Source organism: Psychroserpens ponticola (genome assembly GCF_023556315.2).
Lineage (GTDB): Bacteria > Bacteroidota > Bacteroidia > Flavobacteriales > Flavobacteriaceae > Psychroserpens > Psychroserpens ponticola.
The window spans coordinates 2,852,813-2,910,483 of sequence record NZ_CP116221.1 but is presented as its reverse complement, the minus strand read 5'-3'; the positions used below and the strand labels follow the sequence as shown (position 1 = coordinate 2,910,483).

Annotated in this window: 51 protein-coding genes (2 of these 51 running past the window's edge); 35 read left to right on the top strand and 16 right to left on the bottom strand. The window is 32.2% G+C overall.

All coding sequences use genetic code 11. From position 1 onward, the window contains the following. From MUN68_RS12955 to MUN68_RS12930, 6 genes are all read left to right on the top strand, one after another. Positions 1-595, top strand: the 3' portion of a protein-coding gene (locus MUN68_RS12955; protein WP_249995978.1) for a GSCFA domain-containing protein. 356 nt of this gene lie to the left of the window's left edge; the window shows 595 of its 951 coding nt (coding positions 357-951); its start codon lies beyond the left edge, outside the window; its stop codon occupies positions 593-595. A gap of 161 nt (positions 596-756) precedes the next feature. Beyond that, a complete protein-coding gene (locus MUN68_RS12950; RefSeq protein WP_249995977.1) occupies positions 757-1,305 on the top strand; it encodes a DUF6252 family protein in 549 nt (182 codons plus the stop codon). Positions 1,306-1,316: 11 nt separating this feature from the next. Next, the gene (locus MUN68_RS12945) at positions 1,317-3,170 is read left to right on the top strand and encodes an outer membrane protein assembly factor BamB family protein (RefSeq protein WP_249995976.1); all 1,854 of its coding nucleotides are present in this window, start codon (positions 1,317-1,319) and stop codon (positions 3,168-3,170) included. Positions 3,171-3,496: 326 nt separating this feature from the next. Further along, positions 3,497-5,317 (top strand): ATP-binding protein, encoded by a 1,821-nt coding sequence (locus tag MUN68_RS12940; RefSeq protein ID WP_249995975.1) that lies wholly within the window; start codon positions 3,497-3,499, stop codon positions 5,315-5,317. Between the two features lie 49 nt (positions 5,318-5,366). Further along, positions 5,367-7,238 (top strand): tetratricopeptide repeat-containing sensor histidine kinase, encoded by a 1,872-nt coding sequence (locus MUN68_RS12935; protein WP_249995974.1) that lies wholly within the window; start codon positions 5,367-5,369, stop codon positions 7,236-7,238. A gap of 81 nt (positions 7,239-7,319) precedes the next feature. Further along, a complete protein-coding gene (locus MUN68_RS12930) occupies positions 7,320-7,970 on the top strand; it encodes a response regulator (protein WP_249995973.1) in 651 nt (216 codons plus the stop codon). Here MUN68_RS12930 and coaD read toward each other — a convergent pair. Together coaD and MUN68_RS12920 are read right to left on the bottom strand one after the other, a co-directional pair. Beyond that, entirely contained in the window at positions 7,963-8,418 is a 456-nt protein-coding gene (gene coaD, locus MUN68_RS12925; protein WP_249995972.1) for a pantetheine-phosphate adenylyltransferase, read from the bottom strand. The two genes, MUN68_RS12930 and coaD, sit on opposite strands and share 8 nt — an antisense overlap. A gap of 237 nt (positions 8,419-8,655) precedes the next feature. Continuing rightward, the gene (locus tag MUN68_RS12920) at positions 8,656-9,630 is read right to left on the bottom strand and encodes a D-alanine--D-alanine ligase (protein WP_249995971.1); all 975 of its coding nucleotides are present in this window, start codon (positions 9,628-9,630) and stop codon (positions 8,656-8,658) included. A 121-nt stretch (positions 9,631-9,751) separates the two neighbouring features. On the opposite strand from MUN68_RS12920, the gene MUN68_RS12915 reads away from it, so the two are divergent. The 4 genes from MUN68_RS12915 to MUN68_RS12900 all read left to right on the top strand — a co-directional run bounded on the left by MUN68_RS12915 (position 9,752) and on the right by MUN68_RS12900 (position 13,054). Beyond that, positions 9,752-10,303 carry a PASTA domain-containing protein gene (locus MUN68_RS12915; protein WP_249995970.1) on the top strand — a complete coding sequence of 184 codons (552 nt, stop codon included), beginning with the start codon at positions 9,752-9,754 and terminating at the stop codon, positions 10,301-10,303. Positions 10,304-10,316: 13 nt separating this feature from the next. Next, complete coding sequence (locus tag MUN68_RS12910) at positions 10,317-11,351, top strand: RluA family pseudouridine synthase (RefSeq protein ID WP_249995969.1); 1,035 nt, start codon at positions 10,317-10,319, stop codon at positions 11,349-11,351. 217 nt (positions 11,352-11,568) lie between these two features. After that, positions 11,569-12,327, top strand: a complete 759-nt coding sequence (yaaA, locus tag MUN68_RS12905; RefSeq protein WP_249995968.1) for a peroxide stress protein YaaA — start codon at positions 11,569-11,571, stop codon at positions 12,325-12,327. Between the two features lie 4 nt (positions 12,328-12,331). Further along, positions 12,332-13,054: a uracil-DNA glycosylase family protein gene (locus tag MUN68_RS12900; protein WP_249995967.1), complete on the top strand. Its 723-nt coding sequence runs from the start codon at positions 12,332-12,334 to the stop codon at positions 13,052-13,054. Here the strand turns inward: MUN68_RS12900 and MUN68_RS12895 are convergent. From MUN68_RS12895 to htpG, 6 genes are all read right to left on the bottom strand, one after another. Next, complete coding sequence (locus MUN68_RS12895; protein WP_249995966.1) at positions 13,051-13,521, bottom strand: DinB family protein; 471 nt, start codon at positions 13,519-13,521, stop codon at positions 13,051-13,053. The genes MUN68_RS12900 and MUN68_RS12895 overlap by 4 nt on opposite strands. Before the next feature lie 9 nt (positions 13,522-13,530). After that, the gene (locus MUN68_RS12890) at positions 13,531-15,189 is read right to left on the bottom strand and encodes a serine hydrolase (RefSeq protein WP_249995965.1); all 1,659 of its coding nucleotides are present in this window, start codon (positions 15,187-15,189) and stop codon (positions 13,531-13,533) included. 245 nt (positions 15,190-15,434) lie between these two features. Further along, the gene (locus MUN68_RS12885) at positions 15,435-16,019 is read right to left on the bottom strand and encodes a Crp/Fnr family transcriptional regulator (protein ID WP_249995964.1); all 585 of its coding nucleotides are present in this window, start codon (positions 16,017-16,019) and stop codon (positions 15,435-15,437) included. A gap of 136 nt (positions 16,020-16,155) precedes the next feature. Continuing rightward, positions 16,156-17,160 (bottom strand): transglutaminase domain-containing protein, encoded by a 1,005-nt coding sequence (locus MUN68_RS12880; RefSeq protein ID WP_249995963.1) that lies wholly within the window; start codon positions 17,158-17,160, stop codon positions 16,156-16,158. Between the two features lie 10 nt (positions 17,161-17,170). After that, entirely contained in the window at positions 17,171-17,842 is a 672-nt protein-coding gene (locus MUN68_RS12875) for a carboxypeptidase-like regulatory domain-containing protein (RefSeq protein WP_249995962.1), read from the bottom strand. 192 nt (positions 17,843-18,034) lie between these two features. Further along, on the bottom strand, positions 18,035-19,945 hold the full coding sequence (htpG, locus tag MUN68_RS12870; protein ID WP_249995961.1) for a molecular chaperone HtpG: 1,911 nt from the start codon (positions 19,943-19,945) through the stop codon (positions 18,035-18,037). A gap of 186 nt (positions 19,946-20,131) precedes the next feature. Here htpG and MUN68_RS12865 point away from each other — a divergent pair, with 186 nt between their 5' ends. Then, positions 20,132-21,142, top strand: a complete 1,011-nt coding sequence (locus MUN68_RS12865) for a 3-oxoacyl-ACP synthase III family protein (protein ID WP_249995959.1) — start codon at positions 20,132-20,134, stop codon at positions 21,140-21,142. Between the two features lie 451 nt (positions 21,143-21,593). Here the strand turns inward: MUN68_RS12865 and MUN68_RS12860 are convergent, their stop codons facing one another. After that, positions 21,594-24,080: an outer membrane beta-barrel family protein gene (locus tag MUN68_RS12860; RefSeq protein WP_249995958.1), complete on the bottom strand. Its 2,487-nt coding sequence runs from the start codon at positions 24,078-24,080 to the stop codon at positions 21,594-21,596. Between the two features lie 161 nt (positions 24,081-24,241). On the opposite strand from MUN68_RS12860, the gene MUN68_RS12855 reads away from it, so the two are divergent. Then, positions 24,242-24,601, top strand: a complete 360-nt coding sequence (locus tag MUN68_RS12855; RefSeq protein WP_249995956.1) for a CoA-binding protein — start codon at positions 24,242-24,244, stop codon at positions 24,599-24,601. On the opposite strand, the gene MUN68_RS12850 is transcribed toward MUN68_RS12855, so the two are convergent. Continuing rightward, entirely contained in the window at positions 24,588-26,060 is a 1,473-nt protein-coding gene (locus MUN68_RS12850; protein ID WP_249995955.1) for a sodium:solute symporter, read from the bottom strand. The two genes, MUN68_RS12855 and MUN68_RS12850, sit on opposite strands and share 14 nt — an antisense overlap. Positions 26,061-26,219: 159 nt before the next feature. Here MUN68_RS12850 and MUN68_RS12845 point away from each other — a divergent pair, with 159 nt between their 5' ends. From MUN68_RS12845 to MUN68_RS12830, 4 genes are all read left to right on the top strand, one after another. Next, complete coding sequence (locus MUN68_RS12845; RefSeq protein ID WP_249995953.1) at positions 26,220-29,201, top strand: T9SS type A sorting domain-containing protein; 2,982 nt, start codon at positions 26,220-26,222, stop codon at positions 29,199-29,201. Positions 29,202-29,283: 82 nt separating this feature from the next. Continuing rightward, the gene (recR, locus tag MUN68_RS12840; protein ID WP_249995952.1) at positions 29,284-29,901 is read left to right on the top strand and encodes a recombination mediator RecR; all 618 of its coding nucleotides are present in this window, start codon (positions 29,284-29,286) and stop codon (positions 29,899-29,901) included. 4 nt (positions 29,902-29,905) lie between these two features. Beyond that, a complete protein-coding gene (locus MUN68_RS12835; RefSeq protein WP_249995951.1) occupies positions 29,906-31,012 on the top strand; it encodes a glycosyltransferase family 2 protein in 1,107 nt (368 codons plus the stop codon). Positions 31,013-31,092: 80 nt separating this feature from the next. Continuing rightward, entirely contained in the window at positions 31,093-32,436 is a 1,344-nt protein-coding gene (locus MUN68_RS12830) for a dihydrolipoamide acetyltransferase family protein (RefSeq protein WP_249995950.1), read from the top strand. A gap of 113 nt (positions 32,437-32,549) precedes the next feature. On the opposite strand, the gene MUN68_RS12825 is transcribed toward MUN68_RS12830, so the two are convergent. From MUN68_RS12825 to MUN68_RS12815, 3 genes are read right to left on the bottom strand one after another with little or no spacing between them, the layout of a single operon-like run. Continuing rightward, positions 32,550-32,816: a hypothetical protein gene (locus MUN68_RS12825; RefSeq protein ID WP_249995949.1), complete on the bottom strand. Its 267-nt coding sequence runs from the start codon at positions 32,814-32,816 to the stop codon at positions 32,550-32,552. After that, positions 32,794-33,192 carry a hypothetical protein gene (locus MUN68_RS12820; RefSeq protein WP_272792375.1) on the bottom strand — a complete coding sequence of 133 codons (399 nt, stop codon included), beginning with the start codon at positions 33,190-33,192 and terminating at the stop codon, positions 32,794-32,796. Before MUN68_RS12820 ends, MUN68_RS12825 begins: the two co-directional genes overlap by 23 nt. An 11-nt stretch (positions 33,193-33,203) precedes the next feature. Next, positions 33,204-33,743 carry an RNA polymerase sigma factor gene (locus MUN68_RS12815; RefSeq protein ID WP_249995947.1) on the bottom strand — a complete coding sequence of 180 codons (540 nt, stop codon included), beginning with the start codon at positions 33,741-33,743 and terminating at the stop codon, positions 33,204-33,206. Positions 33,744-33,917: 174 nt separating this feature from the next. On the opposite strand from MUN68_RS12815, the gene MUN68_RS12810 reads away from it, so the two are divergent. The 9 genes from MUN68_RS12810 to MUN68_RS12770 all read left to right on the top strand — a co-directional run bounded on the left by MUN68_RS12810 (position 33,918) and on the right by MUN68_RS12770 (position 40,515). Then, positions 33,918-34,694: a 3'-5' exonuclease gene (locus MUN68_RS12810; RefSeq protein WP_249995946.1), complete on the top strand. Its 777-nt coding sequence runs from the start codon at positions 33,918-33,920 to the stop codon at positions 34,692-34,694. A gap of 34 nt (positions 34,695-34,728) precedes the next feature. After that, positions 34,729-35,340 carry a fumarylacetoacetate hydrolase family protein gene (locus MUN68_RS12805; protein WP_249995945.1) on the top strand — a complete coding sequence of 204 codons (612 nt, stop codon included), beginning with the start codon at positions 34,729-34,731 and terminating at the stop codon, positions 35,338-35,340. Beyond that, a complete protein-coding gene (locus tag MUN68_RS12800) occupies positions 35,341-35,682 on the top strand; it encodes an Hpt domain-containing protein (RefSeq protein WP_249995944.1) in 342 nt (113 codons plus the stop codon). Beyond that, positions 35,682-36,929, top strand: a complete 1,248-nt coding sequence (locus MUN68_RS12795; RefSeq protein ID WP_249995943.1) for a competence/damage-inducible protein A — start codon at positions 35,682-35,684, stop codon at positions 36,927-36,929. The genes MUN68_RS12800 and MUN68_RS12795 overlap by 1 nt, the downstream gene beginning before the upstream one ends. A gap of 114 nt (positions 36,930-37,043) precedes the next feature. Then, positions 37,044-37,280, top strand: a complete 237-nt coding sequence (rpmB, locus tag MUN68_RS12790) for a 50S ribosomal protein L28 (RefSeq protein WP_120201710.1) — start codon at positions 37,044-37,046, stop codon at positions 37,278-37,280. Between the two features lie 29 nt (positions 37,281-37,309). Then, positions 37,310-37,492 carry a 50S ribosomal protein L33 gene (gene rpmG, locus MUN68_RS12785; protein WP_033959164.1) on the top strand — a complete coding sequence of 61 codons (183 nt, stop codon included), beginning with the start codon at positions 37,310-37,312 and terminating at the stop codon, positions 37,490-37,492. Between the two features lie 47 nt (positions 37,493-37,539). After that, positions 37,540-37,692 (top strand): DUF4295 domain-containing protein, encoded by a 153-nt coding sequence (locus MUN68_RS12780; protein WP_008271041.1) that lies wholly within the window; start codon positions 37,540-37,542, stop codon positions 37,690-37,692. 145 nt (positions 37,693-37,837) lie between these two features. Then, positions 37,838-38,812 (top strand): signal recognition particle-docking protein FtsY, encoded by a 975-nt coding sequence (gene ftsY, locus MUN68_RS12775; RefSeq protein WP_249995942.1) that lies wholly within the window; start codon positions 37,838-37,840, stop codon positions 38,810-38,812. Positions 38,813-38,880: 68 nt separating this feature from the next. Beyond that, a complete protein-coding gene (locus MUN68_RS12770; RefSeq protein ID WP_249995940.1) occupies positions 38,881-40,515 on the top strand; it encodes an amidase family protein in 1,635 nt (544 codons plus the stop codon). On the opposite strand, the gene MUN68_RS12765 is transcribed toward MUN68_RS12770, so the two are convergent. Further along, positions 40,512-41,594, bottom strand: a complete 1,083-nt coding sequence (locus MUN68_RS12765) for a serine hydrolase domain-containing protein (RefSeq protein ID WP_249995939.1) — start codon at positions 41,592-41,594, stop codon at positions 40,512-40,514. The two genes, MUN68_RS12770 and MUN68_RS12765, sit on opposite strands and share 4 nt — an antisense overlap. Positions 41,595-41,699: 105 nt before the next feature. Here MUN68_RS12765 and rimO point away from each other — a divergent pair, with 105 nt between their 5' ends. Beyond that, positions 41,700-43,007, top strand: a complete 1,308-nt coding sequence (gene rimO, locus MUN68_RS12760; RefSeq protein ID WP_249995937.1) for a 30S ribosomal protein S12 methylthiotransferase RimO — start codon at positions 41,700-41,702, stop codon at positions 43,005-43,007. A gap of 14 nt (positions 43,008-43,021) precedes the next feature. Here rimO and MUN68_RS12755 read toward each other — a convergent pair whose 3' ends face one another. Further along, the gene (locus tag MUN68_RS12755) at positions 43,022-43,819 is read right to left on the bottom strand and encodes a hypothetical protein (protein WP_249995935.1); all 798 of its coding nucleotides are present in this window, start codon (positions 43,817-43,819) and stop codon (positions 43,022-43,024) included. Positions 43,820-43,956: 137 nt separating this feature from the next. Next, positions 43,957-46,737, bottom strand: coding sequence for a putative LPS assembly protein LptD (locus MUN68_RS12750; protein ID WP_249995934.1), 2,781 nt, complete (start codon positions 46,735-46,737; stop codon positions 43,957-43,959). 126 nt (positions 46,738-46,863) lie between these two features. Between MUN68_RS12750 and MUN68_RS12745 the strand changes: the two genes are divergently transcribed. The 9 genes from MUN68_RS12745 to MUN68_RS12705 all read left to right on the top strand — a co-directional run. Further along, positions 46,864-47,982, top strand: a complete 1,119-nt coding sequence (locus MUN68_RS12745; protein ID WP_249995932.1) for an N-acetylmuramoyl-L-alanine amidase family protein — start codon at positions 46,864-46,866, stop codon at positions 47,980-47,982. 54 nt (positions 47,983-48,036) lie between these two features. Further along, positions 48,037-48,990 (top strand): MlaD family protein, encoded by a 954-nt coding sequence (locus MUN68_RS12740; RefSeq protein ID WP_249995931.1) that lies wholly within the window; start codon positions 48,037-48,039, stop codon positions 48,988-48,990. Between the two features lie 7 nt (positions 48,991-48,997). Next, a complete protein-coding gene (locus tag MUN68_RS12735) occupies positions 48,998-50,305 on the top strand; it encodes a 4Fe-4S dicluster domain-containing protein (RefSeq protein ID WP_249995930.1) in 1,308 nt (435 codons plus the stop codon). A 2-nt stretch (positions 50,306-50,307) separates the two neighbouring features. Further along, entirely contained in the window at positions 50,308-51,099 is a 792-nt protein-coding gene (locus MUN68_RS12730; RefSeq protein WP_249995929.1) for a (Fe-S)-binding protein, read from the top strand. Between the two features lie 208 nt (positions 51,100-51,307). Next, the gene (locus MUN68_RS12725) at positions 51,308-51,793 is read left to right on the top strand and encodes an ABC transporter ATPase (RefSeq protein WP_249995927.1); all 486 of its coding nucleotides are present in this window, start codon (positions 51,308-51,310) and stop codon (positions 51,791-51,793) included. An 18-nt stretch (positions 51,794-51,811) separates the two neighbouring features. Further along, the gene (gene serB, locus MUN68_RS12720) at positions 51,812-53,035 is read left to right on the top strand and encodes a phosphoserine phosphatase SerB (RefSeq protein WP_272792374.1); all 1,224 of its coding nucleotides are present in this window, start codon (positions 51,812-51,814) and stop codon (positions 53,033-53,035) included. A gap of 131 nt (positions 53,036-53,166) precedes the next feature. After that, positions 53,167-56,124 (top strand): glycoside hydrolase family 3 N-terminal domain-containing protein, encoded by a 2,958-nt coding sequence (locus MUN68_RS12715; protein WP_249995925.1) that lies wholly within the window; start codon positions 53,167-53,169, stop codon positions 56,122-56,124. 139 nt (positions 56,125-56,263) lie between these two features. Further along, a complete protein-coding gene (gene bshA / locus MUN68_RS12710) occupies positions 56,264-57,400 on the top strand; it encodes an N-acetyl-alpha-D-glucosaminyl L-malate synthase BshA (RefSeq protein ID WP_249995923.1) in 1,137 nt (378 codons plus the stop codon). A 108-nt stretch (positions 57,401-57,508) separates the two neighbouring features. Continuing rightward, a protein-coding gene (locus tag MUN68_RS12705; RefSeq protein ID WP_249995922.1) for a DEAD/DEAH box helicase crosses the window boundary here: on the top strand, positions 57,509-57,671 show its 5' portion. The gene runs 1,115 nt beyond the window's last position; 163 of the gene's 1,278 nt are visible here — the first part of the coding sequence; it begins with the start codon at positions 57,509-57,511; the stop codon falls past the right edge of the window.

Sequence of the window (57,671 nt, the reverse complement as noted above, 5' to 3'; positions counted from 1 at the left end):
GTCACATATAATTATTACACTTGGTACCGCTTGGACTTACAGATTAATAGAAACCGATAACCATGTAGCGAACTGCCATAAAGTGCCACAAAAGAAATTTTTAAAAGAGTTGTTACCAGTAGCGTCTATTGCAGAATCTCTTGAAGCTATTATAAGTTTAATTAAAAGTATAAATTCTAAAGTTTCTATTTTATTTACAGTATCTCCTGTGCGACATATAAAAGATGGTTTTGTCGAAAACACGCAAAGTAAATCGCATTTGATTTCTGCTATACATCAAATTGTAGAGCCTCGAAAGCAATTGTTTTATTTTCCTTCATATGAAATCATGTTAGATGAACTTCGAGACTATCGTTTTTATAAAGAGGATATGTTGCACCCAAATGCAGTAGCTATAAATTACATTTGGGAGCATTTTTTTAAGGTTTGGATTTCTAAAGACGCAAATCAAACGATGCAAGATATTGAATACATCCAAAAAGGATTGTCTCATCGACCATCTAATCCAAATTCGGAAGCTCATCAATTATTTCTTCAAAAGTTACACGATAAACAAGTACTTCTACAATCGACTTTTAGCCATATTCAATTTTAAAAAGACTAAATAACTAGGCTTTAGAAGCTTTAAAACGCATGTTTTTTGTTTTAAACAATTGATTTGCAGGTATTTGTGAAAATATACGGCATATGTCGTATTGTATGCCTTTGTATTTTACAGCAAATTTGTGTCATTATTAACCTCAAAAACAATCAACAATGAGACATTTTAAAAACTTCATGATTTTAGTCATGACATTAACCGCATTAACATTAACATCTTGTTCAAGTAGTGACGATAGTGGAGATGGAGGAGGAAGTGGTGGAGGAGCCGGTTCAGGAGTATTAGTGGCAAAAGTAAATGGTAATAGTTACCAATCTATGGCGATTTCATCAACAGCAACAGTTGCTAATAATGGTCAAAGCCTTATTATTATCGCTTCAAATAGTAGCGGAAAAGCATTTTCATTTACAGTTCTCGATTTTAACGGAGAAGGCACTTATCCAATTGGAGGAGGAGCAAATATTGCTAACTCTGCATCTTACACAGTAACTGATGTTGATCTTAACAATCCACAAAATTCTACTACAGAAATTTGGCAAGCACCTTATGATGATACTGAAGTTGGAGAAATTGTAGTTACTAGTGTAACAGATTCTAAAGTAAAAGGGACTTTCAATTTTACGTGTAAAAATGTTGGTGGAGATCAATCTCTAAAAACCATTACTAATGGGTCTTTCAACTTAGACAAGCAAGTTGTTAATTAAATAGTATTTCTATGAAAACGCTATTAATTCAATTTAAGAGCTTAGTGTTAGTTGCATTCTTTTTGAATGCAACTTCACTATTTGCTCAAAAAGCAGAAACTCCAGATCATAATTATCAACTTGGAGCTAAGATTAATGAAATGACCATTACTGAGGGAGGAACAGTGGTAGTGGCAACCAACGATGGATTAGTTGGTATTAAGCCAGGGACTAATGATCTTCTTTTTAATTTTACAGATTATGGACGTGTAAAACCTGAAGAGTTAAATTTTATTCCAAAAGCCCCTTATGTCGTTGTTGGTCAAACAGGATTTGGAGGTTTACAGACTAAAAGTGCAGTCATAGATTATATGTCAGGAAAAGTACTATTTAGTACTGAAAAAAATGGTTGGAAAGCTATTGGTATGTCGCAAGTGCTTATGCCAGCAAATAAATTAATTGTCAGCGGTCAACGTAGAGCTAATGAAAAATATGCACAAGCCTTAGCAATCTACGATTTAAACACAGGTGAGCAGATTAGTTTTTATAAATTTAAAGGGTCTAGACAAGCCATGGGAACACCACTTGTTTTATCTGATGGAGTCATTATTCCAACAACTAAAGGTCTAATGAAAATCGATATGACTTCTGGTAATGTGCTTTGGGAGAATGATTTAAAAAATATTGGTTGGATGGTTGCAGATGAAACTGAAAAGAACATTTATGCATTTGCTTCGACTTCTAATAAAAAGAATACTAAGATTTATAAGATTAACGCAAATGGATCTGAAGCTTGGTCAGATGAACGTAAAGTGAAAGGAAGTGTTTCAAATTTTCAAATTTTGCCTCAAGGACTAGCAGTTGTTAGTGATGTTACTGGTGGAAGCGGAACTTTTGCAGCAGCATCAGAATCAAAAATAACAATGTTAAGTGCAGCAACTGGTGACGATCTATGGGACAAAGCACCTAAAACGAAAGGCTATGTTCAGCATTTTTATATTATGGATGATGGTATTCTCTTTGGAATACAAGAAGGTGGAATTAATAAGATTTCGTATGAAGGAAAAACACTTTTCAAAAAACCTCTAAAAACAGGAGAAAATATCCTGACGATGGCAACAACACCACAAGGATTAATTTACATTACATCTGAAGATGCTAACATTGTTAATCTTGAAACAGGTGATCAAGTATGGAAAAAGCCATTGAAATTTAAAAGAGCTGATGTTGTTAGTTCTGATTTTGACAAAAAAAATGACAGGTATTTAATTACTGCAGATGAAAAACTGTATAGTATTGATGCTAGTTCTGGAACTTCAGAATTACTTACTGAAGTTGATTTTGAAGGTAAAGAGGATCCAACATCTGTTGAAGTAAGAGAAGAAGGTGTTTTATTAGCGTCAGATCAAAATATGATGCTTTTAGATTGGCAAGGCAAAACCATTTGGCATGAATATCATAGAGCACCTGGTAAAAGTGCATTTGGAGCGATTTTAGCAGGAGTTACAGCAGTGGCAGCTGCAACTGCATCAGCATCAGCGTCATATGGAGCTAATATGCATGAACGAAATAGAATTGGCCAATACACTGCTAGAGGAGAACGTTTAAATAATTTATCTGCTGGTATGTCTTCAGCAGCTGGAGCTTCTGTAGCAGAAATGTTAAAACGTTTTAAAGCAACTTCTGCAACTCAAAATGCTCAGTTTATTCTAACTAAATTTGAGGATGGAATTGGATTAGTGAAAGTGAATAAAGATAAAGGCTCTGTAGAAAAAGAGATTATATTAAAGGATAAAAAACCAGAATATCAAGTAGATGAATTTGGAGGTTATCTTTACTATAAGGCTAATGACAAGACTATTTATACATACAATCTTAATAATTAAATCTTGTTGTTGAGATTATGATTGGGCGTAATTTTGTAGGATTACGCTTAATCTTTTTTAATTGCCACTTGTCGAAAAAAAGATACACCATTGTAATTATGTTATATATTCGTCTTGCTATTAATCAATTTTTTAAAAAAGCGTCAGCTAATTTATTTGTCCAAAAGGGCTTATTAATTCTGATGCTTTTTTTGTGTCGTAATATGAAATCTAAACATATATTAATTCTACTAGTTTTTTTATTCTCAACGTTTTCTTTTTCACAGAATTTAGACAGCTTATTAACTGTTGCGAGAGCAAAAAAAAATGATTCCACAAAGATTAGAATGTTGAATAAAATTGCATTCAGTTATATCTTTAATGATACAGATAAAGCCATTCAAGTTATTAAAGAAGGAAAAGATCTTGCTAATCAAGCAGATTTTAATTTTGGATTAACAGAACTTACAAATACGCATGGTATTTATATGGATGTTACTGGGCAGTCTGATTCAGCAAATTTTTATTTTTCTAAAGCATTAAAATTAAGTAGAGATCATAATTTTAAGGATATAGAAGTCATGTGTGTCAATAACTTGGGAATGTTTCATTGGAATAGAAGTGAATTTGATGACGCTTTACGATATTTCTTTGATGCTCTAAAATTTAACGACACTTATGGCAGTGAGCGTCAAAGCCACATATATTTAAATAATATTGGGTTAATCTACCAAGAAATGAACCTTAGTGAAAAGGCCTTAGAATATCATGAAAAGGCGCTTGAAATTCGACAAGAATATAATCTAGAAACCGATCAAGTCGCTTCTTACAATAACATCGGAATTAATTTAAAAGATTTAGGTCGCGTCGATGAGGCCATAAAAATTTATAATGAAGGAATTGTCGTTGCTAAGCGTTCAAATAACCTTATGGATTATTACAAGTTACTTGATAATCTTGCCAATGCGTATAATGAAAAAGGGGATTTAGATTTAGCACTCGATTCTTACTTAAAAGTATTGGACAGACCTGAAGGTTTTGAGCAAGGTGAAAATGGACTAGTACCAACATATTCCAATATGGTATCGCTTTATAACCAAATGAATAATCCCAAAACTGCGTTAATTTACGCAAATAAAGGGTTTGATGTTATTAAAAAATTCCCACAGTTAGAAGCTAATTCTGCAGATTTAAATCTACATGCTGCCGAAAGTAATTATATGTTGGGTAATTTTAAAAAGGCTAGAGAATACACTAGTATGTTTGTTGCTTTAAAAGATTCAATCTTTTCTGAACAAAATGCACAAGCTGTTGCCGATTTGGAGGTAAAATATGAAACAGAAAAAAAAGAAAGAGAGATTTTAATTCAACGTGCTGAATTGGCTGAACAAAAATTAACTATTCAGAAAAAAAATTATCAGCTATATGGACTCATAGGCTTGGCTTTCATTTTTGGACTCATAGGTTATTTGTTTTTTAACCAACAAAAATTAAAAAATAAGCAACTTCAAAAAGAAAATGAACTGAAAGACGCACTTGTGAAAATTGAAACTCAAAACCGTTTGCAAGAACAACGTTTGAGGATTTCGAGAGATTTACATGATAATATTGGTGCACAACTCACTTTTATCATTTCGTCTATAGATAATTTAAAATATGGCTTTGATATTAAAGATGAAAAACTCACAACAAAACTTAACAAAATAAGCGAGTTTACTTCTGAAACTATTTATGAATTGCGAGATACCATTTGGGCAATGAATAAGAATGAAGTTACTTTTGAGGATTTACAAACACGCATTTCCAATTACATTGATAAAGCACATTTGTATGATGATAATACTAAGTTCTCTTTTGTTGTTCATGATAGTGTAAATCAACAAAAAACATTAACTTCAGTAGAAGGAATGAACATTCACCGAATCATTCAAGAAGCAATACATAACAGTTTAAAACACGCTTCTTCGACTAAGATTAATGTTGGTATTGAACAGTTTAAAGATCAGCTGAAAATTACTATTTCAGATAATGGTAAAGGATTTGATTTAGATTCTGTAGAAAAAGGAAGTGGTTTAACTAATATGAGCAAGCGCGCTAACAATATAGGAGGTGAGCTGACTGTGGCATCAGAAAACAATAAAGGCACTCAGGTTGTTCTTCGTGTTTAGGTGTATAAATTGAAAATTTGTATCTTTTTTTCTGTTAATCAACTAATCCATGAAAAATCTCGTTTTTCTATTTCTGTTTGTTTTTTGTCAATCAACGGTATTTGCACAACAAGATCCTATACAGCTAAATGATTCTGCGATGTCATTATATAAAAATGACCCTCAAAAAGCAGTATTAATTTTAGAAAAAGCACTTCAAATTTCTGAAAAAAATAAAAAGGAATTTCAGATAGCGCAATCAAAAAATAATTTAGGAATTGTTTACAGAGACTTAGGCGATTTTGAGAAAGCCAAGCAATTATCATCTGAAGCTTTACTTACAAATGATTCTATATTGAAAGCGTCTGCTTACAATAATATAGGTGTTGTAAACAGAAACATGGCTAAATATGATGAAGCTTTAAGGTACTATTTAAAAGCCTTAGATATTTATCAAGCCAAGCAAATGAAGAGTGAAATAGCAACGACATTTAATAGCATTGGATTAGTGTATAGCTATAATGGGATTAATACTAAAGCCATCGAGTATCATCTTAAGGCTAAGGCTATTTTTGAAACCATTGAAAATAAAAAAGGTATATCTGAAGTGTATAATAATATCGCAATTATTTATGCTAATGATGGTGATTTAGAACAGGCGCTTGATTATTTTAAATACTCATTAAAGATTGAAGAAACACTTGATGATAAAAAAGGCATTGCCGAATCTGTCAATAATGTAGGTGCTGTATTTTATTATATGAACGAAATTGATTCTGCACTTGTATATTTTAGAAAGTCTTTGGCTATAGAGAAGTCAATAGGAGACATGGCTGGCATTTCTGCAAGCTATAATAATTTGGCTAATGTGCTTATTGAAAACGGAAGACTTAAAGAAACAAAAACATACATAGATAGCGCAATGTATTTTGCTGAAAATTCTAAGATCGCTGTAGATATTGAAGTCGCATTAGATAATTACTCAAGATATTACGAAGCTAAAAACGATACAAAAACAGCTCTTAATTATTATAAAGAGATGGTTGTTTTTAGAGACAGCTTGCTGAATATTGCAACCAATGAGAAAATTGCGGAGCTAGAAATTGAATATCAAACGGAAAAGAAAGAGAAAGAAATTTTATCACAACGTGCTGATTTAGCGGAACAAAATTTAAGCCTAAACGAAAAAAATACGCAACTATTAGGACTTGGTGTTTTGGCAGCTGTATTAACATTGCTTGGATATTTGTTTTATAGCCAACAACGATTGAAAAACAGGCAACTTCAAAAAGAAAATGAACTCAAAGATGCCTTGGTTAAAATTGAAACTCAAAATAGGTTGCAAGAACAGAGGTTAAGAATTTCTAGAGATTTACATGATAATATTGGTGCACAGCTCACGTTTATTATCTCTTCTTTAGATAATCTCAAATACGGATTTAAAATCCCTGAGAAACTTTCAAATAAACTTAAAAATATTAGTGAGTTTACAACAACAACTATTTATGAATTGCGCGATACCATTTGGGCAATGAATAAAAATGCAATTACTTTAGAAGATTTACAATCACGAATTTCTAATTTTATAGATAAAGCCGATTTGGCTACTGAGAACATTAAGTTTGAATTTAATTCAAATATTTCAGACATTGATCGCTTTAAATTAAGCTCTTTACAAGGAATGAATTTGTATCGAATTATTCAAGAAGCCATTAATAATTCAATTAAATATTCTAAAGCAAAACATATTACAATAGATTTTAATTGTAATGACCAACAAATAAAAGTAGATGTTACAGATGATGGAAAAGGGTTTGTTTTAGAACACACACAATTGGGTAATGGGATTAATAATATGAAAAAACGAACTCAAGAAATTAAAGCAGAGCTTATCATCTTGTCTAAACTAAATCAAGGAACAACGATTACAATTACAGTTTAATTAGTATTCTTGAAATACGACAAATGACGTATAGCAATCCACAGAGAATTTTGTAACTTTTTATTCTGAAAATCTAAGCATATGAGTATTAAAATTGGCATCGTAGACGACAATACATTTCTAATAAAAACGGTAAAAGAAAAACTTTCTTTTTTTGATGAGTTTACTATTAAAATCACAGCTATGAATGGCTCAGATTTGCTAACTCAAATTGAAGATAATCACAATATAGATTTGATTTTAATGGATATTGAAATGCCAGTGCTTAATGGTATTGAAGCTACAGGAATTATCAAACAGAAGTATCCTCATATTAAAATCATAATGCTTACTGTATTTGATAATGATGAAAATATATTTAATGCCATAAAAGCTGGTGCAGATGGTTATTTGCTTAAGGAAATTAATGCAAAAGATCTTCATGATGGCATTGTAGAAACGTTAAATGGAGGAGCAGCTATGAATCCTTCAATTGCTTTAAAAACATTGAAACTACTCCGAAACCCAATGAGTATTGAAAATGAAAAAGACAAAGAAGATATAAAATTAACCAAACGTGAAACCGAAGTTTTAGAGCATCTGAGTAAAGGATTGAATTATGTGCAAATTGCTGAAAACCTAATTCTTTCAACAGGAACGGTCAGAAAACATATCGAAAATATTTATCGAAAACTACAGGTGCATAATAAACTTGAGGCCGTTCAGAAAGCCAAGAGAAACAACCTTATTTAATTTTTACACTCTCAGGAACTAAGACCGTGTAATCGCCATTATTTCTAATAACATCTCTCACAATAGATGATGAAATATAGGATGTTTTTGCAGCAGTTAATAAAAATACAGTTTCTATCTTTGAGAGTTTTCTATTGGTGTGTGCTATGGCTTTTTCGAATTCAAAGTCGGCAGGATTTCTTAATCCTCTCAAAATAAACTGCGCATCAATGTCTTTGCAAAAATCGATGGTTAAACCTTCATAAGTAACTACTTTAACTTTTCTATGGTCTTTAAATGCATCTTCTATAAAACGTTTTCTGTCTTCAAGAGAAAACATATATTTTTTTTCAGAATTGATGCCTATGGCAACTATAACTTCATCAAAAAGTTTAATACCTCTTTTTATAATATCGTAGTGACCTAGAGTTATAGGATCAAAAGAACCTGGGAATATTGCTCGTTTCATAGTGTTGTTTTTAGAGTAGAACTACTATCTAATCTAGATTCAAATATAATTATTTAGAGTTCAGCAGATAAATATCTATCCATATTAATTTCAATTGCTTGAAAATAAGTGCTATTAAAGTATACACTATTATTCGTTCGAGCGTAGTCGAGAACTATTTGTCTATTTATGTAGGTTTCGACTGCACTCAATCCTACATAATGATACGTGTTTTTAACTATTTACTGATTTAAATAATTATTTGAGGGCTTCTTCAATTGCATTTTCAAATAAATCACTCATGCTTATGCCTGCTTCTGCAGCTTGTTGTGGTAAAATACTTGCCGCTGTTAATCCAGGAACTGTATTAACTTCAAGCAGATGAGGTTCTCCATTTTTAAAAATGTATTCACTTCTGCTAAACCCTTTTAATTTTAAGACTTCATAAACCTTTCTTGCTAAAGAGCCTACTTGTTCAGCTTGAACTTCAGTGATACGAGCAGGTGTTATTTCTTGTGATTGTCCTAAGTATTTTGCTTTATAATCGAAGAAATCATTTTCAGAAACAATTTCAGTAATAGGCAACACTTTTATTTCGCCTTTATAGGTGATGACACCAACTGAAACTTCCACACCATCTAAAAAAGATTCGATAATGACTTCATCATCTTCTTTAAACGCAACATCTAATGCATTTTGAAGTTCTTCCGTCTTGTAAACTTTTGTGATTCCGAAACTACTTCCAGCTCTATTCGCTTTTACAAAACAAGGCAAGCCAACTTTATTCACAATAGCATTTTCGTCAACAACATCTCCTAAATTCACAAAATAGGACGCTGCGGTTTTTATTCCGTAAGGCTTTAAGGTACTTAAACAATCACGTTTGTTAAAAGTTAAAGCGGCTTGATACATGCCACAACTAGTATGCGGAATATTTAACAATTCAAAATACCCTTGCATAAATCCATCTTCACCTGGAGAGCCATGAATGGCATTGAAAACGCAATCAAAATTGATTTTTATTTCATTAACAAGAACAGAAAAGTCATTCTTGTCTACTAAAAACTCTTCGTCCAACTCATTCACAAAAATCCATTTGTTTTTAAAAATATGAATGCGATGTGCATTGTATTTATTTTTGTCAAGAGATTCGTAAACTACCTGTCCACTTTTAAGAGAGATTTCATACTCACTCGAATAACCTCCCATGATTATGGCAACATTTTTTTTCATTGTGCTTAATTCGTTTTAACTAACAATAAAACTTAACAATTTTCAGTTAAGCTAAAATACCAAATAAACCATTAAGTAAACGCTTTCGTTTTTATATATTTGTCAACAGGTAAATTAACGTATGAGTTTTATTCGATTTATAACTAGCAAAACATTTTTTAAGCAATTAGCATTGGCTATTGTTGCATTAATTGTACTCGTTTTTATAATGATGTGGTGGTTAAGAAGTACAACTAATCATGGTGAATTTGTTCAGGTTCCAGATTTAAAAGGAAAAACGATTGAAACCGTTAAAATAGAACTCAACGATAATGATTTGGCTATGGAAATTCAAGATTCAGCCAATTTTAATCCAAAATACCCAAAATATTCAGTTATTGAACAGTATCCAGAAGCAGGAAGTCAGGTTAAAGAACATAGGAAAATTTATTTAATTCTTAATCCATCAGGCTACAGGAAAGTTGCTGTGCCTAATATTGTTAGACGTACATTTCGTCAAGCTAAACCAACTTTAGAGGCATTAGGTTTTGAAGTTGGTAAAGTCACTTATGCAGATGATATTGGAAAAGATGAAGTGCTTTCAATTAAACATAAAGGTGAAACTATAAAAGCTGGTGATATATTACCATTAACATCTAAAATAGATGTTGTTTTAGGTAATGGAAACCGATGATCTTCAAACTAAAATGACAACGACGACACAACCAGCAGGTGACAATGACGATGAGTTATACGAACACCATTCCTTTGTTGCCGATAAAGGACAAACTCCTTTGCGTATCGATAAATATTTGATGAATCGTATTGAAAATGCGACGCGTAATAAAATTCAGGCTGCTGCTAAAGATGGTAGTATTTATGTCAATGGAACTCCAGTGAAATCTAATTATAAGGTCAAACCTTTAGATAAAATTCGAGTGCTATTAGAGCATCCACCTTATGAATATTTACTAACTCCAGAAGATCTTCCATTAGATGTTGTCTATGAAGACGATCAACTATTAGTCGTTAATAAAGCGGCTGGTATGGTTGTTCATCCTGGTCATGGTAATTATTCAGGAACATTAATAAACGCTCTTATTTTTCATTTTGAAAACTTGCCAAATAATAGTAGCGAGCGTCCTGGATTAGTACACCGAATCGATAAAGATACAAGTGGATTGCTAGTCGTTGCAAAGACCGAACAAGCCATGACACATTTGTCTAAACAGTTTTTTAATAAAACAAGTGAGCGTGAATACGTAGCCATAGTTTGGGGAAATATTGATGAAGATGAAGGGACTATTGAAGGTCATATTGGTCGTCATCCCAAAAATCGATTACAAAATACCGTATTTGAAGGTGATGATGAAGATAAAGGTAAGCCAGCTGTAACACATTATAAAGTCATTGAGCGCTTGGGTTACGTCACATTGGTCACTTGTAAACTTGAAACGGGTCGTACACATCAAATTCGTGTGCACATGAAACATATTGGTCACACGCTTTTTAATGATGCACGTTATGGAGGCGAACGTATTTTAAAAGGGACTACGTTTTCTAAATACAAACAGTTTGTAGATAATTGTTTTAAGATATTACCTAGACAAGCCTTGCATGCTAGAACATTAGGATTTGTACATCCAACAACTGGTGAGCAAATGCGATTTGATTCGCCAATTCCAGACGATATGCAACAGTGTATTGAGAAGTGGAGGCATTATGCAACGCATATGCAATAAGTTTTGGGCGTTACCTTTTAATGCTTTGTGGCATTAAAAGGTCAGGCTCTCGCAAGTCGCTTCTAGACAAAAAGTCTATAGAGCTCCAACAATTGCTCCATCCTTAACGCAGCTGTGTAACTATAAATTTTAGTTATTACTAAATAGAAATATTTGAAACATTAGAGTTGACAAGTCAACCATTGTGTTGTAAATTTGAAGTAAAATATTTTAATAGATGAAACTCGTATTATCTCCAGCAAAATCATTAGACTTCGAAAGTAAATTACCAACAACGAAAACAACAGAAGCCTTGTTTTTAGGTCAAGCTGAACGTTTAAATAAGTTGCTTAAAAAAAAATCTGCTAAGAGCTTATCTAAGTTGATGCATATTTCTGATAATTTAGGTCAGTTAAATTACGAACGTAATCAAGCCTGGAGTTTGCCGTTTACTAAAGATAATGCTAGACAAGCAGTTTATGCTTTTAATGGCGATGTCTATCGAGGATTAGATGCATATACAATTAAAACTGATAAATTAGATCAACTTCAAGATACAGTACGTGTGTTGACTGGATTATATGGCGTGTTGAAACCTTTAGATTTAATGCAGCCTTACCGATTAGAAATGGGAACTAAATTTCCTGTTGGTAAAAAGAAAAACTTATATGAGTTTTGGAGAAAGCAAGTTACTGAAGCCTTAAATAATGAATTAGAGGATGACGAGATTTTCTTAAATCTAGCTAGTAACGAATATTTTAAAGCGATTGATATAAAGGCATTAAAAGTGCCAGTGATCCATATCAAGTTTCAGGAATTAAAAAACGGAAATTATAAAACCATAGCCATTTTTTCAAAATTAGCTAGAGGTTTAATGGCACGATATATTATTGATACTAATGCTAAAACTATAGATGATATTAAAGGATTTGATTATGATAAATATAGGTTTACTGAAGCCTTGTCTTCAGAGAAAGAATTAGTATTTACGAGGTAGTCATTTGTTTTTACACAAGCATCCATACCAACCATTTATAAAATCTGATACTACAAAATTAATCGTCGGCACATTGCCACCTCCTCGTTTTTCAACAGGTGAACTTTTAGAAAAAGACGTTAATTTCTGTTACGGAAGCTATTATAATTCACTTTGGTTATTTATTGATAAAATTCATAATTTAAAGTTGCGATATGATAATTCTCAAGAAGCAATTGATGAACGAAAAGACTTCCTTGTAAAACATAATATAGGAGTTTGCGATATTGTAGAAAGTGCTGAGCGTGAAAAAGTTGACGCTTCAGATTTAGGAATGAAAAATATAAAACTTCGTAATATTATTAAGTACCTAAAAGAGTATTCTAATATTGATACTATATTATTTACGGGAGGAAATAGTAAAAACGGACCAGAATATTTTTTCAGAAAACATATTAAAGATTACAATATCAAATTAGAAACTGTTTCTAATGAAGTTCCAAGAATTCATCAGTTTGTTCTAGATTGTCATTTAGAACGAAGTGAAGAATCTAATAATGAGACTCCTCAATCACCACGCTCATTTCGGAATGACAAACGAATAATAAGAACAGTGTCATTAACTTCAGGTTCTGGAGCTGCTAATATTTCAATAAGTCGCTTGCCATTATACAAGCAATTAAAAGCTAAAAATTCAGGTTTTAATACCTTCGATTTTCGTGTGATGCAATATCGTGAGTTTATTTAATTGTTATTAACCATTTTTTTAATCAATGATAGTTGGCCAAAATGATAATAGCTATGCTCAATTAAGCCTTCAATATTTCTTCTGTAAGAACCATATTTTTCATCAACAAAAGTAGATTCTAATTGATTTTTAGTCATAGACTCGATGTGTGTTGCAAATGCTTCAGTATTTGCAAAAAGTTGCAGTTTTAAGGTGTTCCAATCATCTTCCGATTTAATTTCAGGAGCATCAAAACTATATTTGTCTTTAATATCTAATGAGCCACCTTCTAAAACTTGTAAAACACCTTCCACATAATAATTGATATGAAAGGTTAAAATTGCAATCGTATTAAGTGAACTAATTTTTTGAATGGCTTGTTGCCTAGTAACATTAGACAGCAGTTCTTGATAGTTGGTATTCGCAATCCACTTTCCATTTAAAAACAGTTCTCTAAATCGTTGTGCTAGTTGTTTTGAAGATTCCATACTAATAAATTATTCAATTTTTTTTGCAGGCATTTCTTGACCTCCTTGTTTTAATGTTAAACTTTCAACAGTTCCATTAGTCGTTCTATTAAAGGTGACTTCAGCAGGCACAGCTTTTAAAAAGAATTGATCTTTTTCTGTTGCAAATATTTCAAATTCTGGCTGACCAGTAGCTTGTGCAAATAAACGATTTTCTCTAACAACGATTGAAATAATAAATGTAGGTTGTAATTCGTACTTACCTATATATTGAGACAAAATTTCAGTTGGAAGTGTGATTTCTTGACGTTCTGCTGGAGGCGCTTTGTCTATACCATGACCAATAATAGTATTTCCACTGGTTGTAAACTTAGCCATGCGTTTTCCATTTTTAGTATAAAAATCATAAGATGTATTACCACCATCAAAAATAAAGTTTGTTGCTGTCATCGGATAGATTTCAAGATTTATGCTACCTTCTCTTTGACTAAATAATTGATTGTCTTTTAGCGTAACATGTCGAATTACGTCACCTTCAAATTTATATGCACCAACATATTGATTAAGTTGTTGTTCATTTAAAGTTATAGCATCTTCCTTCTTCGGAAATGGTTTTCCTAAGGCAATAGCTGCTACATTTGTTGTTATTGCACTTACATTTCCACAATCACAATTGGTTAAGCCGATGATATATATGTTTTCTTCAGGAAGAAAAATGCCATTAGTAGAATAACCAAATATGCCTCCAGAATGTTCATATGTTATTGATCCTTTTACGTTACCTTTTACCCAACCATAGCCGTAAGGAATGTCTTCACCATTATTCAATTTTGAGCCATTAATTGCTTTGTCTAAAAAGCTTTTTGAAATTAAAGTATTAGCACTGATGGCATTTTGCCACTTTAATAAATCTTCGGTTGTAGACATAATTGAACCAGCTGCATATGGTATAGTCATGCTCAAATAATTTGCATTTTGAAAACCGGAATCTGTTTCAGAATAACCACGAGCCCGATTTGGAATTAACTGCGTCATGCTTCCATAATAAGAATTAGTCATTCCTAGTTTATCAAAAATATTGGTTTTAACAAAGTTGGCATAACTTTCTCCTGTAACAACTTCAATGATATGACCTAAAAGGATGTAACCAGAATTGTTATAATTATATTGAGTTCCAGGATCAAATTCCATAGGTTCGTTTTTAAACAGATCTATAAGTTCTACTGGAGTCATATCTGTTCTAGCATGTTTCATGAAACTTTGCATATTGGTATAACTTTTAATGCCAGATGTATGGTTTAATAAATGATGAATTGTTATTGTTTTGCCTTGAGTTGGATAGTCTTCAATATATTTAGTAATCTCATCACTTACATTTAATTTACCTTGTTCTTCTAACATTAAAATACTCACTGAAGTGAATTGTTTGGTGATAGAACCAATTTCATAAACATGTTTAGGTTCTGCTTTGATATTGTTTTCTAGATCTGCCATGCCGAAACCTTTAGAATAAATAGTTTTGCCATCTTTTGCCACTAAAATTGATAGTCCAGGAGACGCTGTGTTGAAATTTTCTTCGTTAATGAAATTAGTGATATTTTCTTCAAGATTTTGTGCGAAACTGGATACAGAAAGAAGTAAAAATGCACAAACTAAAGTTAGTTTCGAAAATAGAGAATTGATTGACATAGTGATTGATTTTTGATTGATTAAAGTTAATACTTTTATGTTTGACGATTGAATTTGAAATGAGTTACAAAAACTTGCAGTGATTTTAATCTATGAGTTGAAAAATAGCATAAAAAAAGCGCAAGTATTTCTACTCGCGCTTTTTTGCTATTAATCATAGGGATTTATAAAGGTAATGTGTTTTTAAATCAAGATGCAAATATATGATAATCAGTAGTTAAAAAAATTGATGTATGATAAGAAATTTAATTTTGAGACAAATCTTTTCTTATTCTACTCAGGCTTTCGGTAGTAATACCTAAATATGAAGCAATGTGATAGTTTTTTACTAATTTTTCGATGTTAGGATAGGTTTTTATGAAGTTTGAATAACGTTCAGTAGCAGTTTGTGATAAATTAGAAAGTATCCGTTTTTGAAATGCTGCAAATGCACGCTCTAGTTTTATTCTGAAAAAATTTTCTATCGCTGGAATTTGACTATAGAGTTTTTCTTTATCATCTTTTGAGATTCGATACAAAGTTGCATCTTGAATAACTTCAATAGTCATAATTGCTTTTGAATCTGAAAAAAATGCAGTATAATCACTAATCCACCAATCTTTAATTCCGAATTGAACAGTATATTCTTTACCTTGTTTATCAGTATGGTAGGCTCTTAAGCAGCCACTTAAAATATAATATTGATATTCGACTTTGTCGTTGGCTATAAGGATTGTATTTCCTTTTTTAAAGTTCACTTTATGAAATACAGATTCTATTACCTTAATTTGTTCATCAGAAAAAGGTAGGTCTTTAAAAATCTCTTTGATTTTTGAATTGTCTGTACGCATGATTTGAAATAACTAATTTAAAATATAAGATACGCATAACCTTTTGAATGATTGTATTAACGTCGTTATTCTCTTTAAAAATTAGCTAATCTGTATGTTTTAATAGGAAAAACCAACTTGAATAAATAGGGCAGCTTTAGGATTTAGTTACATTTATGGTATAAGTTGCAACAATATCATTATTGATTTTTAAATGCACATCATGTTGACCTCTATGTTTAAATTGGTGTTTGAACTGAATCCATCCGTTCTCAGATTTAATATCATAAATTTCCAAGACTTTTTCATTTTGATTAGACAACTTTATTAGAGATATATTTTTGTTTGAGATTTGTTTTAAAGATTTTAAACTAAAGTTAATCTCAGTGTTTTTTTTAATTTGAATATTCATTTTTTTAGGACTAAAAGGAATAATGTTTTGGATAAAAGTTTCTCCATAAACTAATGGTCCTGCAACAAAATCTTCTTGAATTAAAGTGTCATCTAAGAGCCATTTTTTTTGTAATGGATAATGACTTTTTGCAAATAATACAGGTTCAGCTAGAAAATAACCTCCATTATATTCTTTTACAAAGAGAGATTCTGAAATCATATAACCACTAGACCACGTTGCATCACATAAATACCATTTGTTATTTAAATTAACTGCAGTCCACGAATGATTAGGGTCTTCAAGTTTTTCTACATTTGAATCCACAGATCTAGCATAACCATCTATAATTTCACTTTCTATACCTGACAAATAACATAATTCTTTTATTAAATAGGCATAGCCTGTGCACATTGTTTTTTTCTGTTTCAATAGCTTTTTAAAAGCTTGTTTTCTAAAATCGTTGTTCCAATTCATAAAAGCAATACTGTCATTTTTTAGTTTTCTTCTCATACTAGAAACTGTATTATGCTGGCTTGGGTCTCCAACGATATTATTGCAAACCCAAGTGTAAATTGCTCTAAATTTTTCAACCTCAGTAGGAAGCTTTGAAGTTAGTTTATACGCAAGAGCTGGTAAATTATTTAGACTTGAATTTGCGTTAAGTTCTGCAATATTGTCTGCTCTTGTAAAGTCGATAGTATTAAAATCTGATCGTTGAGCATTGATTATATTGCAAATGAAAATTATAAATAATAGGATGCGTTTCATATTGAAAACTCTAGTGATTATCTGTTTTTTTAGAGGAGTATACTTCTTTTACAGCAACTTTTCCCATAAGTACAATTTCTGTCATATCCATGTCTACTTTAAGTACAATATTTGAAGCTGAACTTTCATCAGTAATAGTGACTTTTTGAGTGTCCATACCAAGGATGCTAAAAACCAATACATCCCCTTTTTTTAGCAATTCAGGGAACTCAAAATTGCCGTCAAAATCGGTTGTAGTACCAATATTTGTGCCTTCTAAAACCACATTAACTCCTATCATTGGTAAATTGTGTTCAGATACAGTTCCTTTAACAAAAATGTTGTTTTTAATGGTGACTTTTGAAGTTTTATTATCAGTTTCTTTTTTAGTGTCTTGAGCTTGAAGTGTTCCAAACGAAAATAGAGTTAGACAAGCCAAACCAATACCTCCAAAAAAACTAAGTTTTTTTGCTTGATTAGGTTTGTTGTAATAGGTTTTTAACTGATTGTTTTTAAACTTTCCGCAAGTGTTATTGTTGCTTTTATTTTTAAAATAGAAGATAATTTCTTCTGAGTTCATCGTTGTGAAATCAATGACTTCCTTTTCACAAGAAGTACAAAATCCACCTTTTTCAGTCGCTTTAAATTGATTAAAATTTTCTGAACAAGGCGTTTGAATGTTTAAGCTAAGTTGATTTTTCATAATATTAAGGTTTAAGTGTTATTATACCTCAAACCTAGAAAACTATAAGTTTTTATAAAATAGAGATTTAGTTAATGATGCTTTCTAATGAGTGAAACTTAATGTTTGACGAGTTTAAACAAAAAAAACCACCTTGAATTAACAAAGTGGTTTTGGTTATTTAGATTCTGCATCAAGTGCGGAATGACAAACTTATTTAATCATATCATAACTGCGTTTGATAAAGTTAGTCAACTCTTCACCTTTTAAAAGGCCTTGAGATAAACGTGCTAAATCTAAACTTTGCGTAATTAAACGTTCTTGTTTTTTCTTCGTCTTCGTATTTAATATGTCGCTAACCAATTCAGAATTTGTATTCACAATTAAGTTATACATTTCTGGCATGTTGCCAAACATATTCATTCCGCCACCACCAGTTTGTTGCATCTCTTTCATTCGACGCATAAACTCTGGTTGTGTGATAATAAATGGAGATTCATCACTATCCATAACTTCTAATTGCACAGAAAATTTTTCCTGCGGAATCGTTTCCTTCAATAAAGCGTCTAAAGTTGTCTTTTCTTCTTCGGAAAGTTTAGAAATTGCAGTCTCGTCCTTTTTGATGAGGTTATCAATGTGATCACCATCAACACGTGCAAAAGAAATATTTTCTTTAGTCGTTTCTAATTTCTGAATTAAATGCGATACAATTGGAGAATCGAGCATTAAAACTTCGTAACCTTTAGCTTTAGCAGACTCAATATATGAATGTTGAGCATCTTTATCTGAAGCATATAAAATAACAAGTTTGTCATCTTTGTCGGTTTGCTTCGCTTTTATTTTGTTGAATAATTCTTCATACGTGAAGAATTTACCATCTACAGTTGGGTATAAAGTAAATGCATCAGCTTTTTCAAAGAATTTTTCTTCGGAAAGCATTCCGTATTCAATAACGATTTTGATATCGTCCCATTTCGCTTCAAAATCTTCACGATTAGAATTGAATAACGATTTCAATTTATCTGCTACTTTACGAGTGATGTAAGATGAAATTTTCTTTACTGCTCCATCAGCTTGTAAATATGAACGCGATACATTTAACGGAATATCTGGCGAATCAATGACACCTCTTAACATGGTTAAGAATTCTGGCACGATGCCTTCTACATTATCCGTTACAAAAACCTGATTTTGATACAATTGAATTTTGTCCTTTTGCATATTCAAATCATTCGTCATCTTAGGGAAATACAAGATTCCAGTAAGATTAAATGGATAATCAACATTTAAATGAATATTAAACAAAGGCTCTTCAAATTGTGCTGGATACAATTCTCTATAGAAATTTTTATAATCATCACCTTCTAATTCGGTAGGCTGTTTTGTCCAAGCTGGATTTGGATTATTGATGATGTTATCAACTGTAATTTGTTTGTGAGGCTCAGTAGTTTCTTTGCCTTCAGCATCTGTTGTGGTTTGTGGTGTGAAATCTGGATCGTTTACTTCTTTTGTTCCAAATTTTATGGCAACAGGCATAAACTTGTTATACTTTAATAATAACTCGCTTATTCTTCCTTCTTCTAAGAATTCTGTTGAATCTTCAGCAATATGTAAAATGATTTCTGTACCTCTTTCTGTTTTATCAGACGCTTCTAATGTGAATTCTGGAGAACCATCACAAGTCCAATGTGCAGCTGGTTCATCTTTATGAGACTTTGTTAAGATTTCAACTTTTTCAGCAACCATAAAAGCAGAATAGAATCCTAGTCCGAAATGACCAATAATTCCAGAATCTTTAGCCGCATCTTTATATTGATCTAAAAACTCTTCAGCTCCAGAAAACGCAACTTGGTTGATGTATTTTTCAACTTCTTCAGCAGTCATGCCTAAACCTTGATCGATGATGTGAAGCTTTTTACCTTCTTTGTCAATCTTTACTTCAATTTTCGGATTACCATATTCAGTTTTAGATTCACCAATACTCGTTAAGTGTTTTAGTTTTAGTGTGGCATCCGTTGCATTACTAATAAGCTCACGTAAAAAGATTTCGTGATCGCTATACAAGAATTTTTTAATGAGCGGAAATATATTTTCTACCGATACATTAATGTTTCCTTTTGTCATGATATATGTATTTTTATTATGATTATTGTGATGTTCATGTAATGACAAAAAAAGTACCAAGACTAATAATGTGACAAACTGACATTTTTTAAAATATTATGCATGCATAACGATTGGGTTTCAGTTTAAAAAAAAGTAGGTCTTAAATAGTTAAATTGCGATACTTATTTAATACTAAATTTTATTATGTACAATTCCAAAATAATAGGTTTAGGACATTACGTTCCTGACAATGTAGTTACCAATGATGATTTATCCAAAATGATGGATACGAATGACGAGTGGATTCAAGAACGAACTGGGATTCAAGAGCGACGTTGGGCAGTGAAAGGTTCTGATGATACAACTGCCGGAATGGGAGTGAAAGCCGCTAAAGTTGCTATTGAACGTTCAGGTTTAGATAAGGATGACATCGATTTTATCATTTTTGCGACTTTAAGTCCAGACATGTATTTTCCTGGTCCTGGTGTGCAAGTTCAACATGCATTAGATATTAAAACAGTTGGTGCTTTAGATGTTCGTAATCAATGTTCTGGTTTTGTGTATGCACTTTCTGTAGCCGACAATTTTATCAAAACAGGAATGTATAAAAATATTTTAGTTATTGGTAGTGAGTTACATTCTCATGGAATGGATAAAACTACTCGTGGAAGAGGAGTGACTGTCATTTTTGGTGATGGAGCAGGAGCTGCAGTTTTAACACGAGAAGAAGATAATACTAAAGGAATTTTATCAACACATTTACACTCACAAGGAGAACATGCTGAAGAATTGGTGTTAATTGCTCCAGGTATGGGTAAACGTTGGGTGAATGACATCCTTGAAGATAACGATCCAAATGACGAAAGTTATTATCCACATATGAACGGACAATTTGTATTTAAAAATGCAGTCGTTCGATTTAGTGAAGTCATAAATGAAGGCTTAGAAAAAAACAACTTACAAGTTGATGATATTGATATGTTAATTCCGCATCAAGCCAATTTACGTATTGCACAATTTATACAACGCAGATTTAAATTAGAAGATCATCAAGTCTTTAATAATATTCAGAAATACGGAAACACAACTGCAGCTTCTATTCCTATTGCATTAACTGAAGCTTGGCAGGAAGGTAAAATAAAAGAAGGTGATATGGTTGTGTTGGCTGCTTTTGGTAGTGGTTTTACTTGGGGAAGTGTGATTATAAAATGGTAAAAAAAATCCGAAACTTTTCAGTTCCGGATTTCCTCGCTATTAACCAATTTCACTAAACACTAAAACTATAACTAGTGATATGTTAAACTGATTAACTTTAAAACTTATCACATATACTTAGACGCTAAAATTTCACTTTTATTATATTAAATTTCACTTTTAACGTTAATTAACACAAAAAAAGTCCGTAAGTATAACCTACGGACAATCTGCTATTAATCAATTTTAAAACTTTGTAATTATATAGGGCTAATTTAGAATCTCAAACCTATGTTGTTTAGATTTTGTCGTACTAAAATCTAATGCATTACATTGATTATCAAAATTTAACATAACTCTATAAAAAAGCCCGAAGCTTTTGAACTTCGGGCTTTAGCATTTAATAACCAAACTTAACACTAACCATCAACTATTACGCAGGCTATTAAATGTACTTTTATTTAGGCATGTTTTATAAAAAACCTCCACTTCCTGATTTTTCATTGTTATCTCTGTTTTTACGAGATTTTGCACGATACTTTCCGCCTCCAAATCTGTAATTTAAGCTAATATTCCAAGTATTGCTTTCCCAGTTAAATTCACCAATTTGAGGAAATGGTCTCTCTCCTTCAAACCCAAATTTCATAGTATCAAATACATCATTATAGCTAAAGCTAAATGTTGCTCTGTTATCTTCTAAGAAACTGTAACGCATCCCAAGGTTTACAAAATACATTGGTTTAACATTAAATTGTAAGGTTTTGTTTTCACCTCTATAGAAACCGAAGGCCGTAAATGCTAATTTTTGATTGACTTTAAAATTGTTAAACATTCTAAAATTCCATGCAATATTATCAACTTCAGTAATATTTGTTTCTATATCGTTCGTTGTAGCTGTTTCAATACTTACACCATCTCTAAAATTTTCGGCGATACCTTTTTGAGTTTGAGAGTAGAAATCAAAACTACCATTAATGCTCCACCATTTAGTTGGTCTATAGTTTGTTGACACTTCAATTCCATATGCTGATGTATCGTCAAAGTTATCATGAGTTAATATAACTCGACCAGAGTTAACATCGCTTCGGTCTATAAATAAAGCTCTATTAATTTCGTCTGAAATTGCACGATAAAATACGCCAGCAGTGATGCTACCTTTTCTGTTATTAAGTGTTCTTGTGTAATTCACTTCTAATGAATTGGTAAATTGTGGTTCTAGTTGTTGATTTCCAAATGCTGAAATTAAAGGCGTACTAAACTCTTTTATTGGGTTTACTTGTCCAATTCCTGGTCGATCAACCCTTCTACTATAGCTTAATTGGTATGAGTTTTTTTCAGAAGGTGTGTAGGTGAAAAATGCCGAAGGATATACTTCAACATATTCATTATCAAATTTGATTTCTGTAATTGCATTAGTAAGGACATCTTTCTGTAGTGCAACAGCGTCAATATTTACGTTTTCAACTCTAAGTCCAACTTGGTAAGTCCATTTTTCAAACTTCTTACTATAGGTTCCGTAAGCAGAGTAAATATCTCTAGTGTAATCAAAATCTGTGCTAGGTGTTGGTGCTAGATTTCCCATATCATTAAATGAATCACCTGTTGAAGAATATAGGATTTCAGAATTAAATAAACGCGCTTGAACTCCAACTTCTAATTTAGTGCTTTCAGATAATGGATTAACGTAATCTAAATTGATTGTAGTTCTAACTCTATCCGTATTATTGAAATCTTTATAATCGCTAAGTGGACCAGCTAATTGATTAAAATTCACTGGATTTTCTCCATCGTAGATGTTGTGATCGACTTCTAATTCAATATTAGAACCTTCTTTAGCAAAATCCAATTTGTAATCAAAGTTGTATTGCGCAGAGGTATTGTCTCCTACATTTGTGAATATTTGGTCTTGATTAAAACTCATGTCATTATAGAAAAATGCAGTAGTTCTACCTTTAGTTTTATTATCAGTAATATTTTGATTTGTAAAAACTGAAATGGTATTTTTATCATTAAGATAAAAGTCGACACCTAATTTGTATTGATGATTTTTACGTTTGTCTAAAAAACTAAAAATTTGTTCAGAGTTGTTTTCAGGCCTTTCAACATTACCTCTGTTTCTGTTTTTTGAAAAGTTATTACTATAGTTACCAAAAAAATTGAACTTTCCATTTCTGTAGTTTAAGTTTAAAGCACTGTTGAATTTTGCTTCACGCTCTTTACTAAGTCCAACATTTATATTACCATTAAAACCGATCATTGTATTTTTATGCAAAACAATATTTATAATACCACTCATGCCTTCTGGATTATATTTTGCTGAAGGATTAGTTATTAATTCGATAGATTTAATAGCTGTTGAAGGAATTTGTTTTAGTAATTGTGCCGTTGGGATATTTGATAATTTTCCGTCAACCATTACACGTACGTTTTGATTTCCTCTTAAACTAATATCTCCAGTTTGTGCATCTATACTAACAGATGGAATTCCTACCATGATTTCTGAGGCTGTTCCGCTAGCTGCTAAATCTTTACCAATTGTAATGACTTTTCGATCTACTTTTTGTTGTATTGTTGAAACTTCTGCAATAACAGTAACTTCATCTAAACTAGCAACGTCTTCTTCAAGAAAAACATCTCCAACTTTAATGTTGTAGTTGCCTTTTCCAATTAATAGTGTTTTTGTGGTTGTTTTAAAACCAATATACTGTACACTAAGTGTGACAGTGCCTTCAGGTATTTTTTCGATTTCGAAAGTACCGTCGTCTTGAGTTATTCCTCCAGTAATTGTATTGTTTTCTGAATCTGTTATAATAACATTTACATAAGGTAACGGTTCGTTTAGTGAAGCATCAATAACACGGCCTGAGATAGTGCCTTCTCTTGCTTTGATGTTTTCAGTTGGGTTTGCATAAGCTAATGTAGAAAGTAATAGCATACACAGAAGTGTGATTTTTTTCATTTTTTGATTGATTGAGTTATAAATTATTCTTTTCAGAATAGGTTGTTACCACATAGACGTTTATTTTTGAATTGTGTTACTGCTTTTAACATTACTTAACACCTTTTTAACAAAATCTAGGAGTTTGATTGAATTAACCAGCTATAAAAAAAAACAGTAAGATGAAAAAGACATTAGTTATTGGAGCATCATTAAAACTAGAGCGTTATTCTAATATTGCGATTAATAGATTAGTGAGCAATAATTATGAAGTGGTTGCATTTGGCTTGCGTGAAGGGACTGTTTCAGGTGTTGAAATAGATATTAATTTAATGCCTTATAAAGATGTGCATACAGTGACACTCTATTTAAACCCTGAACGTCAAAAAGCCTTTTATGATTACATTATGTCATTACAACCAAAGCGTGTAATTTTTAATCCAGGAACTGAAAATCTTGAATTTCAAAATGTATTAAAGCAAAACAATATCTTCTTTGAAGAAGCATGTACTTTAGTCTTATTAGGAACTAATCAATACTAGTTTTCTTGGTTATAAATAGTAAGCCCAAAAAGGTCAATAAACCATTAACGATTAAAATCTCAAAACCAATTTTGTAACCATTAAGTAATTCTTCTGAGTACAAATTGATAAAGTAGGAAAGTAGTGGTGCGACAATAGCAATAATCCAGACATAACGATCTTTAATATGCTTTTTTGTCAATATTCCAAAAGCAAATAATCCAAGTAAAGGGCCGTAAGTGTAACCAGCTGCTTTAAATAATTCCCAAATAACAGAGACGTCTTTAAATAATAAATCAAATAGCACAATTACAATGACTAAAATAAAACTAAATAGTATGTGAATTTGTTTGCGGACTCTTTTCTGGTCTTGTTTAGGTTTCTTATCTAATTCAATAATATCAATACAAAATGAAGTTGTTAATGACGTAAGTGCACTATCAGCACTGCTATAAGCCGCTGCAATTAAACCTAGTAAAAAGAAAGCGGAAGTAGCAATTCCAATTTCTGGTAACATGGCTATGGTTGGGAATAAATCATCTTTTTTTGCTGTAATACCATATTGCTCTGCATATTGTGTTAAAAGTAAGCCTAAAGTTAAAAACAAGATATTAACAAAAACCAAAATCACACTAAAACTCACCATGTTTTTTTGAGCATCCTTAAGGTTTCTACAGGTTAAGTTTTTTTGCATCATATCTTGGTCTAAACCAGTCATTGTAATAGTTATAAATATACCAGCAAAAAAGCTCTTAAAAAAGTATTGTGGATCATTCCCATCACCAAAAAAGAAGACTTTACTAAGTTTGTTATCAGCAACATTGGTATAGATATCTGAAATACTATTTAAATCTAAAGCACTAGCTAAAAAAGATATAGTAACAACAACTGAAACTAACATGAATAGTGTTTGAAGCGTATCTGTAAATATGATGGTTTTAATTCCGCCTCTAAATGTGTAAAGCCATATCAATGCTATGGTAATCATAACGGTTATAGGAAATGGGATTGGTTGGCCTTCATAAATATATATATGATCAAAAATGAGTAATTGTAAGACTTTAGCAACTAAAAATAACCTAAAAGCTGCACCAACAGTTCTAGATATTAAAAATGCAATGGATCCAGTTTTATAACTGATATTGCCAAATCGCTCTTTAAGATATGTGTAAATAGAAGTTAAATTCATTTTGTAATACAGAGGTAGTAAAACATAAGCTATAATGAGGTATCCAAAAAAGTAACCCAATACAACTTGAAAATAGCCAAACTGCTTTACTTCAACAGCTCCAGGAACAGAAATAAACGTGACGCCTGATAGCGAAGCTCCAATCATTCCAAAGGCAACTAAATACCAAGGAGCAGATTTGTTAGCCTTGAAAAAGGCCTCATTAGAATCTTCTTTTCCTGTGAAATATGAAATTAAAACAAGCACGCCAAAATAGGCAAGGATGAGTAAAATAATGCTGTTCGTCGACATGTTTAGGGTTTTAACAGATGTTTTTATTGAAAACTGTATATTTACAAAAAAAAATTGTAAACAATATTAAGTAATTTATTATTATAAATCTGTTTTCTAGTGGATAGAAAGTATGTCTATTTATTTTAAGTTTTTATAGTTTACCCAAAATTATTTAAAATGAAAAATTATTATCTCCTCCTTATTTTTTTAGTATCTGTTAGTACTTCTTGGTCTCAAGAATATAGACAAATGATTGCTAAGGGAACTTACACTGTGCAAGAAATTCAACAAAGTGCTGAAGCTTATTTTGCAGAAGTTGGTACCGAACGTGGAAAAGGGTATAAGCCATTCAAACGTTGGGAATATCAAGCTCTGCAAGATATGGATGAAAATGGAATGTTACCAACTCCTGAGTTCTATTACAACGAATTAATAAATTATAATAGCTATTTGAATCAAAATTTTGGAGCAGCTAGAACAGCTGTTGGTACTTGGCAAGCCTTAGGTCCAGATTATTGGAATCAAACTTCAGGATGGAATCCTGGTGTTGGTCGTGTGACTTCAGTTGCTGTAGAACCCGCAAACCCAAATCATATGATTGTCGGCGCTAATACAGGTGGAGTTTGGAGATCAGTTGATGGAGGTGCAAATTGGACAGTGCTTACAGATAATCTATCTAATCTTAATGTGAGCGCACTAGCTATGGATCCTACAAATACATCTACATATTTTTGGGGTTCTACTGGTGGAACAATTTTTAGGTCTACAGATTCTGGTACGACTTGGAACTTTTATTCTGATACAGGTAGTGGAACAGTGAACAAAATTCTCATAGATCCGACCAATACAACTAAAATGTATGCTTCTGTAGAAGGTGGAGGATTATATAAATCTGTAGATACAGGACTTAATTGGACAATAATTAATAGTAGCGCAACAAATGGCTATGACATAGAATTTAAACCTGGTGATACCAATACAATTTATGCCTCTGGAAATGAATTCTTCATATCTACAGATGGAGGAGCAACATTTGGAGCTCCAGAAACATTGACGCAATGGAGTCAAGAATACGTTTTAGGTTCAAATAATTGGTCTACAACAGGAGCTAATCAAGATAATTCAGTTACAGCGAGAACTGGAGTTGGAATGGCTATATGTTATGTAAGCAACTTTACATCACCAATAACAAATTTAGTTTCACCAGTCTTAAACCTTTCGGGAGCTTCTAATCCAGAATTAAATTTTTCATATACTAATGTTAATTGGGAAGGAGATCTAGATACATTAAGAGTGTTGTATAAAACTTCTGCAACTGGAAATTGGGTTGAACTAGCTAATTATACAGCAGAATCAAATGCGTGGACTGATATTGTTCTAAACCTACCAAATGCAACTGCCGATTATTATATTGCTTTTGAAGGGACAGCTAATTATGGTAGAGGGTTAACTCTTGATGATGTGTCTGTTAAAGATCCTACAATTGGGACTGTTTTTGAAGATGGCTTCGAAAGTTTATCAAATTCATTTTCTAATGGACCAAAAATGATTGGTGTGTCTCCACAAGATCCTTCTGTTGTTTATGTACTTGAAGCTTCAGGTGGAATATTTGGAGGTTTTCATAAATCAACAGATAGTGGAAACACATTTACAGAATTGGATCATGCAGGTAAAAATTACTTTGGTTATAGTTCTTTTGCAGATGATGATAGTGGACAAGCACCAAGAGATATGGATGTTGTAGTTCATCCTCAAAATGCTATGGATGTACATATAGCAGGTGTGCTATCTTGGCGTTCTACAGATGGTGGTGTTAATTTTAATATCACATCGCAATGGGTGCCAGGAAATGCGGCAAATCAAAATATAGGCTACAATCATGCAGATATTGATATTATGGAGTTTGTTGGGAACCCAACGGATGGGTACAAATTGTATACTGGTACTGATGGAGGTATTTATGTTGCTGATGATCCTCTCAATGTAACAAGTTCTTATTATAGAGATTTAACATCAGGATTATCAATAAGACAATTTTATAGAATTGGAATTAGCCAGACTGATCCAGTTGTAGTTTCTGGAGGTTCACAAGATAATGGGTCTTCTGTGTTAGGTGCTGATGGTGTTTGGAGAGATTGGCTTGGAGCTGATGGTATGGAAGCATTTGTTGATAAAAACGATGCTGATATCATATACGGAACTTCACAATCAGGAACCCTTTATAAATCATTTAACGGAGGTGTTAATTCTTCTTGGATAGCTTCTCCTGAAGGTAAAACAGGAAATTGGATTACGCCTTTTGAACAAGATCCAATACAGCAAAATGTGATTTATGTTGGGTATGACGAAGTGTATAAATCTACTAATGGAGGTAATGATTGGATCTCAATTTCGCAAGATTTTGGAGGTAACCTAGATCATTTAAAAATAGCACCAAGTAGTAGTGTATATATGTATGCATCTAGAGGAAGTAATCTATATAAAACGGAATCTGGTGGTATACTTGGTACTTGGAGTCAATTATCAGGATTTAGTGGTTCTATTAATTCTATCGCAATACATCCTACAGATCCAGATAAAATTGCTATTGCAACTACAGATGCTAGTAAAGTCTTTGTGTCTTCAAATGGAGGGACGACTTGGGATGCCTTATTATTGAATTTACCTGGTTTTAGTGCACGTGCACTAGTTTGGGATCATAGCGCTAATAATGGCCTATATTTAGGAATGAATTATGGTGTGTTTTATATTAATGATACCTTTACTGAATGGCAGCCATTTAGTAATAATCTTCCTAATGTTATTATTAGTGAACTTGAAATTAATACAGCAGATAACAAACTCTATGCTGCCACCTATGGTCGTGGACTCTGGAGTTCTGATCTTTTCGATGATACTCTAAGTGTAGATGATTTTGAACTGAATAGTATTTCAATGTTTCCTAATCCTGCAAAAAATCAATTCAGTTTATCTTGGAATAAAGGTGAAAAAGTAGCGATTAAGGTGTATAATTCATTAGGAAAACTTATGTTTTATACTAAAGAACAAAGCTTGATAGATCCTTTTAAAATTGATACTTCTCAATTTAATTCAGGAGTATACTTCGTAGCTGTTAACAGTTTAAATGGAGTAGTCACTAAAAAACTTATTATAGAGTAAATTTTAATGTAACATAGTATAAAGCCATTTTCAATTTGAAAGTGGCTTTATTAGCTTCATATTAAATTGTAATTTCGCACTTATGGAATTTTCTTCAAAATTACTTGAAAATGCAGTCAACGAAATGTCCCAATTACCTGGAGTTGGTAAGCGAACTGCATTGCGTTTGGTACTTCATTTATTGCGTCAGCCAGAATCTCAAACATTGAACCTTGCTGATTCTTTAAATGCTATGCGAAGCAAAATTAAATTTTGTAAAAGTTGCCATAATATTAGTGATACAGATCTTTGTGAAATTTGCGCCAATCCACATCGTGTAGCAAATACCATCTGTGTGGTTGAAGATATAAGAGATGTAATGGCTATTGAAAACACGAGTTCATTTCGTGGTTTATATCATGTTTTAGGTGGAAAGATTTCTCCAATGGATGGTATCGGTCCAAATGAATTAAATATAAAATCTTTAGTTGATAAAGTTAAAGAAGGACATGTAAAGGAGCTTATTTTTGCACTTGGTTCTACGATGGAAGGAGATACAACTAATTTCTATATTTATAAACAAATCCAAGAATGTAATGTGATTACGTCAACCATTTCTCGAGGAATTTCTGTAGGAAATGAATTAGAATATACAGATGAAATCACTCTTGGAAGAAGTATCATTAATAGAATTCCTTTTGAAACCTCGCTAAAATCATAATTCTTTGAAGTTATCTGTAATCATATTAAACTATAATGTTCGTCATTTTTTAGAGTTATGTCTGCAAAGTGTTGAAGCTGCATTAGTCAATATTGATTCTGAAATTATTGTGATAGATAATCTGTCTTCTGATGAGAGTTGTGACATGGTAAAAGCCACCTTTCCGAAGATAAAACTCATTCAGAATACAAAAAACTATGGCTTTTCAAAAGGAAATAATATTGGTGTTGCTCAAGCAAAAGGCGACTATATTTGTATTTTAAATCCAGACACAGTAGTTGCTGAAGATACTTTTGAAACCTTGCTTCATTTTGCCAATCAACAATCAAATCTCGGGATTTTAGGTTGCAGACTCGTAGATGGACAAGGGCGATTTTTACCTGAAAGTAAAAGAAATGTACCTCGACCAATAGTAGCTATCAAAAAGATTTTGGGCTTCTCAAAATCGTATTATGTATCAGACCTTGATGAATCGGGAATCGGGAATTCGCCTGTGTTCGTTGGTGCATTTATGATAATGAAAAGAGCCATTTACAGTCAAGTTAAAGGGTTTGACGAAGATTATTTTATGTATGGTGAAGACATTGATTTATCGTATAAAGTAGAACTAGCTGGATACAATAACATTTATAATGGTAATACAACTATAATTCACTATAAAGGAGAAAGTACGCTTAAAGATCAAACCTACGCCAACCGTTTTTATGGTGCAATGCAAATTTTTTACAATAAGCACTTTAGATCAAATTTTGTTTTTGATACTTTAGTCTGGTTAGGAATTAAATTAGGACCAGTTTTACAAAAAACATCAGTTTTTACTGAAACTAGTCCTAAACAGTATGCATTAATCTCTTCTCAGAATAATTCTTCAATTAGCTGCATCACAAATCAAGAGGTGAAATGGTATTCTCAATTAGAATCCTATAAAGACAATACAGAATACATTTTAGACAATAATCACCTCAGTTTTAAGTCAATCATCGAAATCTTATCCAATACGCCTAAAAATTGTACTGCGACCTTCAAAATTCTGCCAAAAAATTCTAACTTTATCATCGGAAGTAATAGCTCTAAAAGTAGAGGAGCTGTTATACAACTCAATAATAATTAATTGAAAAAATCGCAACGATTGTGTTGATTTTTCATTAATTTTGCAATCGTTAAACGAATAATTGACGCTAGATTACAGATATGGCAAAATTTGAACTAAAGCTTCCTAAAATGGGAGAGAGTGTTGCAGAGGCAACAATAACATCTTGGTTAAAAGAAGTAGGTGATACTATTGAAGCTGATGAAGCAGTTTTAGAAATTGCTACAGATAAAGTAGATAGTGAAGTGCCTAGTGAAGTTGATGGTGTATTAATCGAAAAACTGTTCGATGTTGACGATGTCGTTCAAGTAGGTCAAACTATAGCTGTCATAGAAATTGATGGTGACGATAGTGGTTCAAATCAAGCACCTAAATCTGAACCTGCTAAAGTTGAAGAAGCTAATGAAACTCCTGCTGTAGCAGATGTTGTTAAAACAGTAGTTGCTGCTAAAGAAACCGTTGCTCCTATTGTGAATTCTGGAGAGCGTTTTTATTCGCCTTTAGTAAAGAACATGGCAAAAAAGGAAGGTGTTTCTCAAGTCGAACTTGATACTATTCCAGGATCTGGAAAAGATGGACGTGTAACTAAAAATGACATGTTGTCTTATATAGAAAATAGAGGTTCACAACCTCAAGCAGCTCCAGCTAAAATAGAAGAAGCTCCAAAAACAACTCCAGTTAAAGCAACAGAGGAAGTTAAGCCAAAACCAACTCCAACTCCTGTAGTTGCAAGTGGTGATGATGAAATCATAGAAATGACTAGAATGGGCAAATTAATTGCACATCACATGGTTGAGTCTGTTCAAACCTCTGCACATGTTCAAAGTTTTATTGAAGCAGATGTTACTAAAATATGGAACTGGCGTAAAAAAGTTAAAGATGATTTCTTTAAGCGTGAAGGTGAAAACTTAACCTTTACTCCAATATTTATGGAAGCTATTGCAAAAGCATTACGTGATTTTCCAATGATGAATATTTCACTTCAAGGTGATACTATCATTAAGAAAAAACATATTAATTTAGGAATGGCTGCTGCTTTAGGTGATGGTAATTTAATTGTGCCAGTCATAAAAGATGCAGACCAACTTAACTTAGTTGGTATGACTAAAAAAGTGAACGATTTAGCAAAACGAGCTAGAGAAAACAATTTAAAACCAGACGATATTCAAGGTGGAACATATACAGTTACTAATGTTGGAACCTTTGGAAGCATTATGGGAACACCAATTATTAATCAACCTCAAGTTGGGATTTTAGCACTTGGTGCTATTAGAAAAATGCCTGCTGTTGTTGAAACTCCTGAAGGTGATTTTATTGGCATTCGTTACAGAATGTTCTTGTCTCATTCTTATGATCATCGTGTTGTTAATGGAGCACTTGGTGGACAATTTGTTAAAGCTGTAAAAGATTATTTAGAATCTTGGGATTCTAATCGAGAAATATAATTAAAGATGATATCTTTAAAATAAATATCATATCAAGCGCATTCGAGATAAAAGAATGATTTCACGATTTTTTTTAAACAAAAAGCACAATTTATAAATTGTGCTTTTTGTTTTTAATCTAATTCTTCACAATAAAACCCTTTAGATTTTACGTTTTGGATTATAACTCTCTGACTTAGGTTTTTAGTAGCTTCAATTCTTAATACATTGTCAATATCTTCTAAATCTATCGACCATTGTTTGATTTTAGAAAAGGAATTAAATAAAACTTTTATAATGCTTATGTCAGCTTCAGTTTCAATATTTGTTTTAAAAACATGAATTCTAATATTGATGTTATGTTTTTTATAAAATGGACTAATCATTAGATTTTTCTTCATTAGTTATACGATTTACATAAGTTTCATATGCTATGTTTCCTTCTTCTTTCCAAAAATTATCATAATGCTTCCATTTAGAAAACTCTCCTTTAGAGTTAGGTTTGCAATTCGCTTTTTTAGAAGATTTCTTGTCTTTTCCGCCAAAGCCACCACAACCTCCTAACAGAATTTTAAATAATATAAAAACACCAACAGCTTCCCAGAATGTGAGTGTGGTAAGTCCAAAAATCATTGGCATTAACCAATTCCATAGCCACATAATTACAAAGCCAAATAGTATTGCTAATCCAGTTATAAAAATGGTTCCAAAAATTATCATTCCGGCAATTTCTCCTGGTGATTTGCCTCTCATTTTGTGTTTAAAGTAATTTGACATATTTCTTTTTTTTAAATAATAGTTTCTTGTTTAGGTTTTAAGGTGTTGTATAATAGTGAAATAGCTCTATGTCTTCTTGACATTAAGGTGCCAATTGGTAATCCTGTTTCATGTTCCAACTCTTTATAAGTATAACCTTCAAAGTCAATGGCTATGATAATATGTTTATAGTGAGGCTTCAGGTTGATGATTGCCGCTTTTAACGCTTCTTTCATTTGCTCTGGATAAATTTCTGATGATTCACTAATTAGAGCAGCAAACTCATTTAGTTTAGCTTCATTTTGAGTTCTATATTCCATTTTATTTTTTTTGGAAGACCTCATTATATCTATTATTTTGTTTTGAATGGAGCGATATACAAAACCAGCTACATTATTAATTGGCGAATATCTATCAGCTCCAGTAAATAGTTTTAAAGCGACATCTTGAATGATATCTTCAGCATCTCTGTTTACGCTAGCCTGTAACTTAGAGTTTACATAAGATTTAAGCGAAGAATATTCTTCGTCAAAAAAGGTGTTTAGTTTTTTACTGTTTTCCGATTGGCTCATTATGCTTTTTTACAGCTCTCAATTATAAAGACGTAACTATTTAATTCTATTGCATTTTTTGTTATTTATTATTTGACGAATTAGATTTGAATCTGTTTCATTGTTCTAAAGTTAATTTCGCTTCTATTTTATTAATTCATTAATCTAATTACCTTTGTGAAAAAGTAATAGCAAATGCAACTCAATCTCACAAAACCCATCTGTTTTTTCGATCTAGAAACCACAGGAATTAATATCACCAACGACAGAATTGTTGAAATTTCAATCCATAAAGTCTATCCAGATGGAAAGGAGGAAACTTACACCCAACGTGTTAATCCAACCATTCCAATTCCTTTTGTAGTTACTCAAGTTCATGGGATTTCTGATGAAGATGTTGCAGACAAGCCAACTTTTAAGGAGATTTCTAAAGAGGTTCACAATATGATTAAGGATTGTGATTTAGGTGGTTTCAATTCTAATCGTTTTGATATTCCGTTACTTGCTGAAGAAATGCTTCGTGCTGAGGTTGATTTTGATATGAAAAACACACAATCAATCGATGTCCAAACTATTTTTCATAAAATGGAACAGCGTACATTAAGTGCTGCTTATAAATTCTATTGTGATAAAAGTCTTGATAATGCTCACAGTGCTGAAGCAGATACAATCGCAACTTACGAGGTTTTAAAAGCACAGTTAGATAAATATGATGAGCTTGAAAATGATTCTAGCTTTTTAGCAGAATTTAGTTCGCGCAAAAAATTTGCAGATTTTGCAGGTTTTATTGGTTATAACAAAGAAGGTGTTGAATGTTTCTCTTTTGGAAAACATAAAGGGAAATTAGTCACTGAAGTTCTTGAGAAAGAGCCTGGTTACTTCGGTTGGTTACTTAATGCTGACTTTCCATTGTACACAAAAAAAGTGTTAACTGCTATAAAATTAAGAGCGTTTAATAATAAATTACTCTAATTGTTATTACTGTGAAAGCAGGAATGAAAGAAATATGAAATTAATTTGCATAGGTCGTAATTATACAGAACATATTATAGAATTGGAAAATGAAAAACCAACAGATCCTGTAGTGTTTTTAAAACCAGATACGTCTATTTTATTAAAGAAGCAACCGTTTTTTATTCCAGATTTTTCTGATGATGTTCACCATGAAGTTGAAATATTAGTCAAGATTAATAAAGTAGGTAAGCATATTTCTAAAAAATTTGCCCATAAGTATTATGATTATATAGGATTGGGAATCGACTTTACAGCTCGTGATTTGCAGTCGAAATTAAAAGCCAAAGGATTGCCATGGGAAAAAGCAAAAGCTTTCGATGGTGCAGCAGTTATAGGTGAATGGTTGCCAAAACAAGATTTTCATGATGTGAATAATATCAATTTTAGCTTGCTTAAAAATCAAACACTTGTACAAGAGGGAAATACAAGTTTGATGCTTTATAAAATTGATGAAATCATCGAATATGTCTCAAAATATTTTACTTTAAAGATTGGAGATATTATATTTACAGGAACTCCTTCTGGAGTTGGCAGAGTTATTGCTAATGACAAACTAATAGGATTTATAGAAGACAAACAATTGTTTTCAATAACAGTAAAATAAATGGAACAAAGTTATAAATTATACAGAGTACGTGAATTGGCTGATAATGACGAAGATTTCGTTGCTGCTTTAGCTGCAGCATTTCTAGAAGAAGTACCAGTAGATGCCGAACGTCTCAAAATAGCAGTAGCTGAAAATGATTACTACAATACATATCAAGCTGCTCATAAAATGAAACCAACAGTAGATTTATTCGAGCTCGGAGTGCTTCAAGATCTTATTGTCGTACAAGATTGGGGGAAATTTGAAAAAGCAGACGAAGATTGTACTAGAGAATTAGAATTAGTGCTAACCGCTGTAGAAAAAGCAACCGCAGAACTCAAAGCAGACTTTAATTTATAATGCAAGCAGAGATAATTACAATTGGTGATGAGATTCTCATTGGTCAAATTGTGGATTCAAATTCCGCATTTATCGCTAAACAATTGAATAAAATTGGTGTTTCTGTTTATCAAATTACCTCAGTTCAAGACGATAGAGAACACATTTTAAAATCACTAGCCGAAGCCGAAGCTAATGCAGATATTGTAATTCTTACAGGTGGCTTAGGTCCAACAAAAGACGATATAACTAAAAAAACGATTGCAGATTATTTTGATGATACGCTCTCTGAAGACCTCTCGGTTAGAAAAAATATTGAACATCTCTGGAAAGAATTTGTAAAAAAACCTGTGTCACAAGTTAATTTAGATCAAGCTTTAGTGCCTTCAAAAGCTACTGTTTTGATGAATAAATACGGAAGTGCTCCAGGAATGTGGCTTGAAAAAAACGATACTGTTTTTATATCTCTTCCAGGAGTTCCATTTGAAATGAAAGGCCTAATTAAAGATGAGGTTATTCCAAAATTAAGGGGAAGATTTAAATTTCCTTACATACAACATATAACATTTTTGACTTACGGTTTAGGAGAGAGTTCTCTAGCTGAACGAATTGAAGTCTTTGAAAATGAATTGCCAGATTTTATTAAATTAGCCTATTTGCCAAGTTTAGGTCGTGTTCGTTTACGTTTATCTGGAAAAGGAAATGATAGAGTTACTGTTGAAGCTGAAATTAAAAAACAAACGGAAAAACTCTTACCACAAATAGAAGATATTTTTGTAGGATTTGAAGAAGATTTATCAATTGAATCCATTATTGGTAAGTATCTTACTGAAATAGGACAAACTGTTGCAACGGCAGAAAGCTGTACAGGTGGTTTATTAGCTGAACGTTTTACAGCAAACGCTGGAGCTTCAAAATATTTTAAAGGAAGTATCGTAAGTTATACTAAGGAAACTAAGGTGAATCTACTTAAAGTTTCCGAAGATATCATTGATAAATATTCAGTCGTAAGTGCAGAAGTCGCAGAGGCTATGGCAAAAAATGCATTACAATTATTAAATACTGATTTTGCCATATCTACAACAGGTAATGCTGGTCCAACAAAAGATGATACTGAAGAAGGTTTAGGTATTGTATATATCGCCATTGCTACAAAAGATAAAGTGTATTCTGAGCAATTTAGTTTTGGAAATCATCGTGTTAAAGTGATAAATAGAGCTACAAATAAAGCTTTCGAAATATTACTAAAAGAAATTTTGAAAAAGTAGCGTTTTTAGTTTGTTCATATTACAAAGATTTACTAAATTTGCACCCTGTTTAAAAAATATCCATGTGTGGTATTAACAAATAAACAGTTTAACATCATATTAAAGTTAGAAAGAATGTCAAGAGTTTGTGAACTTACGGGAAAGAAAGCGATGGTTGGAAACAACGTTTCTCATGCGATGAATAAAACGAAGCGTAAATTTAACGCTAACTTAATCAAAAAACGTTTTTACATTCCAGAAGAAGATAATTGGGTAACGTTAAAAGTATCTACATCAGCATTAAAGACTATCAATAAAATTGGTATTTCTGCAGCAATCAAAGAAGCTAAATCTAAAGGATTTTTAAAATAATAGCGTAACAGCTTATAAAGTCAGCTAAAATGGCAAAAAGAGGAAATAGAATACAAGTAATATTAGAATGTACAGAGCATAAAGAATCTGGACAACCAGGTACTTCTCGTTACATTACAACAAAGAATAAAAAGAATACGCCAGATAGAATGGAGATTAAGAAATTTAATCCAATCTTAAAACGTATGACAGTTCATAAAGAGATTAAATAATTAGACATTTTTCACTTTTGTGAAAATGTCAGATAACGCATTTAGACATGGCAAAGAAATCAGTAGCATCATTACAAACAGGATCTAAAAGACTTACAAAAGCGATCAAAATGGTAAAATCACCAAAGACAGGCGCTTATATGTTTGTGGAGTCAGTAATGGCACCAGAGTTTGTCAATGATTTTTTAAACAAAAAATAAACTAGACATTATATGTCTAATTAGGAACTGCTTTCAAATTTGAAAGCAGTTTTTTTATGTTTATATTTGAGCAGTATTCTGCCATTATTGCAGAAGCGTATTTTCGGCTCGACATTTGACTAGAGTATACAAATAAGAATTACGAATGAGTTTTTTTAAAAAAATATTTTCTTCAGAAAAAAAAGAAACCTTAGACAAAGGTTTAGAAAAATCGAAAACATCGTTTTTTTCAAAACTAAATAAAGCAGTTGCTGGTAAATCTAAAGTTGATGATGATGTTTTAGACAACCTAGAAGAAATTCTAGTAAGTAGCGATGTAGGTGTAAATACAACTTTAAAAGTTATTAAACGTATTGAAGAACGTGTCGCAAAAGATAAATATTTAGGAACTTCCGAATTAAATCAAATTTTGCGTGATGAAATTGCAGGCCTTCTATCTGAAACTAATTCTGGAGAGGATACCGATTATGTCATTCCTGTATTGCCAAAACAAACCGATGGTTCTAAAACACCTTATGTGTTAATGGTTGTAGGTGTTAATGGTGTTGGGAAAACAACAACCATAGGTAAATTAGCATATCAGTTTAAAAAGCAAGGACTTAATGTTGTTCTTGGTGCTGCAGATACATTTAGAGCAGCTGCAATCGATCAACTTCAAGTTTGGGCTGATCGTGTTGATGTGCCTATGATTAGACAAGAAATGGGATCTGATCCTGCAAGCGTTGCTTTTGATGCCTTACAATCAGGTGTCAATCAAAATGCAGATGTTATTATAATTGATACTGCTGGTCGTTTACATAATAAAGTCAATTTAATGAATGAGTTGACGAAAGTAAAACGTGTCATGCAAAAAGTGATTGGTGATGCACCTCACGATGTGCTTTTAGTTCTAGATGGTTCCACAGGTCAAAATGCGTTTGAGCAAGCCAAACAATTTACTGCAGCAACTGAAGTGACTTCTCTAGCTGTGACGAAACTTGATGGAACTGCAAAAGGTGGTGTGGTTATTGGTATTAGTGATCAGTTTCAAATTCCTGTAAAATATATTGGAGTAGGTGAAGGGATTGAAGATTTGCAAGTCTTTAATAAATTCGAGTTTGTAGATTCTTTCTTCAAATAAACTCAATTCTGTACTGATTTCAATGTCGTAAAAGCTCATTTTTCCTTATTTTTATAAAAAATGAAACTATGAGATATTTACTTTTCCTTTGCTTTGCATTAGTTGTGTTTTCTTGTAAAAAAGATGACAAAAAAGCAGAAATAGAAATAGAGCCTTCTACAGATATTAGCGCTATTTCAGCCAAGCCTTTTAGAGACTTTAAAGTGCTAGATTCTAAAGTTATTTTAAATGAATCGATTTGGAAAGTTTTAGAAGAACAGTTAAAAGATTTTTCAGAAGAAAAGTATACTGCACTAAAATCTTTAATCTTAGATCAAGATATTCCAACTTTACAGAAGCATATTGTGGATGGTAAATTAAGCTATGAGCTGTTAACTAAGTTTTATTTGTATCGTATTAAAATGTTTGATAGAGAGACTGATTTGTCATTAAACTCAGTGATTTCTTTAAATCCTAATGCCATTGAAGATGCGAAGGCAAAGGATCGTGAATTTTTAAATAAAAAAATGAAACATCCTGTATTTGGAATGCCAATTTTATTGAAAGACAATATCAACGCCAATCAAATGCCAACAACAGTAGGAGCTCTTGCTTTGTTGAAAAATAGTACAGAAGATGCTTATATCACGAGAAGACTCAAGTCTTCTGGAGCAATAATTCTAGGAAAAGCAAACCTTAGTGAGTGGGCTTATTTCTTCTGTGGCGATTGTCCAAGTGGTTATAGTGCTGTTGGTGGACAAACATTAAATCCATATGGACGTAAAATTATAGATACTGGCGGATCAAGTTCTGGAAGTGGAGTAGCTGTTACAGCTGATTTTTGTGCAGCAGCAGTAGGAAGTGAAACAGCAGGTTCAATTTTGTCTCCAGCAAGTCAAAACTCTGTGGTTGGTTTAAAACCTACGATTGGATTATTGAGCAGATCTGGAATTGTTCCCATTTCTTCTACGTTAGATACTCCTGGGCCAATTACAAAAAATGTGATAGATAATGCTATCGTGTTAGATGCCATGAAGGGTTTTGATAAAAATGATTTTAAGTCTATAAAATCGGGTTCAACACAATTCTTTAACGGTCTTTCTGATGCTAATTTAAATGGAAAACGTTTCGGAGTTTTCAAAGAATTAATGAAAGATAGCCTGTATCTGAATGCCATTGATGTGTTGAGAAAACAAGGAGCAATCATAGTTGAAATTTCAGAAGAAAAAATAGAATTACCTGACTTTATACGATTACTTAATCTAGATATGAAAGCAGATTTGGCTACGTATTTTAGAACTTCTGCTAGTAAAAGTCTTCAATATGATTCGATTGAAGATATAATGGAATTCAATACGAAAAAATCAGATATAGCAATGCCATATGGCCAATCTTTATTTGAAGGTGTTTCGAAAGATAAAAGTACTAAAGAAGAATTTGATGTTATTAAAGCTACATTGAAAACTAATGGTAGACAGTTTTTTGATATTCCAATGAAAAGCCAAAATCTTGTTGGAATACTATCTATTAATAATTATCATGCTGGTGAAGCAGCAGTTGCAGAATATCCAGCAATTACGATTCCAATGGGTTATACTAATAAAGGTGTTCCAGAAGGATTAACCTTAATATCAAAACCACTATCTGAATATTCCTTACTACAATGGGCTTATGCCTATGAACAAGCATCTAGAATGAGAGTAGCTCCAAGAAATTATAATTAGTTTATAAAGGCATTAACCTTTCCCCAAAGCTCATCGTCAAAACTAGATAATGCAAAATTAGAATTTTCAGCAGCTTCACCCATTCTGATGACCACTAAATTTTTACTAGGAATAATATAGATTTTTTGATCATTTTTTCCCAAAGCACAATACATGTCATTTGGTGCATTAGGTATGAGATTGCCTGGAAACTCTATCTGACTTTGTGGTAAGTGATATGTCGATTTTCCATTTAACCACCATAAATATCCATAGGATTCATTAATGTTTTGTGATGTGCTTATAGCTTCATTTAAAAATGACTCTGAAACAATAACATCATTTTCCCATTTACCTTTTGCTGAAATCATTAATCCAAAACGTGCCATACTTCGTGTGTTACTCCAATACACATTTAAGCTTCCAAAAGGAATCCAACTGCCAGACATTCCTATTTTATCCTTGAGCTTTGTATTGAAATAATTATCCCAACTGGTATTACTAGCTAGAGCAACGACATCTTGCATTTTTAAAAACACATTATGATATGCCCAACGTGTTTCGGGATCAGCAACATAGTAAAGTGCGTCTGGAGTAATGTCTTCACCTAGACTATCATCTAAACCAGTAGACATAGACAATAAATGTCTGTTTGTGATTAAGTTCTCTTTTTCTAAAGTAGCGCTAGTCCAACCTGTTCCAAGGTAATCTGATGCTTTACTGTTTATGTTAATTAAGCCCTCATCTTGAGCAATTCCTGAAACTGTTGATGTAAGCGTTTTTCCAGCACTTGCCCAATACCAAGGTGAACTTTTAGTATGTCCATTCATGTATGCTTCTACTACAATTTTTCCATTATGAAGTAGCATGAAACTTTTGGTGTTTTTTTCTTGAAGAAAGTCTAATAATGGAGCTAATTGGTTTTCATTCCAAGCTACTTCAGAAATAGTTTTTGTTTCCCAAACATCAGAATCATTAGGCGGAAAATATATAGTTTCAATGTCTGAATCTTGCTCAGTTATTGTGTTGTTGTCTTCCGAAGCACAACTGAAAAATAGAAGAAAACAATTCAAAAGACATGTGAACGCTATTGGTTTCATAACTTGTGTTTCATTATTAGACGATTTCTGTATAATAAGGTTTAATCATTTGAAAACAAATATATCATAAATCATTATGTATCTTTGCACACTGAAATTTATAGCATGAGAACGAAATCACTTAAGAAAAACAGAATCAACGTCGTAACACTTGGTTGTAGTAAAAACGTATACGATAGTGAAGTATTAATGGGACAATTAAAAGCAAGCGGAAAGGATGTTGTTCATGAAGAAGAAGGTAATGTTGTTGTGATTAACACTTGTGGTTTTATCAATAATGCTAAGGAAGAGAGCGTGAATACAATTTTAGAGTTCATGCAAAAAAAAGAAGCTGGTGAAGTTGATAAAGTCTTTGTGACAGGATGTTTGAGTGAACGCTATAAACCTGACTTACAGAAAGAAATTCCGAATGTAGATGAGTATTTTGGCACGACTGAGTTGCCACAATTATTAAAAGCTTTAGGTGCAGATTATAAGCATGAGCTCATAGGTGAGCGACTAACTACTACGCCTAAAAATTATGCCTATTTAAAAATCGCTGAAGGTTGTGATCGTCCGTGTAGTTTTTGTGCGATTCCTTTAATGCGTGGAAAACATAAAAGTACACCAATTGAAGAGATTGTAATTGAAGCTGAAAAATTAGCAGCTAATGGTGTTAAAGAGCTTATTTTAATTGCACAAGATTTAACCTATTATGGTTTAGATCTTTATAAGAAAAGAAACCTTGCCGAATTACTTGAACATTTAGTGAAAGTAGATGGTATTGAATGGATTCGTTTGCATTATGCATTCCCAACAGGTTTCCCGATGGATGTGTTAGATGTTATGAATCGAGAACCTAAGGTTTGTAATTATTTAGATATTCCGTTGCAACATATATCAGATTCGATTTTGAAAAGTATGCGTCGTGGTACTACAAAAGAGAAAACGACGAAATTGCTTAAAGAATTTAGAGCGACAGTTCCAGAAATGACAATTAGAACAACATTAATTGTTGGTTATCCTGGAGAAACTCAAGAAGATTTTGAAACCCTTAGAGATTGGGTTAAAGAGATGCGTTTTGAGCGTTTAGGATGTTTTACGTATTCTCATGAAGAAAATACGCATGCATACAACCTAGAAGATGATGTTCCAGAAGATGTGAAAATAGAAAGAGCTAATCAAATTATGGAAATTCAATCTCAAATTTCTTGGGAATTGAATCAAGCTAAAATCGGACAAGAATTTAAGGTTGTAATCGATAGAAAAGAAGGCAATTATTTTATTGGTCGTACAGAATATGATTCTCCAGATGTAGATAATGAAGTGCTTATTGATGCTTCAATCACCTATTTGAAAACTGGTGAGTTCGCAACCGTTAAAGTGATTGAAGCAGAGGACTTCGATTTGTATGCTGAAGTAGTAAATAAATAATACTTTTTCTAGTATTAGCAACGATCTCTTGGTCCAAATGTGAATACGAATTCATAATCTATTTTTTCGCCTAATGCTGTTTCAGCAGGTGTCCATTCTCCTGGGATATTTTTAATGAGTTCAATTAATTTTTCATCAATAGTTGGATAGCTAGTTGTCATTGCATCGTGTTTAACATTTGATATTTCTCCTTTTTTTGTAATTATGAATGATATTTTAATTGCTCCAAGTTTGTTACCATCTATAATACTCAAAGCGTCATAACTATTGTCCTCAAGATATTTTAGTAAAGCGTCTTTACCATTTACATACAACGCTTGTTGATCTGGAACAATAGTAATGTGAGGACCAAAAAAGCGATTTTCTAATTTCCCTGTGTCTTTGTTTTTTCCTATGAACTCTGTTCTAATTGTAAAATGATTAAAGTAGTCTGTCGATCTTATAAGTTTTATCTGAGCGTCAGTTAAATGTTCGTCATTTCCATATTCAGGTGAGCCTGATAGTCTGTTGTCTTCAATTTTGACAACTTTCACAGAATTTATTTCTACTATTTGTTGTTTTTCGCCTTCATTTAGAAAATCATAAATAGTTGTAGCCTTATCGATATCTGATTTTTTTATGGCTGCAAATCGAGTGTCTACACCAAAGTATAAGTCTGGAAAGTCTTTTTTTACATTTTGGTTTAAATTAAGAGGTTCATCATTTGATGATTTGTTAGGATCGGCTTTAACGGTGTTCCAATTTGTAAAACTGAAAAACAATAAGCTTAAGATTGCAAATGTTGCACTGAAAATAATAAGATTCTTTTTCATATTAGATTTGTTTTGAGATTAATATGTTTCAAATGTAATATGGACCACGACTTGTGTTGTAAAATTAAATGTAAAAAAAGTGCAAAACTTATGTCAAATACGTTATGTATGGTATTTTACAATTAAGCTGAAGTAGCTTAGAGCTGTTGATCTCGTTGTCTACGTTTATCGTATTTAAGATCTTTAAGCAGGTTCGATTTAATACCTACGAAGAAGTTCCATTGATTATATGTTCCAAAAGGCACCCAACTAAAGTTTAGTCGCCAAGATAAAAGGTCACGTTCAAATCTAAATTGGGTCAAAGTAAAACCTTGGTTTTTGAAATCATAACCAGAAGATGCTCCAACAGTCCATCGAGGTGAGAATTCTACATCACCTGAAAACATTAAGGAATGTGATGATATTTCATCCTGTCTCGTGCTATTCGAATAATTTACAGCATAAGCTAAACGCAAACTCCATGGTATTTTATAATTATAGAGATCTGATAGTTCTTTGTCTCCGTCTTCGTCTTTGTCGTCATCACTAAGTCTTTGGTCTGCAAAGTCTTGAGGTTTTCCAAATAAGTCATCTGCACGTCCACCACTTCTAATAGATTCTTGGATGGCAGCATCATTTTGTGGGTTTTCAGAGCCATCAAATGTTTTACTAGAAAGTGAGTAGCTCATATTGATATTAGCAGTAGTAAGTCTAAATAAGCTACCTCCATTATTAATATTATAGGTGTTAACTCTTCTATTGTTGTTGTCAAGAGCATAAGGATCTAGAGTTGCTCCAAAATTGATACTCATTTTATCCTTTAAAATTGATGTTCCTCCAGAAACTCTCATAGGACTCCATTTTAAAGAATCAGCAGCAAAATTATATGAGGTTGAAAAGTTTAAGTTATTAAGTAGGATAACTTTCTTAGGTTCTGTAGCTGTACTATCTTTATCTCTTACTTTAGCTTCAAAATTATTACCTACTGAAATGCCTAAAGAACTAGAAAAATTTTGATTAGGAGCTCCAAAAATAGAGCCCTGAAATCGTGTATATTCTTCTCTACTTATATCTCCAGTTGTAGTTCCATCTGCATCGACAACTTCAAATGAATCATAATATTGATCAAAAGCTGGATTTATATTATAGCTAATAGATGGTCTTATGACATGTCTAATGGCTTGTATTTTTGGATCTTTGCCTTCTTTTTTAAAGTCGAACAATCCGTAAATAGTTGTTCCGATACTTGTGCTAAAATTATAGGTATAAAAGCGATCAAAACCAGTGAGGTCTTCAGTAATGATCTCACCTTCTTCATCTTGAAATTTTTTAATCGTATTGTAAGTCCAATTTTCTTCAAAAGTAGCACTAGCACTCATGCTAAAATATTTAAAGACTTTAAAGTTTGTTGTTAAAGGAATGGTGTGTAAGGCTCCAATTCTAGCTTCGTCAAACATTTCCTTTTTGAAAAACAAAGAGTCTGTGGTTTGAATTCTGTTTTCTGCTCTTACATTGTATTGAAAGTTAATATTCTGAATAATTCCTTTTTTTGTGCCAACTTTAGGTTCAAAAGGGAAAATACGACTCACGCTACCTTGAAAAGTTGGTAATGTCATATTTATAGATTCAGTATTTGTGTTTTGTGAATGCGTAGCAGTAACACTCATGTTAGCTTGTGGTTCGCCTTGAAAGGTTTTTGAATATGAAATAGAAGATGATAACGTGTTATTTTGCGAATTTGATAGGTTAAGTTGATTTGTAGACTGCTTATAATACGTACTACTACCTAAGTTAACAGATGCTGAAAACCTAGAATTCGGACTAGCTTTAGAGTCTTGACTGTGAGACCATCTAATATTGTAAATAGTAGATTTTGAGAAATCAGGAAAGCCTCTTTCGCTATTAATGAGATTCTCATATCTAACACTTAAATTTCCATTATATCTATAGCGTGTTGCGTAATTAGTTTCAAATCTCAATCCATAGCTCCCATTTGTATAATAATCACCTAGAACAGCTAAATCAATATAGTCACTAATTGCAAAATAATAACCTCCATTTTGTAAAAAGTAACCTCTGTCATTTCCATTGTCTTCTCCAAATGAAGGGAAAATAATACCAGAAGTTTGTTTGTCACTCATTGGGAAATATGCAAATGGCACACCTATCGGAGTAGGTACATCGTAAATAAACATATTTGCTAAACCAGTAACTACTTTTTTTCCAGGAACAAATTTGGCTCTTCTCATCAAGAAATAATATTCAGGATCATCTAAATTTTCTGATGTTGTAAACTTTGCATTCTTCACAAAAATTACCGAATCATTTTCTCTTTTACTAATTTCTGAAATGATGGTACCACCACTTTGTTCAGTTCTAGAATTATAAATTAGCGCTTTTTTACTTACTGTATTAAAAACCATAGAATCTGGCTCCACAACATTTGCACCTTGTTTAAATACAGGAGGTTGCGTGTAAACTCCAGTAGAGTCTTCAATTCCTTTTGCAAATACCAAGTCTTTGTTGTGATCAATAATTATAATTCCTGAAGTAATGGTCATATCTCCATAAATCACTTCAGCTTCATTATAAAGCGTTGTTTGCTGTAAGCGTTGGTTTAATGATACATAATCTTTTGCCTTATACTTTACGATATCTGCAAGGAATTCTTTTTTCTTTTTGGGTACTGAATCTTTAAGAGTGCTATCAATTTCCTTAATCGGAATTGGTAATCCTATAATAGAATCTGTTTTTACTACTGTAGAATCAGTAATAGGTGCAGGCTTAATAGGGTCTTTGGGTTTTGGCAATTCTTGGGCAAAGCAAAACATGTTGATAAACACGGTAAAACTTAAGATAAAAAGTGTATTAAAGCTTTTTGTATGCAATGCTTTTAAATGTATTTTTGCTAAAGTATGGCTCGGTTTTTGAATTGCCAAAATTACATATATTTTTTATGAATAATTTATATTTTAATCAATTTGTAAAAAGTGTTGAAACTCACTAAAATATGTGTAAACTGATAATTTTAAAATAAACCAAAAGTATTAACCGTTAGTACCAATATGAAAACGAATTTACAGTATATAATCGTATGTGTTACATTATTATTTACATGTTTTTTAACATCTGCAAATAATATAACAAAGAATGAAGATAAGTTTGTTGTTGTGCTTGATGCTGGACATGGTGGACATGATTCTGGTAATTTAGGGAGTGGCTATAAAGAAAAGGAGATTGCACTTAAAATAGTTTTAGCTGTAGGTAATGAGTTAGAGAAAAATGAAGATATTAAAGTCATTTATACGAGAAAGAATGACAAATTTGTCACGTTGAGAGGTCGTGCTAAAATTGCAAATGACGCTGGAGCTGACTTATTTGTGTCTGTACATTGTAATGCGCATAATTCATCAGCACATGGTACAGAAACCTTTGTGTTAGGGTTGCATGCCGACCAAAGAAACTTTGAAATAGCCAAGAAAGAAAATGAAGTGATTTTTTTGGAGGCAGATTATCAAAAACATTATGAAGGATTTGATCCTAATTCTCCTGAATCAATGATTGGGATTACAATTATGCAAGAACTATATTTAGAGCAAAGTATTAGTCTTGCTCGTCTAGTTGAAGATAGTTTTAAAGATAAGAGAAAGCGAAATAGTCGAGGAGTTAAACAAGCTGGATTTTGGGTGTTGCATAATACATATATGCCAAGTGTTTTAATAGAAACCGGATTTTTAACTTATAAAAAAGAAGGTGCTTATTTGAATTCTAAAAACGGACAAACAAAAATGTCTAGCTCTATTATTGAAGCTATTTTAACCTATAAAAAAAATCTAGACCAGAATATTGGAGAGAATATCTATGAAGAAACCCCTTCAATAAGTAACCAAGAAACAAAAAATGTTGAGCTTATTTATAACAACATAATCTTTAAAGTTCAAATAGCTGCAAGTTCAAGAGATTTAGAACCACAATCGTATAATTTTAAAGGACTTTCAGAAATTTCAAAAGTGAAAGTAGGAGGTCTATTTAAATACTATTATGGGAGTACTTCAGACTTAAATGAAATTAGACGTCTAGAATCCCTAGCAAAACAAAAAGGATATACAAGTAGTTTTGTTGTAGCCTTTGAAGATGGTAAGCAAATTAAACTATCAGAAGCACTAAAAACTAGGGCAAATTAGAAACATTCTTTATATATTTACTGCTAAGTTTGTTATAACCAAATATTAGACGCATTGAAAATCTCAAGAGAAGTAAAAACAGCTGTATTAGTCATATCTGGCATTCTACTATTCGTTTTCTTATTCAATTATCTTAAGGGAGAAAATATATTAGATTCTTCACGTACATATTATGTGCTTTATGATAATGTTGAAGGATTAGCGCCATCAACTCCAGTTACTATAAACGGAATGAATGTAGGAAAGGTGAAAAACATCAGTTTTAAAGGTGATGGTTCAGGTAAATTATTAGTGTCACTCTTGGTGGATAATGATTTTCAGTTTTCTAAAAACAGTAAAGCTGAATTGTATGATCTCGGATTAATAGGAGGTAAAGCTGTAGCAATTATTCCAGCATTTGATAAAGATGCAAATGCCGTTACTGGCGATTATTTAGAAGCTAGAGTTAAAGCTGGACTAACAGAATTGGTCAATCAACGATTAACACCATTGCAAGAAAAGATAGAAGTTGTTATGGAAGAAGCTGATTCTTTACTTGTTAATGTAAATGAAATTCTCGACACTGAAACCAAGAATAATATCAAAGAAGGCATTGCAGAATTGAATGCTACAATTAAGTCTTTTAAAAATACGTCGTTGTCTATAAATAGGTTGGTAGATACAAATCAAGAAAGCATAACAGCTACCTTATCTAACTTTGAAAAAACCTCTGAAAGTTTTTCGAAATTATCAGATTCATTAGCCAATGCTAACCTTGCTGGAACTATAAAAGATTTGCAATCTACAATTAAAAGTTTCGATGCCGTAATGGCTGGTATTAATAATGGTGAAGGAAGTATCGGTAAATTATTGAAAGACGACGCTTTATATGATAATTTAGAAGCTGCTTCTAAAGAAATGGAAGAATTACTCAGAGATATTAAATTGCATCCAGCTCGTTACAGACGTATTTTATCAAAAAAAGAAATACCTTATAAATCACCAACAGAAGAAGAACTAAAGAACTAGACAACATATGGAATATGTACCAAATATAATATTTGCCATTATCCTTATCATTGGCATTGGTTATTTTGCAAGAAACGTAAAAAAACTTATCCGAAATATAAAACTTGGACAAGATCTTGATGTTTCAGATGACAAACCACAACGCTGGAAAAACATGAGTAGGATTGCTTTAGGTCAAAGCAAAATGGTAAAACGTCCTATTGCAGGATTCTTACATGTTGTTGTCTATGTAGGTTTCGTAATCATTAATATAGAAGTCCTTGAAATCATAATTGATGGTGTATTTGGAACACATCGTATTTTTTCTAAAATAGGTAGTCTTTACGGCATATTAATTGGCACATTTGAAATTTTAGCAATTCTCGTTTTAGTAGCGGTAATTTTGTTTTGGTTAAGACGAAATGTAATTAAATTAAAACGTTTTTTAAGTACAGAAATGAAGGGTTGGCCAAAAAGTGATGGTAATATTATCCTCTATTTTGAAGTTGTTTTAATGTGTTTGTTTTTAACAATGAATGCGACAGATCTTCAGTTTCAAGCCATGGATTCTGGTAATGTGATAAGTCAATTCATTGCACCTTGGTTCAATGGTTTTTCTGAAAGTACAATTCACCTTATTGAGAGATCAGCTTGGTGGATTCATATCATTGGAATTTTAGCGTTCTTGAATTATCTATATTTTTCAAAGCATTTGCACATTCTATTAGCATTTCCAAATACATATTACGGAAAATTAACACCTAAAGGTCAGTTTCCAAATCTAGAAGCCGTTACTAAAGAAGTTAAAATGATGATGGATCCTAATGTCGATCCGTTTGCTGCACCTCCAGAAGGAGCAGAACCTGAAATGCCTGCTAAATTTGGAGCAAGTGATGTTCAAGATTTAAGTTGGGTAAATTTATTAAATGCTTATACATGCACTGAATGTGGTCGTTGTACAAGTGAATGTCCAGCAAACCAAACAGGTAAAAAATTATCACCTCGTAAAATTATGATGGATACTCGTGATCGTCTTGAAGAGGTTGGTAAAAATATTGATGCTAATAATGGCGAATTTAAAGATGATGGAAAGCAACTATTAGGTGACTATATTACAAATGAAGAAATTTGGGCATGTACAACTTGTAATGCATGTGTTGAAGCTTGTCCAGTGAGTATAGATCCTCTAAATATTATCATGCAAATGCGTCAATATTTGGTTATGGAAAAAAGTGCAGCTCCAATGGAACTCAATAATATGATGACTAATATTGAAAACAATGGTGCACCTTGGCCATACAACCAACAGGATCGATTAAATTGGAAAAACGAATAGAGATGAGTGAACAACTTAAGGTGCCAACAATGGCTGAATTTATGGCTGAAGGTAAACAACCAGATATATTGTTTTGGGTTGGTTCTGCTGGAAGTTATGACGATAGAGCAAAAAAAATAACTAAAGCTTTTGTGAAAATATTAAACAAAGCTCAAGTTAATTTTGCAGTATTAGGTACTGAAGAAAGTTCTACAGGTGATGTTGCTAAACGTGCAGGAAATGAATTCTTATTTCAAATGCAAGCTTTAATGAATATCGAATTGTTAAATGCATATGACGTAAAACGCATCGTGACTTGTGATCCACATTCGTTTAATTGTTTAAAAAATGAATATCCTAATTTAGGTGGTCACTATGATGTTATTCATCACACACAATTTTTAAAAGAATTAATCGATTCAAATAAAATTGAAATTAAGGATAGTAATTATAAAGGAAAACGCATCACATTTCATGATCCTTGTTACTTAGGTCGTGCAAATTCAGAATATGATGCGCCAAGAGATGTGTTAGCCGTTCTTAATGCTAATATGCAAGAAATGAAACGAAGTAAAGCTACAGCTTTATGTTGTGGTGCTGGAGGAGCTCAAATGTTCAAAGAACCCGAAAAAGGAAATATGGATATTAATGAGATGCGTACTCAGGATGCTTTAGAAACTAATCCTGATATTATCGCTACTGGTTGTCCTTATTGTAATACTATGATGACCGATGGTGTGAAATTTAAAGAAAAAGAAGCTGACGTAGCAGTGATGGATATTGCAGAGTTAATTGCTAATGCACAAGATTTATAAGGTTATGGCTAGTGTAAATAAAAAACGAGTCATAGTTGCAGCTTTGGTTGGAGGTTTAATTTTTTGTGCCATCGTTTTAGGTGTTGATTACATTTTTGATCGAGGGTTTTCATGGCAGAAACTTGGGTTTTATTATATTTTTGCAACTATCATGTATGGTTTTTTAACCTACAGAAATTTTAAAAAACATCAAAAATAAGGACGTTATATGTTAGTTGATTTCAATACATTACCAGAAGAATCTAGAGTTTGGATTTATCAAGCTAATCGTTCGTTTTCTGAACAAGAAATCTCTGAGATAGGAGATAAATTAAATATTTTTATTGAAAACTGGACAGCTCACGGAAGTGATCTGCAATCAGGTTTTATGATAAAATATAAGCGTTTTATCATTATCGCTCTTAATCAAAAACTTCAAAATGCTACAGGTTGTAGTATTGATGCTTCAGTTCATTTTATTCAACAATTAGAGAAAGACTACAATGTTGACCTCATGGACAAAATGAATGTCTCCTATAAACAAGGTGATTACATTGCATACAAAACATTATTAGATTTCAAAAAAATGGCTAAAGATAAAGCCGTTTCTAAAAACACAATTGTCTTTAATAATATGGTGATTAATATTGCAGAATTCAATGAAAATTGGGAAGTGCCTGCAAGTGAAAGCTGGCATAGTAGATTCTTAAAATAAATCAAGTTACGATTGAATATGACGAAAGATATTTTTTTAATGAACATTTCTGGACAAGATAAACCAGGATTAACGTCTAGTTTAATGACTGTTCTTTCAGAATATGGCGCCAAAATTTTAGATATTGGACAGGCAAATATACATGACACTTTATCTTTAGGTTTTATGTTTGAAATTGAATCTGGAGATAATTCGGCTTCGGTTTTGAAAGATTTGTTGTTTAAAGCTTACGAACTCGATGTGACTGCTAAATTTTCACCTATTTCCCTTGAGAATTATGAAAAATGGGTGAATCTGCAAGGCAAAGATCGTTACATTGTTACTATTCTTGGAGAAAAATTATCTGCGGATCAGATAGCTGAGGTCACTAAAGTTATTTCAGAAAAGAACTTAAACATTGATGCTATTAAACGATTAACAGGACGAACATCTCTCGTTAATGAAGAAGAATATCCTAGAGCATCAATTCAGTTGTCTATTCGAGGGAAAATTGATTGTAAAGCAGATTTTACTGAAAGATTCATGCAAATTTCAAGAGATTTAGATGTCGATATTGCATTTCAAGAAGATAATATTTTTAGAAGAAATAGACGTCTCGTTTGTTTCGATATGGATTCTACACTGATCCAAGCTGAAGTCATAGATAAATTAGCGGAGTTAGCAGGCGTTGGTCCAGAGGTGAAAGCGATTACAGAATCTGCTATGCAAGGCGAGATAGATTTTAATGAGAGCTTTAAAAAGCGAATGAAACTTTTAAAAGGATTGAGTGAAGAGGTGCTTCATGATGTTGCTGTTAACTTGCCAATTACTAAAGGTGCAAAACGACTAATTGATACCTTGAGGAGCTATGGTTTTAAAACCGCTATTTTATCAGGTGGATTTACCTATTTTGGTGACTATTTGAAAGAAGAATTAGGCATGGATTACGTATATGCTAATCAATTAGAAATTAAAGATGGTGTTTTAACTGGTGGTTACTTAGGTGAGATTGTTGATGGTAATAAAAAGGCCGAGTACCTTAAAGAAATCGCTAAAAAAGAAGGCATTGATATTAGTCAAACTATTGCTGTTGGTGATGGTGCTAACGATTTGCCAATGCTTAATTTAGCTGGATTAGGAATTGCTTTTCATGCAAAACCAACTGTAAAAGATAATGCGCAAAGTTCAATATCAAGTATAGGACTAGATGGTGTGCTTTATCTATTAGGTTATCACGATAGACATATAGATTTAATCAAATAAAGATTAATCTCAATTTATGTTTACAACCTTCTTTATAAATCTATCTTAAAGTCTTTATAATACGTTCTAAAAATACTATTTTGGCATAGTTTTTAGTTATGTTTAATAGACTTAACCTGTAGATTTGATTTATGCGATATATACTGTCCCTTATCACCATTATAGTTTTTTCAAATACTGTTGCATCTCAAGATGACAACCATCCTTTGTATGCTAAAGATATTCAAGCGCAACAAAAATGGGTAGATAGCCTTTATAATGATATGTCTTTAGAAGAAAAAATTGGACAGCTATTTATGGTTCAAGTATTTTCTAATCAGGATAAAGCAACTGAAAAAAAAATAGTTAAGCTTATTAGAGATAATCATATAGGTGGCTTAATATATTCTAAAGGAGGTCCAGTTAGACAGGCTAAACTTAATAATTTGTATCAAGCCATTTCAAAAACACCTTTGTTAATTGGAATGGATGCAGAATGGGGTTTGAGTATGCGTTTGGATTCTACATATACTTTTCCATGGAATATGACGCTTGGAGCGATTCGTGATAATGCTTTAATTGAACGTGCTGGATATCATATTGGTGAACACTGCAAACGTATTGGTGTTCATTTCAATTTTGCACCTGTTGTTGATATTAATACAAATCCCAAAAATCCTATTATTGGTAATAGATCATTTGGAGAAGATCGTGAAAATGTAACTGAAAAAGCTCTGGCCTTTATGAAAGGCATGCAAAATGCTGGAGTATTAGCAAATGCAAAGCATTTTCCAGGTCATGGAGATACTGAAAGTGATTCCCATAAAACCTTACCAACAATCAATTTTGACGAAAAAAGAATTGATTCTGTAGAGTTATACCCTTATCGAAAATTAATCGATAAAGGATTGTCTAGTGTCATGGTTGCTCATTTAAACGTTCCTAGTTTAGAGCCCAGAAGCGGATTTCCGTCATCATTGTCTAAACATATTGTGACAGATATATTAAAAGATACTCTAGGTTTTAAAGGATTGATTTTTACCGATGCTTTAGATATGAAAGGAGTCGCTGATTATATTGAAAAAGGTATTGATGGAAATAGTATGTCTAACATGCCTAAAGGTGGCGAAATTGATTTAATGGCGTTTATGGCAGGTAATGATGTTATGCTAATGTCTGAAAACCCTCAGGCAGCTATTCAAAGGTTTGTTGATGCCTACACAGATAAGACAATTACAGAAGAACGTTTGTCTCATTCTGTAAAAAAAATATTGATGGCCAAGTATAAAGTTGGGTTACATGATTATAGTCCTATAGGAACATCAACTTTAATTGAAGATTTAAATCGTCTCAAGGATGATGTGCTTTATGAAGAACTTCTTGAAAACGCTATTACTGTCGTTAGAAATAAATCAGAACTATTGCCATTGCGAAACCTTCAGACAAAAAAAATAGCCTATGTTCAGCTTGGTGATGATGATGGTTCTACATTTTATAATGAATTACAAAAGTATACCAAAGTGCATCATGTTAAAGCGGAAAAGCTTGATGAAATGATTACCAAACTTCAAAATTACAATACAGTAATCATTGGTTTTCATCGTGCTAATAAGCATGCTTGGGAAAAGTTTGAATTTACAGATAGAGAACTAGTTTGGTTATACGAAATTGCTCGAACTAATACTGTGGTCTTAGATGTTTTTACAAGACCTTATGCATTAATAGATTTAAAAACTGTTGAAAATATTGATGGTATTGTGATGAGTTATCAGAACAGTAATATTGCTCAACAAAAATCAGCTCAAGTTATTTTTGGAGCTATTCCAGTTAAAGGAACATTACCAGTATCTACAGGAGAATATTTCAAGGTTCACGATGGGATTTCATATAATGCTCTTAATTCTTTAAGCTATGGTTTGCCAGAACGTGTTGGCATGAGCTCAGAACTTTTAAAGCGTGTCGATTCTATTGCCAATTATGCAGTTAATAATAAAATGACTCCCGGAATTCAATTGTTAATTGCCAGAAAAGGTAAAGTCATTTATAATAAGAATTTTGGACATCACACCTACAGTAAAAAGCAAGCTGTAAAGTTTGAAGATATATATGATGTCGCTTCTCTTACAAAGATATTGGCAACATTACCATTAGTTATGGAACTTGAAGAAAAAGGAGCAGTGACTTTAGATACTAAGTTGTCTAAAATGCTGCCAGAATATACAACTTCAAATAAAAAGAATGTGACTATTAAGCAAATGTTATCACATTATGCGAGGTTAAAACCTTGGATTCCATTTTATGTGCATACTTTAGATTCGGTTACAAAAAAACCAGATCCAAAATACTATAGAAAAAAAGCAAGTCCGAAATTTAATATTAAAGTTGCTGAAAATTTATACCTAAGGAAAGACTATCCAGATTCTATTCAAAAAATTATTAAAGACAGTGACTTGTTGTCTAGATTACGCTATCGCTATAGTGATATGCCATATTATATTTTAAAAAAATATATTGAAAAATATTACAAGAAACCTTTAGATGAATTGGTTCAAGATCATTTTTACCAGTCTTTAGGCGCAAATCATACCACTTATAATCCGTCAATAAAGTTTAGTGATAAAAACATTATACCAACAGAAATTGATGATTATTATCGGTATCAAAAAGTACATGGCTATGTACATGATATGGGAGCAGCTATGCAAAATGGAGTAGGAGGTCATGCTGGTGTTTTTAGTAATGCCAATGATGTGGCTAAAATTATGCAGATGTATTTGCAAAAAGGCTATTATGGTGGAAAACGATACTTTAATATTGAAACCTTAGATAAGTTTAATACCTGTTACTATTGTGATGACAATAATAGACGTGGTATTGGTTTTGATAAACCACAATTAGGTGATGATGGACCAACATGTGGTTGTTTGTCTATGACAAGTTTTGGGCATTCCGGATTTACTGGAACTTATGCTTGGGCAGATCCTGAAGAAGAAATTGTATATATTTTCTTAGCAAATAGAACCTACCCAAAAGCAGGAAAAAACCTATTGCTTAGAGAGAATATCAGAACGAATATTCAAGAAGCTATTTACGAAGCAATTATAGATTAATAGAGACAAAAAACCTTTCAAAATGTTAAAGGTCTTCTAATTAAGCGCTATTAATCTTTATCTTTACAATCAGTCTAATTAAACAGTTCAGTTGTCGGTTTCTAGTATGAATTGCGACTACTAACTAAAACCATTTTCAATGAGAATAGGAATTGTATGTTATCCAACATTTGGAGGTAGTGGAGTTGTAGCTACAGAATTAGGATTAGAATTATCAAAACGCGGACATGAAATTCATTTCATTACTTATAGTCAGCCTGTACGATTAGAATTATTGAGTAATAATGTGCATTATCATGAAGTAAATGTTCCTGAGTATCCATTGTTTTTATACCAACCATATGAGTTAGCTTTGTCTAGTAAACTTGTAGATATGGTAAAGTTACATGATATTGAAATCTTACATGTACATTACGCTATTCCTCATGCATATGCAGCTTATATGGCTAAAAAGATGTTGCAAGAGGAAGGGATTTATATTCCAATTGTTACCACGCTTCATGGAACAGATATTACTTTAGTTGGAAGTCATCCATTTTATAAAACAGCAGTAACGTTTAGTATTAATAAATCTGATGCTGTAACCTCTGTGTCTCAAAGTTTGAAAGAGGATACCTTGCGTTTATTCGATATTAAAAATGATATTGATGTGGTTCCTAACTTTATAGATTTAAGCAAGCATGAAAATCATTTTACCGATTGCCAACGAGGCATGATGGCATCTGATGAAGAAAAAATCATTACACATATCAGTAATTTTAGAGAAGTAAAACAAATTCCAGATGTGATTAAGGTGTTTAATAATATTCAAAAGAAAATGCCTGCAAAATTGATGATGGTTGGCGAAGGTCCAGAACGAGAACCAGCTGAACAATTATGTGTTAAATTAGGAATAACTGATAAAGTGATTTTCTTCGGAAATAGTAATGAAATAGATAAAATACTTTGCTTCAGTGACCTGTTTTTATTACCATCAATTACAGAAAGTTTTGGGTTAGCGGCTTTAGAAGCAATGGCTTCTGGTGTGCCTGTAATTTCTAGCAATACAGGCGGAATTCCTGAAGTGAATACACATGGTTTTTCAGGATATCTAAGTTCAGTAAATGACATCGAAGACATGTCGAAAAATGCCATTCATATTTTAAGTGATAACAATCGTTTGGCACAATTTAAAATGAATGCCAAAGAAGCATCCAAGAAGTTTGGGATTCATGCTATTGTTCCGAAATATGAAAAAATCTACGAAGATACGTTGCGTAAATGTATGGTGTTGTAAATGTGTATTAATCAACTAAATTCTAGATATCGAATAAATTAACATTACATTTGTGCTTAACAAAAAGAGGTAACCTAAATAACAGTGTTTATCTCACAACTATTATTTATGTCATTTCAATCTTTAGGCTTATCTGATGCCTTGTTAAAAGCAATTAGCAAAAAAGGATATACTACTCCAAGTCCAATTCAAGAAAAAGCAATTCCTCCTGTGTTAGAAGGACGTGATGTTTTAGCATCTGCGCAAACAGGTACAGGTAAAACGGCAGGTT

Bases quoted from the DNA above. Each gene is read 5' to 3' on its own strand.
- MUN68_RS12725 (WP_249995927.1), top strand. From the start codon at position 51,308: ATGTTAGTTGATTTCAATACATTACCAGAAGAATCTAGAGTTTGGATT.
- MUN68_RS12885 (WP_249995964.1), bottom strand. From the start codon at position 16,019: ATGCGTACAGACAATTCAAAAATCAAAGAGATTTTTAAAGACCTACCT.
- MUN68_RS12770 (WP_249995940.1), top strand. From the start codon at position 38,881: ATGAGATATTTACTTTTCCTTTGCTTTGCATTAGTTGTGTTTTCTTGT.
- MUN68_RS12860 (WP_249995958.1), bottom strand. From the start codon at position 24,080: ATGAAAAAAATCACACTTCTGTGTATGCTATTACTTTCTACATTAGCT.
- MUN68_RS12735 (WP_249995930.1), top strand. From the start codon at position 48,998: ATGGAATATGTACCAAATATAATATTTGCCATTATCCTTATCATTGGC.
- MUN68_RS12730 (WP_249995929.1), top strand. From the start codon at position 50,308: ATGAGTGAACAACTTAAGGTGCCAACAATGGCTGAATTTATGGCTGAA.
- MUN68_RS12940 (WP_249995975.1), top strand. From the start codon at position 3,497: ATGTTGAATAAAATTGCATTCAGTTATATCTTTAATGATACAGATAAA.
- MUN68_RS12795 (WP_249995943.1), top strand. From the start codon at position 35,682: ATGCAAGCAGAGATAATTACAATTGGTGATGAGATTCTCATTGGTCAA.
- MUN68_RS12865 (WP_249995959.1), top strand. From the start codon at position 20,132: ATGTACAATTCCAAAATAATAGGTTTAGGACATTACGTTCCTGACAAT.
- MUN68_RS12815 (WP_249995947.1), bottom strand. From the start codon at position 33,743: ATGAGCCAATCGGAAAACAGTAAAAAACTAAACACCTTTTTTGACGAA.
- MUN68_RS12715 (WP_249995925.1), top strand. From the start codon at position 53,167: ATGCGATATATACTGTCCCTTATCACCATTATAGTTTTTTCAAATACT.
- MUN68_RS12945 (WP_249995976.1), top strand. From the start codon at position 1,317: ATGAAAACGCTATTAATTCAATTTAAGAGCTTAGTGTTAGTTGCATTC.
- MUN68_RS12930 (WP_249995973.1), top strand. From the start codon at position 7,320: ATGAGTATTAAAATTGGCATCGTAGACGACAATACATTTCTAATAAAA.
- ftsY (WP_249995942.1), top strand. From the start codon at position 37,838: ATGAGTTTTTTTAAAAAAATATTTTCTTCAGAAAAAAAAGAAACCTTA.
- MUN68_RS12765 (WP_249995939.1), bottom strand. From the start codon at position 41,594: ATGAAACCAATAGCGTTCACATGTCTTTTGAATTGTTTTCTTCTATTT.
- MUN68_RS12935 (WP_249995974.1), top strand. From the start codon at position 5,367: ATGAAAAATCTCGTTTTTCTATTTCTGTTTGTTTTTTGTCAATCAACG.
- MUN68_RS12830 (WP_249995950.1), top strand. From the start codon at position 31,093: ATGGCAAAATTTGAACTAAAGCTTCCTAAAATGGGAGAGAGTGTTGCA.
- MUN68_RS12880 (WP_249995963.1), bottom strand. From the start codon at position 17,160: ATGAAACGCATCCTATTATTTATAATTTTCATTTGCAATATAATCAAT.
- yaaA (WP_249995968.1), top strand. From the start codon at position 11,569: ATGAAACTCGTATTATCTCCAGCAAAATCATTAGACTTCGAAAGTAAA.
- MUN68_RS12780 (WP_008271041.1), top strand. From the start codon at position 37,540: ATGGCAAAGAAATCAGTAGCATCATTACAAACAGGATCTAAAAGACTT.
- serB (WP_272792374.1), top strand. From the start codon at position 51,812: ATGACGAAAGATATTTTTTTAATGAACATTTCTGGACAAGATAAACCA.
- MUN68_RS12810 (WP_249995946.1), top strand. From the start codon at position 33,918: ATGCAACTCAATCTCACAAAACCCATCTGTTTTTTCGATCTAGAAACC.
- MUN68_RS12895 (WP_249995966.1), bottom strand. From the start codon at position 13,521: ATGGAATCTTCAAAACAACTAGCACAACGATTTAGAGAACTGTTTTTA.
- htpG (WP_249995961.1), bottom strand. From the start codon at position 19,945: ATGACAAAAGGAAACATTAATGTATCGGTAGAAAATATATTTCCGCTC.
- MUN68_RS12910 (WP_249995969.1), top strand. From the start codon at position 10,317: ATGACAACGACGACACAACCAGCAGGTGACAATGACGATGAGTTATAC.
- rimO (WP_249995937.1), top strand. From the start codon at position 41,700: ATGAGAACGAAATCACTTAAGAAAAACAGAATCAACGTCGTAACACTT.
- rpmB (WP_120201710.1), top strand. From the start codon at position 37,044: ATGTCAAGAGTTTGTGAACTTACGGGAAAGAAAGCGATGGTTGGAAAC.
- bshA (WP_249995923.1), top strand. From the start codon at position 56,264: ATGAGAATAGGAATTGTATGTTATCCAACATTTGGAGGTAGTGGAGTT.
- MUN68_RS12800 (WP_249995944.1), top strand. From the start codon at position 35,341: ATGGAACAAAGTTATAAATTATACAGAGTACGTGAATTGGCTGATAAT.
- MUN68_RS12915 (WP_249995970.1), top strand. From the start codon at position 9,752: ATGAGTTTTATTCGATTTATAACTAGCAAAACATTTTTTAAGCAATTA.
- MUN68_RS12855 (WP_249995956.1), top strand. From the start codon at position 24,242: ATGAAAAAGACATTAGTTATTGGAGCATCATTAAAACTAGAGCGTTAT.
- MUN68_RS12950 (WP_249995977.1), top strand. From the start codon at position 757: ATGAGACATTTTAAAAACTTCATGATTTTAGTCATGACATTAACCGCA.
- MUN68_RS12745 (WP_249995932.1), top strand. From the start codon at position 46,864: ATGAAAACGAATTTACAGTATATAATCGTATGTGTTACATTATTATTT.
- MUN68_RS12805 (WP_249995945.1), top strand. From the start codon at position 34,729: ATGAAATTAATTTGCATAGGTCGTAATTATACAGAACATATTATAGAA.
- MUN68_RS12920 (WP_249995971.1), bottom strand. From the start codon at position 9,630: ATGAAAAAAAATGTTGCCATAATCATGGGAGGTTATTCGAGTGAGTAT.
- MUN68_RS12755 (WP_249995935.1), bottom strand. From the start codon at position 43,819: ATGAAAAAGAATCTTATTATTTTCAGTGCAACATTTGCAATCTTAAGC.
- MUN68_RS12875 (WP_249995962.1), bottom strand. From the start codon at position 17,842: ATGAAAAATCAACTTAGCTTAAACATTCAAACGCCTTGTTCAGAAAAT.
- MUN68_RS12825 (WP_249995949.1), bottom strand. From the start codon at position 32,816: ATGAAGAAAAATCTAATGATTAGTCCATTTTATAAAAAACATAACATC.
- coaD (WP_249995972.1), bottom strand. From the start codon at position 8,418: ATGAAACGAGCAATATTCCCAGGTTCTTTTGATCCTATAACTCTAGGT.
- MUN68_RS12850 (WP_249995955.1), bottom strand. From the start codon at position 26,060: ATGTCGACGAACAGCATTATTTTACTCATCCTTGCCTATTTTGGCGTG.
- MUN68_RS12845 (WP_249995953.1), top strand. From the start codon at position 26,220: ATGAAAAATTATTATCTCCTCCTTATTTTTTTAGTATCTGTTAGTACT.
- recR (WP_249995952.1), top strand. From the start codon at position 29,284: ATGGAATTTTCTTCAAAATTACTTGAAAATGCAGTCAACGAAATGTCC.
- rpmG (WP_033959164.1), top strand. From the start codon at position 37,310: ATGGCAAAAAGAGGAAATAGAATACAAGTAATATTAGAATGTACAGAG.
- MUN68_RS12820 (WP_272792375.1), bottom strand. From the start codon at position 33,192: ATGTCAAATTACTTTAAACACAAAATGAGAGGCAAATCACCAGGAGAA.
- MUN68_RS12890 (WP_249995965.1), bottom strand. From the start codon at position 15,189: ATGTCAATCAATTCTCTATTTTCGAAACTAACTTTAGTTTGTGCATTT.